The sequence below is a fragment of the Devosia sp. A369 genome, from assembly GCF_054489345.1.
On sequence record NZ_JBTMWV010000018.1, the window covers coordinates 1 to 55,653 of the forward strand.

55 protein-coding genes and 1 tRNA gene (1 of these 56 only partly in view) are annotated in these 55,653 nt (G+C 63.6%); 27 read left to right on the top strand and 29 right to left on the bottom strand.

Annotated features, from left to right (window positions below):
* Positions 1–104 (top strand): transposase domain-containing protein (locus ACX3OZ_RS16735; protein ID WP_459104487.1); only part of this gene is annotated, 104 nt, incomplete at its 5' end.
* A gap of 264 nt (positions 105–368) precedes the next feature.
* Here the strand turns inward: ACX3OZ_RS16735 and ACX3OZ_RS16740 are convergent.
* A complete protein-coding gene (locus ACX3OZ_RS16740; protein ID WP_459104986.1) occupies positions 369–1,199 on the bottom strand; it encodes an alpha/beta fold hydrolase in 831 nt (276 codons plus the stop codon).
* Positions 1,200–1,318: 119 nt separating this feature from the next.
* Here ACX3OZ_RS16740 and ACX3OZ_RS16745 point away from each other — a divergent pair, with 119 nt between their 5' ends.
* The 4 genes from ACX3OZ_RS16745 to ACX3OZ_RS16760 all read left to right on the top strand — a co-directional run bounded on the left by ACX3OZ_RS16745 (position 1,319) and on the right by ACX3OZ_RS16760 (position 6,781).
* The gene (locus ACX3OZ_RS16745) at positions 1,319–3,463 is read left to right on the top strand and encodes a mechanosensitive ion channel domain-containing protein (RefSeq protein WP_459104987.1); all 2,145 of its coding nucleotides are present in this window, start codon (positions 1,319–1,321) and stop codon (positions 3,461–3,463) included.
* A gap of 163 nt (positions 3,464–3,626) precedes the next feature.
* A complete protein-coding gene (locus ACX3OZ_RS16750; protein WP_459104988.1) occupies positions 3,627–4,844 on the top strand; it encodes a lytic murein transglycosylase in 1,218 nt (405 codons plus the stop codon).
* A gap of 166 nt (positions 4,845–5,010) precedes the next feature.
* The gene (locus tag ACX3OZ_RS16755; RefSeq protein ID WP_459093731.1) at positions 5,011–6,021 is read left to right on the top strand and encodes an alpha/beta hydrolase; all 1,011 of its coding nucleotides are present in this window, start codon (positions 5,011–5,013) and stop codon (positions 6,019–6,021) included.
* Between the two features lie 142 nt (positions 6,022–6,163).
* Complete coding sequence (locus ACX3OZ_RS16760) at positions 6,164–6,781, top strand: nucleotidyltransferase family protein (protein ID WP_459104989.1); 618 nt, start codon at positions 6,164–6,166, stop codon at positions 6,779–6,781.
* A 127-nt stretch (positions 6,782–6,908) separates the two neighbouring features.
* On the opposite strand, the gene ACX3OZ_RS16765 is transcribed toward ACX3OZ_RS16760, so the two are convergent.
* The 5 genes from ACX3OZ_RS16765 to ACX3OZ_RS16785 all read right to left on the bottom strand — a co-directional run bounded on the left by ACX3OZ_RS16765 (position 6,909) and on the right by ACX3OZ_RS16785 (position 10,082).
* Positions 6,909–7,319, bottom strand: a complete 411-nt coding sequence (locus tag ACX3OZ_RS16765; RefSeq protein WP_459104990.1) for a VOC family protein — start codon at positions 7,317–7,319, stop codon at positions 6,909–6,911.
* 73 nt (positions 7,320–7,392) lie between these two features.
* Positions 7,393–7,878 (bottom strand): bacterioferritin, encoded by a 486-nt coding sequence (gene bfr, locus ACX3OZ_RS16770; protein ID WP_459104991.1) that lies wholly within the window; start codon positions 7,876–7,878, stop codon positions 7,393–7,395.
* Positions 7,844–8,155: a (2Fe-2S)-binding protein gene (locus ACX3OZ_RS16775; protein ID WP_459093727.1), complete on the bottom strand. Its 312-nt coding sequence runs from the start codon at positions 8,153–8,155 to the stop codon at positions 7,844–7,846. The genes bfr and ACX3OZ_RS16775 overlap by 35 nt, the downstream gene beginning before the upstream one ends.
* A 96-nt stretch (positions 8,156–8,251) precedes the next feature.
* Positions 8,252–8,953, bottom strand: coding sequence for a DUF599 domain-containing protein (locus ACX3OZ_RS16780; RefSeq protein WP_459105017.1), 702 nt, complete (start codon positions 8,951–8,953; stop codon positions 8,252–8,254).
* A 91-nt stretch (positions 8,954–9,044) separates the two neighbouring features.
* Positions 9,045–10,082 (bottom strand): aldo/keto reductase, encoded by a 1,038-nt coding sequence (locus ACX3OZ_RS16785; RefSeq protein WP_459104992.1) that lies wholly within the window; start codon positions 10,080–10,082, stop codon positions 9,045–9,047.
* A gap of 217 nt (positions 10,083–10,299) precedes the next feature.
* On the opposite strand from ACX3OZ_RS16785, the gene ACX3OZ_RS16790 reads away from it, so the two are divergent.
* Positions 10,300–10,376 (top strand) — tRNA-Met (locus tag ACX3OZ_RS16790).
* A 55-nt stretch (positions 10,377–10,431) separates the two neighbouring features.
* Here the strand turns inward: ACX3OZ_RS16790 and ACX3OZ_RS16795 are convergent.
* Positions 10,432–11,826 (bottom strand): L-serine ammonia-lyase, encoded by a 1,395-nt coding sequence (locus tag ACX3OZ_RS16795; RefSeq protein WP_459093725.1) that lies wholly within the window; start codon positions 11,824–11,826, stop codon positions 10,432–10,434.
* 150 nt (positions 11,827–11,976) lie between these two features.
* Between ACX3OZ_RS16795 and ACX3OZ_RS16800 the strand changes: the two genes are divergently transcribed.
* A complete protein-coding gene (locus tag ACX3OZ_RS16800) occupies positions 11,977–12,582 on the top strand; it encodes an alpha/beta hydrolase (RefSeq protein WP_459093724.1) in 606 nt (201 codons plus the stop codon).
* A 14-nt stretch (positions 12,583–12,596) separates the two neighbouring features.
* Here ACX3OZ_RS16800 and ACX3OZ_RS16805 read toward each other — a convergent pair whose 3' ends face one another.
* A complete protein-coding gene (locus tag ACX3OZ_RS16805; RefSeq protein ID WP_459093723.1) occupies positions 12,597–13,043 on the bottom strand; it encodes a hypothetical protein in 447 nt (148 codons plus the stop codon).
* Between the two features lie 146 nt (positions 13,044–13,189).
* On the opposite strand from ACX3OZ_RS16805, the gene ACX3OZ_RS16810 reads away from it, so the two are divergent.
* Entirely contained in the window at positions 13,190–14,236 is a 1,047-nt protein-coding gene (locus ACX3OZ_RS16810; protein WP_459104993.1) for a DUF3298 domain-containing protein, read from the top strand.
* Here ACX3OZ_RS16810 and ACX3OZ_RS16815 read toward each other — a convergent pair whose 3' ends face one another.
* From ACX3OZ_RS16815 to ACX3OZ_RS16825, 3 genes are all read right to left on the bottom strand, one after another.
* The gene (locus ACX3OZ_RS16815) at positions 14,237–14,536 is read right to left on the bottom strand and encodes a GNAT family N-acetyltransferase (RefSeq protein ID WP_459093721.1); all 300 of its coding nucleotides are present in this window, start codon (positions 14,534–14,536) and stop codon (positions 14,237–14,239) included.
* Between the two features lie 63 nt (positions 14,537–14,599).
* Entirely contained in the window at positions 14,600–15,169 is a 570-nt protein-coding gene (locus ACX3OZ_RS16820; RefSeq protein ID WP_459093720.1) for a tetratricopeptide repeat protein, read from the bottom strand.
* 52 nt (positions 15,170–15,221) lie between these two features.
* The gene (locus ACX3OZ_RS16825) at positions 15,222–15,923 is read right to left on the bottom strand and encodes a DedA family protein (RefSeq protein WP_459093719.1); all 702 of its coding nucleotides are present in this window, start codon (positions 15,921–15,923) and stop codon (positions 15,222–15,224) included.
* Between the two features lie 144 nt (positions 15,924–16,067).
* Between ACX3OZ_RS16825 and ACX3OZ_RS16830 the strand changes: the two genes are divergently transcribed.
* Positions 16,068–16,445: a RidA family protein gene (locus ACX3OZ_RS16830; protein ID WP_459094774.1), complete on the top strand. Its 378-nt coding sequence runs from the start codon at positions 16,068–16,070 to the stop codon at positions 16,443–16,445.
* Between the two features lie 519 nt (positions 16,446–16,964).
* Here the strand turns inward: ACX3OZ_RS16830 and ACX3OZ_RS16835 are convergent.
* From ACX3OZ_RS16835 to ACX3OZ_RS16845, 3 genes are all read right to left on the bottom strand, one after another.
* Positions 16,965–17,816 (bottom strand): fumarylacetoacetate hydrolase family protein, encoded by an 852-nt coding sequence (locus ACX3OZ_RS16835; protein ID WP_459095487.1) that lies wholly within the window; start codon positions 17,814–17,816, stop codon positions 16,965–16,967.
* Positions 17,817–17,914: 98 nt separating this feature from the next.
* Positions 17,915–18,349, bottom strand: coding sequence for an RbsD/FucU family protein (locus tag ACX3OZ_RS16840; RefSeq protein WP_459095488.1), 435 nt, complete (start codon positions 18,347–18,349; stop codon positions 17,915–17,917).
* A gap of 34 nt (positions 18,350–18,383) precedes the next feature.
* The gene (locus tag ACX3OZ_RS16845) at positions 18,384–19,133 is read right to left on the bottom strand and encodes a GntR family transcriptional regulator (protein ID WP_459095489.1); all 750 of its coding nucleotides are present in this window, start codon (positions 19,131–19,133) and stop codon (positions 18,384–18,386) included.
* Positions 19,134–19,271: 138 nt separating this feature from the next.
* Here ACX3OZ_RS16845 and ACX3OZ_RS16850 point away from each other — a divergent pair, with 138 nt between their 5' ends.
* Both ACX3OZ_RS16850 and ACX3OZ_RS16855 read left to right on the top strand, forming a co-directional pair.
* Positions 19,272–20,810, top strand: coding sequence for a UxaA family hydrolase (locus ACX3OZ_RS16850; protein ID WP_459095490.1), 1,539 nt, complete (start codon positions 19,272–19,274; stop codon positions 20,808–20,810).
* Entirely contained in the window at positions 20,807–21,145 is a 339-nt protein-coding gene (locus ACX3OZ_RS16855) for a TfoX/Sxy family protein (RefSeq protein ID WP_459104994.1), read from the top strand. Before ACX3OZ_RS16850 ends, ACX3OZ_RS16855 begins: the two co-directional genes overlap by 4 nt.
* A 169-nt stretch (positions 21,146–21,314) precedes the next feature.
* Here the strand turns inward: ACX3OZ_RS16855 and ACX3OZ_RS16860 are convergent, their stop codons facing one another.
* On the bottom strand, positions 21,315–21,926 hold the full coding sequence (locus tag ACX3OZ_RS16860; protein ID WP_459104995.1) for a class I SAM-dependent methyltransferase: 612 nt from the start codon (positions 21,924–21,926) through the stop codon (positions 21,315–21,317).
* Positions 21,923–22,837 (bottom strand): SMP-30/gluconolactonase/LRE family protein, encoded by a 915-nt coding sequence (locus ACX3OZ_RS16865; protein ID WP_459104996.1) that lies wholly within the window; start codon positions 22,835–22,837, stop codon positions 21,923–21,925. The genes ACX3OZ_RS16860 and ACX3OZ_RS16865 overlap by 4 nt, the downstream gene beginning before the upstream one ends.
* A gap of 270 nt (positions 22,838–23,107) precedes the next feature.
* Between ACX3OZ_RS16865 and ACX3OZ_RS16870 the strand changes: the two genes are divergently transcribed.
* Positions 23,108–24,313 carry an alpha-hydroxy acid oxidase gene (locus tag ACX3OZ_RS16870; protein WP_459104997.1) on the top strand — a complete coding sequence of 402 codons (1,206 nt, stop codon included), beginning with the start codon at positions 23,108–23,110 and terminating at the stop codon, positions 24,311–24,313.
* Positions 24,314–24,468: 155 nt separating this feature from the next.
* Here the strand turns inward: ACX3OZ_RS16870 and ACX3OZ_RS16875 are convergent, their stop codons facing one another.
* The 3 genes from ACX3OZ_RS16875 to ACX3OZ_RS16885 are packed head-to-tail and all read right to left on the bottom strand — an operon-like array spanning position 24,469 to position 26,189.
* On the bottom strand, positions 24,469–25,272 hold the full coding sequence (locus tag ACX3OZ_RS16875) for an anti-sigma factor family protein (RefSeq protein WP_459104998.1): 804 nt from the start codon (positions 25,270–25,272) through the stop codon (positions 24,469–24,471).
* Entirely contained in the window at positions 25,269–25,775 is a 507-nt protein-coding gene (locus tag ACX3OZ_RS16880) for a sigma-70 family RNA polymerase sigma factor (protein WP_459095496.1), read from the bottom strand. Before ACX3OZ_RS16880 ends, ACX3OZ_RS16875 begins: the two co-directional genes overlap by 4 nt.
* Positions 25,776–25,790: 15 nt before the next feature.
* A complete protein-coding gene (locus ACX3OZ_RS16885; protein ID WP_459104999.1) occupies positions 25,791–26,189 on the bottom strand; it encodes a COG4315 family predicted lipoprotein in 399 nt (132 codons plus the stop codon).
* A gap of 242 nt (positions 26,190–26,431) precedes the next feature.
* On the opposite strand from ACX3OZ_RS16885, the gene ACX3OZ_RS16890 reads away from it, so the two are divergent.
* Positions 26,432–27,532 carry a TRAP transporter substrate-binding protein gene (locus tag ACX3OZ_RS16890; RefSeq protein ID WP_459095499.1) on the top strand — a complete coding sequence of 367 codons (1,101 nt, stop codon included), beginning with the start codon at positions 26,432–26,434 and terminating at the stop codon, positions 27,530–27,532.
* Between the two features lie 54 nt (positions 27,533–27,586).
* Here ACX3OZ_RS16890 and ACX3OZ_RS16895 read toward each other — a convergent pair whose 3' ends face one another.
* A complete protein-coding gene (locus ACX3OZ_RS16895) occupies positions 27,587–28,978 on the bottom strand; it encodes a TRAP transporter large permease (protein WP_459095500.1) in 1,392 nt (463 codons plus the stop codon).
* Positions 28,978–29,535 carry a TRAP transporter small permease subunit gene (locus tag ACX3OZ_RS16900; RefSeq protein ID WP_459095501.1) on the bottom strand — a complete coding sequence of 186 codons (558 nt, stop codon included), beginning with the start codon at positions 29,533–29,535 and terminating at the stop codon, positions 28,978–28,980. Before ACX3OZ_RS16900 ends, ACX3OZ_RS16895 begins: the two co-directional genes overlap by 1 nt.
* Before the next feature lie 519 nt (positions 29,536–30,054).
* Here ACX3OZ_RS16900 and ACX3OZ_RS16905 point away from each other — a divergent pair.
* The 3 genes from ACX3OZ_RS16905 (at position 30,055) to ACX3OZ_RS16915 (ending at position 31,864) form a co-directional block, all read left to right on the top strand.
* A complete protein-coding gene (locus ACX3OZ_RS16905) occupies positions 30,055–30,609 on the top strand; it encodes an SRPBCC family protein (RefSeq protein WP_459105000.1) in 555 nt (184 codons plus the stop codon).
* Positions 30,610–30,656: 47 nt separating this feature from the next.
* Positions 30,657–30,791, top strand: coding sequence for a hypothetical protein (locus ACX3OZ_RS16910; RefSeq protein ID WP_459105001.1), 135 nt, complete (start codon positions 30,657–30,659; stop codon positions 30,789–30,791).
* Positions 30,792–30,886: 95 nt separating this feature from the next.
* A complete protein-coding gene (locus tag ACX3OZ_RS16915; RefSeq protein WP_459095503.1) occupies positions 30,887–31,864 on the top strand; it encodes a PfkB family carbohydrate kinase in 978 nt (325 codons plus the stop codon).
* Positions 31,865–32,125: 261 nt separating this feature from the next.
* Here the strand turns inward: ACX3OZ_RS16915 and ACX3OZ_RS16920 are convergent, their stop codons facing one another.
* A complete protein-coding gene (locus tag ACX3OZ_RS16920; RefSeq protein ID WP_459105002.1) occupies positions 32,126–33,712 on the bottom strand; it encodes an L-aspartate oxidase in 1,587 nt (528 codons plus the stop codon).
* 78 nt (positions 33,713–33,790) lie between these two features.
* On the opposite strand from ACX3OZ_RS16920, the gene ACX3OZ_RS16925 reads away from it, so the two are divergent.
* A complete protein-coding gene (locus tag ACX3OZ_RS16925; protein ID WP_459095505.1) occupies positions 33,791–34,285 on the top strand; it encodes a hypothetical protein in 495 nt (164 codons plus the stop codon).
* Here ACX3OZ_RS16925 and nadA read toward each other — a convergent pair.
* Positions 34,282–35,349 carry a quinolinate synthase NadA gene (gene nadA / locus ACX3OZ_RS16930; RefSeq protein WP_459105003.1) on the bottom strand — a complete coding sequence of 356 codons (1,068 nt, stop codon included), beginning with the start codon at positions 35,347–35,349 and terminating at the stop codon, positions 34,282–34,284. The genes ACX3OZ_RS16925 and nadA overlap by 4 nt on opposite strands.
* 124 nt (positions 35,350–35,473) lie before the next feature.
* Here nadA and eda point away from each other — a divergent pair, with 124 nt between their 5' ends.
* The 4 genes from eda to modB all read left to right on the top strand — a co-directional run bounded on the left by eda (position 35,474) and on the right by modB (position 38,297).
* Positions 35,474–36,109 (top strand): bifunctional 4-hydroxy-2-oxoglutarate aldolase/2-dehydro-3-deoxy-phosphogluconate aldolase, encoded by a 636-nt coding sequence (gene eda, locus ACX3OZ_RS16935; protein ID WP_459095507.1) that lies wholly within the window; start codon positions 35,474–35,476, stop codon positions 36,107–36,109.
* Positions 36,110–36,283: 174 nt separating this feature from the next.
* Positions 36,284–36,652 carry a winged helix-turn-helix domain-containing protein gene (locus tag ACX3OZ_RS16940; RefSeq protein WP_459095508.1) on the top strand — a complete coding sequence of 123 codons (369 nt, stop codon included), beginning with the start codon at positions 36,284–36,286 and terminating at the stop codon, positions 36,650–36,652.
* 65 nt (positions 36,653–36,717) lie between these two features.
* Positions 36,718–37,452 (top strand): molybdate ABC transporter substrate-binding protein, encoded by a 735-nt coding sequence (modA, locus tag ACX3OZ_RS16945; protein ID WP_459105004.1) that lies wholly within the window; start codon positions 36,718–36,720, stop codon positions 37,450–37,452.
* A 164-nt stretch (positions 37,453–37,616) separates the two neighbouring features.
* Entirely contained in the window at positions 37,617–38,297 is a 681-nt protein-coding gene (modB, locus tag ACX3OZ_RS16950; protein ID WP_459095510.1) for a molybdate ABC transporter permease subunit, read from the top strand.
* A 154-nt stretch (positions 38,298–38,451) separates the two neighbouring features.
* Here modB and ligD read toward each other — a convergent pair whose 3' ends face one another.
* Positions 38,452–40,971 carry a DNA ligase D gene (ligD, locus tag ACX3OZ_RS16955; RefSeq protein WP_459095511.1) on the bottom strand — a complete coding sequence of 840 codons (2,520 nt, stop codon included), beginning with the start codon at positions 40,969–40,971 and terminating at the stop codon, positions 38,452–38,454.
* A gap of 3 nt (positions 40,972–40,974) precedes the next feature.
* Positions 40,975–41,820: a non-homologous end joining protein Ku gene (gene ku / locus ACX3OZ_RS16960; protein WP_459095512.1), complete on the bottom strand. Its 846-nt coding sequence runs from the start codon at positions 41,818–41,820 to the stop codon at positions 40,975–40,977.
* A 131-nt stretch (positions 41,821–41,951) separates the two neighbouring features.
* Between ku and ACX3OZ_RS16965 the strand changes: the two genes are divergently transcribed.
* The 3 genes from ACX3OZ_RS16965 to ACX3OZ_RS16975 all read left to right on the top strand — a co-directional run bounded on the left by ACX3OZ_RS16965 (position 41,952) and on the right by ACX3OZ_RS16975 (position 44,942).
* Positions 41,952–42,947 (top strand): SPFH domain-containing protein, encoded by a 996-nt coding sequence (locus tag ACX3OZ_RS16965; protein WP_459095513.1) that lies wholly within the window; start codon positions 41,952–41,954, stop codon positions 42,945–42,947.
* Positions 42,948–42,950: 3 nt separating this feature from the next.
* Positions 42,951–43,403 carry an NfeD family protein gene (locus tag ACX3OZ_RS16970; protein WP_459095514.1) on the top strand — a complete coding sequence of 151 codons (453 nt, stop codon included), beginning with the start codon at positions 42,951–42,953 and terminating at the stop codon, positions 43,401–43,403.
* 249 nt (positions 43,404–43,652) lie between these two features.
* A complete protein-coding gene (locus tag ACX3OZ_RS16975) occupies positions 43,653–44,942 on the top strand; it encodes an outer membrane beta-barrel protein (protein ID WP_459105005.1) in 1,290 nt (429 codons plus the stop codon).
* A gap of 126 nt (positions 44,943–45,068) precedes the next feature.
* Here ACX3OZ_RS16975 and galU read toward each other — a convergent pair whose 3' ends face one another.
* Positions 45,069–45,953 carry a UTP--glucose-1-phosphate uridylyltransferase GalU gene (gene galU, locus ACX3OZ_RS16980; RefSeq protein ID WP_459095516.1) on the bottom strand — a complete coding sequence of 295 codons (885 nt, stop codon included), beginning with the start codon at positions 45,951–45,953 and terminating at the stop codon, positions 45,069–45,071.
* 99 nt (positions 45,954–46,052) lie between these two features.
* Between galU and galE the strand changes: the two genes are divergently transcribed.
* Genes galE through ACX3OZ_RS16995 form a run of 3 tightly spaced genes read left to right on the top strand, consistent with a single transcriptional unit; the run spans position 46,053 to position 49,481 of the window.
* Complete coding sequence (gene galE / locus ACX3OZ_RS16985) at positions 46,053–47,039, top strand: UDP-glucose 4-epimerase GalE (RefSeq protein ID WP_459095517.1); 987 nt, start codon at positions 46,053–46,055, stop codon at positions 47,037–47,039.
* A 4-nt stretch (positions 47,040–47,043) separates the two neighbouring features.
* Positions 47,044–48,249 (top strand): lytic murein transglycosylase, encoded by a 1,206-nt coding sequence (locus tag ACX3OZ_RS16990; protein ID WP_459095518.1) that lies wholly within the window; start codon positions 47,044–47,046, stop codon positions 48,247–48,249.
* A 56-nt stretch (positions 48,250–48,305) separates the two neighbouring features.
* The gene (locus ACX3OZ_RS16995) at positions 48,306–49,481 is read left to right on the top strand and encodes an SGNH/GDSL hydrolase family protein (protein ID WP_459105006.1); all 1,176 of its coding nucleotides are present in this window, start codon (positions 48,306–48,308) and stop codon (positions 49,479–49,481) included.
* A 165-nt stretch (positions 49,482–49,646) separates the two neighbouring features.
* On the opposite strand, the gene hpt is transcribed toward ACX3OZ_RS16995, so the two are convergent.
* The 3 genes from hpt to gltB all read right to left on the bottom strand — a co-directional run.
* Positions 49,647–50,186: a hypoxanthine phosphoribosyltransferase gene (gene hpt, locus ACX3OZ_RS17000; protein WP_459105007.1), complete on the bottom strand. Its 540-nt coding sequence runs from the start codon at positions 50,184–50,186 to the stop codon at positions 49,647–49,649.
* 270 nt (positions 50,187–50,456) lie between these two features.
* A complete protein-coding gene (locus ACX3OZ_RS17005; RefSeq protein ID WP_459105008.1) occupies positions 50,457–51,884 on the bottom strand; it encodes a glutamate synthase subunit beta in 1,428 nt (475 codons plus the stop codon).
* 11 nt (positions 51,885–51,895) lie between these two features.
* A protein-coding gene (gene gltB / locus ACX3OZ_RS17010; protein ID WP_459105009.1) for a glutamate synthase large subunit crosses the window boundary here: on the bottom strand, positions 51,896–55,653 show its 3' portion. Its footprint extends 952 nt past the window's final position; the window shows 3,758 of its 4,710 coding nt (coding positions 953–4,710); the start codon falls outside the window, past its right edge; it ends in the stop codon at positions 51,896–51,898.

Sequence of the window (55,653 nt, forward strand, 5' to 3'; positions counted from 1 at the left end):
GCGTCGACCCGCACGCCTGGCTCACTCAAACGCTTGACCGTATCGCAGGCGGCTGGCCAAACAGCCAGATCGCCGACCTCATGCCATGGAACTTCAGCCGGTAACGGCTCCGGCTAACCGCTTACTTTGGAACGCGGAGTGGGAGGGGAGGCCTGCAGCCCGGCAGTTGGTCGGCGCAAGGCGGGAAGAATAACCCCGGAATCCAGCCTGCGACGCCCCCACCCTCCTCGCAAGCGTGAGGGGGGCACAGCGTGGCACCCAGATGCTGCAGAAAAAGCCCGGCTAGCGGGTGACGCGCGGCACCAGCTCAGGATGGACCCCGGCGCAGGGCCGGGGTGACACCGAGCGGGGGAAGGCCGCGGGCCCTTTTAGCGATCGGCCTTGGTCGCCAAAAACGCCAGCAGTGCAGTGTTGAATAGTGCCGGACGCTGCAGTGGCGCGAAATGGGTGACGTCGGGTAGCGTCACCAGGTCGGCGCTGGGGATGGTGGCGGCGAGGTAGGCGGCGTGTTCGGGGCGGATGAATTCGTCGCCAGCGCTGTGCAGAATGGTGACGGGGACGGCGATCCGGCGCAGCTGGGCCGCCGTGTAATTCGGTTGGCTGCGCTGCATGGCGCCGACGGCCTCGACGAAATCCTCGAAGGCGTCTGGCGTCGAGGAGAGCGCCGCATAGTCCTGGCGATGCCGGGAGAAGCAGTTGTCGACCACCGGGGTGGGGACGAAGGGCAAAGCGCCGCTGGCGTCCATGTTGCAGCCGAAAAACAGCACGCCGTCGACGCGTTCGGGATGGGCCGCGGCCAATACCAAGGCGATACAGGCGCCATCGCTCCAACCGACCAAAGCGGCGCGGGGGATGGACAGGCTATCCATGATGGCGACCACGTCGCCGGCCATCAATTCATAGCTGTAGGGGCGGGCGTCGCTTGTGCTGCGGCCGTGGCCGCGGCTGTCGATGAGGATGACGCGATAGCCGGCAGCGACGAGGGCCGGGGCCTGATGCGCCCAGTTGCCGGAATGGCCCAGGCCGCCATGCAGCAGGACGACCGCCGGGCCGTGGCCGATGCTGGCGTACCAGATCTGCGCGCCATCATGGGCCAGATGTCCGCTCTGGTCGGGCGTGGGGAGCGGCGGGGTGCCGTCGCGTTCGAAGAGGGCGAGCCTGTCGTCGGTGAACGGGGTGGGGATGTCGCGCTGACTCATTATGTGCTCCAGTGTCGATGGAAACCAAATCGCTGTCGCCTCAGCGTCTCCACAATCAACGGGCAGTTACGCCTGCCAGCCGCTTGGGCCCAGTCCTTGTGACGTTACCGGATTTTTTGATGCGCGCGCTTTTTCTCTTGTTCCTGCTGCTGTTTTCGCCTGCTACCCTGGCTCAGACCGTGCCGGCGGCCGATCCCGGGATCGAGGAGCTGGTGCGCATTCTCGAGAATGATGCCAGCCGCGCGGCGCTGCTGGAACGGCTGAAGCAGAGCGGGGTCGAGGGCGGGCTGGCGGGTGAAGCGCCGCCGGATCTCAATATTGTGCGGCAGCTGGCCGAATATACCAAGGCGGCGGCCGAGGGCACCTCGGCGACGCTGCGCTCGCTGGGCGCGGTGTTCATCGATCTGCAGCAGGGGCTGAGCGGGACGCTGGATGCCGATCTCGAGGCGTTCCGCAATGTGGCGATTGGGGTGCTGCTGGTCGCGGCCGGGCTGTTTGGCGGCTTTCTGGCGCTGCGGCTGGTGATGATCTGGGCACAGCGCATCATTGCCGCGCGGGTCGAGGGCCATGGCTGGGTGTCGCGGCTATTGGGGTTGCTGGCGGCCACGCTGGTGGATTTCAGCGCGGTGTTGCTGGCCTGGGCCATTGGCTATGCCGTCGCCGTAGCACTGGTCGGCGGCGGGGCCGGGCGGATGGGGATCAATCAATCACTGCTGCTCAATGCGTTCCTGTTGGTGGAGCTGAGCAAAGTCGGAGCGCGGGCACTGCTGTCGCCGCGGTTCAAGAGCCTGCGGCTGTTCCCGATCAGTGACGACAATGCCGCCTATTGGTCGTTCTGGCTGGCGCGGATCCTGTCGCTGGTCGGCTATACCTTCCTGTTCGTCACGCCGCTGCTGGCGGCCAATCTTTCGCTCGGGGCGGCGTCGGCGGTACAGGTGCTGGTGATGGCGACGGCGGTGACCATCGGCATTGTCGTGGTGCTGCAGAACAAGGACGATGTGCGGAACTGGCTGACCGGCATTGCGGCCAGGCGCGGCAATGATGGCACCGGGCAGTTGCTGATCCTGCTCGGGCAATATTGGCACATGGTGGCGATCGTCTATCTGGTGACGCTGCTGGTGGTGTGGTTCACCAATCCCGAACAGGCGCTGCCCTTCATGTTGGGCGCGACCATGCAGTCGATCATCGCCATCCTGGTGGGCGTGGTCATTGTCGGCTTCATTGCGCGCTTTGTCAGCGCCGGGCTGCGACTGCCTGAAGATATTCAGAAGCGGCTGCCGCTGCTGGAAGCGCGGTTGCACGCCTTTGTGCCCGGGGTGATGCGGGCAGTGAGCTGGATCGTGATTGCCGGGGTGCTGCTGGCCATCGCGCAGGCCTGGGCGCTGTTCGATTTCGTCGGCTGGATCGGCAGCGATGCCGGCCAGCATGTCGCCGGTTCGGTGATCTCGGCGGCATTGGTGGTGCTGGTTTGTATTGTGCTGCATGTGGTGGTGGCGTCCTGGGTGGAATACCGGCTCAATACCAGCATCGGCAAAACCCCGACGGCGCGTGAGAAAACCCTGCTCGGCCTGTTCAAGAACGCCTTCACCATCGCTTTGGTGGTGTTCGGCGCCATGCTGACGCTGGCCCAGATCGGGGTCAATATTGCGCCACTGCTGGCCGGTGCCGGTGTCATCGGTCTGGCCATCGGTTTTGGTGCGCAAAAGCTGGTGCAGGACATCATCACCGGCATCTTCATCCAGTTCGAGAATGTGATGAATGAGGGGGACGTGGTGACGGTGGTGGACAAGACCGGCACGGTGGAAAAGCTGACCATCCGGTCGGTGACCATTCGCGACCTCGCCGGCACGGTGCATCTGATCCCGTTTTCCTCGGTCGATCAGGTGAGCAATATGGCGCGCGGATTCTCGTTCCATGTTGCCGAAATCCGCGCCTCCTATGATAGCGATATCGGCCAGATCAAGCTGGCAATGCAGGAAGCGTTCGACCGGCTGATGGCTACCGAATATGTCGACGACATCCTCGATGATTTCGACATGCATGGGGTGACCGGGTTCACGGAATCGGCGGTGACGGTGCGGGCGCGGATCAAGACGCGGCCGGGCAAGCACTGGGCCGCGGGGCGGGCCTATAGCGAGCTGGTCAAGCAGGTGTTCGATGAGCGGGGGCTCAAAGTGCCCTATCCGCATATTACCTATGTGGCCCAGCCGGGTCGGATTGGCGAGGCATTGTTGCCGCCGCCGGTGGCGCAAGCGGGGGGCTGAGGCGGGTTAACAGCGCTAAGCTGTGGGGTTGAACCCATTGTGATCGCGCCCCCGCTTTGCCTTAAGGCGATCTTAATTTGGTGGGTTAAAATTGTGCTACGCGCCAGTTGCGGCACAGCCGGCGCAATCGTGTCCATTTGTTTCGCGTATCACGAGGCCCCCTATGTTTGTTTCGACCGGCAAGACCGCCGCTTTGTTCCGTGGCCTGGCCACGCTGGCTATGGCCGCGTCGCTCAGCCTGGTTGCGGCCGCACCGGCTTTGGCCAATAGCGCCAGTTTCGTGCGCAGCCTGTGGCCGCAGGCCGAGGCGCGCGGCGTCAGCCGGGCGGCGTTCGAGGCGGCGTTTGCCGGCTATAATTATCTGCCCAAGGTCATGGAGCTGACCAAGAAGCAGCCCGAATTTTCCCAGACGGTGCAGCAATATATCGACCGCCGCGTGACCAATGCGCAGGCGCAGAAGGGTAGGGCGATGCGCGCCGAATGGGCGCAGACGCTGGCCGGTAGCCAGCAGCGCTGGGGCGTGCAGCCCGAATTCGTGCTGGCGATCTGGGGCATGGAAACCAATTTCGGCGGCTTCATGGGCGGCGAGAACACCATCCACGCGCTGGCGACGCTGACCGAGGGCGGCTATCGCGCCGACTTCTTCCGCGAGGAATTGCTGACGGCGTTGCGCATCCTGTCGGATGGGCATGTAAACGCCCGTAACATGACCGGCTCCTGGGCCGGGGCGATGGGGCATACCCAGTTCATGCCGTCGAGCTTCATGCGCTATGCCGTCGATTACAATGGCGACGGTCGCAAGGATATCTGGAACTCGGTGCAGGACGCGCTGGGTTCCACGGCCAATTATCTGCACAGCTTCAAATGGCGTCCCGGCGAGACCTGGGGCTATGAGGTCAAACTCCCCAGCGGTTTCGATTTTGCCCGCGCCCGGCAGCTGGAGCGAGCGCCGCTCAGCCAGTGGCAGGCGATGGGCATCCAGCGCGTCTCCGGCAAGGCGTTTCCGCGCCCCAATGATACCGGGCGGCTCTATATGCCGGCCGGGGCGAGCGGGCCGGTGTTCCTGCTGCTGCCCAATTTCGATGTGATCAAGCGCTACAATAATTCGGACAGCTATGCGCTGGCCGTGGGCCATCTGGCCGACCGGATCATCGGCGGCGGCGATTTCGCCACGTCCTGGCCGAGCGGCGACTATGCCCTGACCAAGGCGCAGCGCGCCGAGGTGCAGACCCTGTTGGGTCGGGCCGGGTTTGACGCCGGTTCGCCCGATGGGGTGGTTGGTCCCAAGACCCGCGCGGCAGTCGTGGCCTATCAGGCGCGCCGGGGCCTGCCGGCCGATGGTCACATTTCCGGGAGGCTGCTCGATGCGCTCAAGCGTTAACCACTGGTTAACACTTTGAGCGCAATTTTATCGCGCTTAAGTAGAGGGCAGGCAGTCTCCAATGGTTGAGGCGCCTGCCCTCGCCCATTCCGGCCATCCCGCACCATGCCACAATATCCCCGGCTTTGCTGGTTAGGCACATCCTCCTCCTTGTGAAGACATGCTCATGTTCAGTCTGAATTCGCCGCTGCGGCGGGCTCTTGTCGTGCTTTTGCTGCTGGTGCTGGTCGGGTCAGTGCCGGCCTGGGCGCTGTCGGTGATGGACCCGTTCAATATCGGCTCTGCCATGGATGGCGGCACGGTCAAGGCGGGCGATGGCATCGCCTATGCCGATGGTTCGCGGCACAAGCTCGACGTCTATGCGCCTGAGGCGCGCGGGGCGCCGGCGCCAGTGGTGTTTTTCATCTATGGCGGCGGCTGGAACCGGGGCGAACGCAGCGACTATCAGTTTGTCGGCCGGGCGCTGGCGGCACGTGGCTTTGTCACGGTGATCGCCGATTACCGGCTGGTCCCCGAGGTCAAATATCCCGAATTCCTCGAAGACAGCGCCAATGCGCTGCGCTGGGTGCAGGACAATATCGCCAATTATGGCGGCGACACCAATCGGCTGTTTCTGGCCGGCCACTCGGCCGGGGCCTATAACGCCACCATGCTGGCGCTCGACCCGTCCTTCCTGCGCGAATATGGCGTGACCATGCCGATCCTGGGCGTCGCGGCGTTGTCGGGGCCGTTTGATTTCTACCCGTTTGAATATGGCGAAGTGCAGAACGCCTTTGGTGCCGCGCCCAACCCGCAGGGCACCCAGCCGATCAATCTGGTGACCAACGCCACCCCGCCGATGTATCTGGCGACCGGCACTACCGACCCCATCGTGCGGATGCAGAACACCGAGCGCTTTGCCCAGAAGCTCAAGGATAGCGGCGTCTGGGTCACCACCCGCTATTACGAGGGGTTCGGCCATATGGAGCCGGTGATCGCCATGGGCGCGCTGTGGCGCTGGCGCGCGCCGGTGCTCGACGACATGGTGGCGTTTTTCCAGATGTTCGGGGCCTTCCCGAGTGGCGTGCCCTATGTGGCGATGGCTCCCGAGGCGCCCGAGGAACTGCCGGACTCCATCGCGCCGATGGAGCAGATCGTCGACCAGCTCAATGCCATGTTCCAGCCAATCGAAAACTAATGGATGCGTTGATCTTCAGGTGATGCCGGCCTGCGAACGCTGATTTTCTGCGCTTCCGGTGCTCACGTACTGATGTACGCTGCGCTCCGGTTCTCGAAAAACAGCCTTCTCGACTCGGCCTGACCAGAAGCTCAACACATCCATGTCCATGCCAGACCACCTTCGATTCTCGGGCGCTTCGGCGCAGGCCCAGCGCGAGGCGCTGGAGGCCATTATCCGTCAGTCGCCGGTGCTGCTGGGCATTTTGCGCGGCATGCAGGAACTGGCGCTGCCCGATATGCTGCTGGGCTCCGGGGCGATCTATAATAGCGTGTGGAATGCACTGACCGGGCGGCCGCCGCTCACCGGCATCAAGGATGCCGATGTGGTGTATTTCGACGATAGCGACCTGTCCTATGAAGCCGAGGATGCGGCGATCCAGCGGGCGGCGCGGCAGTTTGCCGAGGCGCCGATCCCGGTCGAGCTGCGCAATCAGGCGCGGGTGCATTTGTGGTTTCCGCAAAAATTCGGCACGGCCTATCCGCAGCTGAAATCCAGCGCCGAGATGCTGGGTTATTTCGCCTCGCGGACCCATGCCGTGGCGGTGCGGCTGGAGGCTGACGACAGCTTGAGCCTGTTCGCGCCGTTTGGGTTGGACGATATTTTTGCATTCCGGATTACCCCCAATCCGACGCTGGACAATGCGGCGACGCATGCCAGCAAGGCGGCGCGGGCCAAGACGGTGTGGCCGGAGCTGACCGTGGTGCAGTGGCCGGTGTAGCTATCCTTCCCACGATGTCATCCCGGCCTTGAGCCGGGACCCAGCTTGAGATCTCAGGATGGGCCCCGGGTCGAGCCCGGGGTGACACGGTGAGTGGGGGAGCGAAGAAGCGAAGAAGCGAAGAAGCCTAAGCCGGATTGAACTCCACCGAGTCCGCCGAGCGGCGCACCGGGCCGTGGAACACGCCTTCGATATTGTTGCCGTCGGGGTCGAGCACGAAGGCGGCGTAGTAGCCGGGGTGGTAGTGGCGTTCGCCCGGTCTGCCATTGTCCCTGCCGCCGGCGGCGAGGGCGGCCTTATAGAAGGCGTCGACCATGGCGCGGTCGCGGGCCTGGAAGGCGAGGTGAATATGGGTGGGGATGGTGCGGGCGTCGGCGGCGTCGACGAAGAGTTCATCGGCCTGGAACCAGCCCTCGCCGGATTGATCGATCCGCCGCCCCAGCGCCGCCAACACGTTTTCGTAGAAATAGCGGGTGGTCCGCAGGTTTTTGGCGCGCAGATGCACATGGTCGAGCAGGCGGCCGGTGTGCCAGGTCATTGCGGCGTCTCCGTCTGGCGGGCAAACCAAAGCCGCCCGAAACAGGTTCCGGGCGGCTGCATCTCAGTCTGGTCTATTCGGCTTCGTCAGCCGAGGCCGAGTTGAGCTGGCCGTATTTTTCAACGCCGATCTTGTCGAGCAGGTCGAGCTGGGTTTCGAGGAAGTCGATATGGCCTTCCTCGTCGGTCAGCAGGGCCTCGAACAGATTCTTGGAGACATAATCGCCCAGCTGCTCGCACAGTTCGCGGCTGGCCTTATAGGCAGCGCGAGCGTCGTATTCGCCGGCCAGATCGGCCTCGAGCACTTCCTTGATGGTCTGGCCGATTCGCAGTGGCGCAACGCGCTGCAGATTGGGGTGACCTTCGAGGAAGATGATGCGCTCGATCAGGCGATCGGCATGGTGCATTTCTTCAATGGATTCAGCGCGTTCCTTAGCGGCCAGCTTCTTGAAGCCCCAATCGTCGAGCAGACGAAAATGGACCCAATACTGGTTGACGGCACCGAGTTCGAGAAAGAGGGCTTCGTTAAGCCGCTCGATGACTTGCGCTTCGCCTTTCACGACGTACTCCACTTCGTTGCTGCTTGAGCTTCTCCAGCCCAACCGGAAGCGTGAGGACTTCGCCGGTTTGTTGGGCTTGCTGTGAGTGGTAGTTTTCCGTGACGCGGACAATAATGTCCACCACATTCGGCACGCAACCGCTGCATTTGGCGCGACGATTGAGTTCGCCATAGACCTTGGCCGGCACCACCAACTGCCACGGATCGGCCTTGAGCAGATCCAGGACGATGTCCTCGATCTCCTTGCTGGTGATCATATTGCACTGACAAACGAGCATGGTGATATGGCGTCGGGTCGGGTGGAACTTGCGGGCGCATAAAGCGTCCGGATTAGGTGAATGTCAATGTCATATATGTCGCAAGGCTAACGGGAACTAGTCCCGGTCGCGGTGTTCTTCGGCGCGATTGGCGGCCTCGACGGCAGCGGAGGCGATGCCACGATGCTGCGAGGCGAAGAATTCGCGCTGCGCCAGGATCAGCGTGGTGGCGAGACACGCCACGATGGGCAGCCATTCGGAGACGAACCAGGTGACGGTGGCGACGGAGAAATAATAGGCGCGAATGCCGCTGTTGAAATTGCGGGCGCCCAGCGCATTCATCGCGGTGATGGCGTCGATCTCGATCTCGGCCTCGGTGGCGCCGCGCGCCGGATCAAGCGCGCCGAGCAGGATGCAGTAGTGATTGAACTGGCGCAGCGACAGGGTGAAGGCAAAGAAGGCCAGCACGAACATCGCCAGCATCACCACCAGATGCAGCTGCACATCGAGCATGGTGTAGGTGCGCTCCAGCGACAGCGTATCGAGCGCGCTCAGCAGCGCCGGCAATTGCCCGAACACGGCGACGATGGCCAGGATCAGCAGCACGGCGGTGGAGGCAAGAAAGCTCACCGAGCTCATGATATTGCCCGAGAGGATGGCGTCGAACGGGGAATCGCGCACCGAGGCATTGATCATCCAGCGGCGGCGCTGAATGTTCATGATGCCCGAGAGCGAGGGGCGGACACGCTCGATCTGCGGCACCACGATATTGTAGGCAAAATAGAAGATCAGCGGGAACAGGGTGGAGATCAGCGTCATCGACAAGGGCGGCCCCGCAATGGTGTTTATGCCCCTGTTATAGCGCGCGGCTGGCAAAAGGCGACGGTTTCCCGTCGCCTTTGCTTCGGGTTTAGAGAGGGCGGGGATAGCGGCGGTGGATGGCTTCGATCTCGCCCAGCAGTGCGGGCGACAAGGTCACGTCCCGGACGCCGATGGCATTGGCCAGTTGCGCCGTGCTGGTGGCGCCGATGATCACCGAGGTCATGAAGGGGCGGGTCAGGGCAAAGGCGATGGCCATCTGCGCCGGATCGAGCCCATGGCGGGCCGCCAGCTCGACATAGGCCCGCGTCGCGGTGTCGGAATGTTCGTTCAGCCGCCACATGCCTTTTTGATAATCGCCGCGGCTGCCCTTGGGCATCTGGCCGTTGAGATATTTACCGGTCAGCAGGCCGGCGGCCAGTGGCGAATAAGCCAGCAGCCCGACATCCTCGTGGTGGCTGAGTTCGGCCAGGTCGAGATCGAAATGGCGGCGTAGCAGGCTATATTCGTTCTGCACCGACACCAGGCGCGGCAGGCCCCTGGCCTCGGCAATGCGCAGCCATTGCGAAATGCCCCAGGTGGTCTCGTTGGAGACGCCGGCATGGCGCAATTTGCCTTCCTTGACCAGCGCGCCCAAGGTTTCGAGCATGTCCTCGATATTGTCGAGCGTGTTGGTCCGGTCCTGGGTATGGGGCTGGTAGCTCCAGGAGCCTTCGAAATTATAGCTGCCGCGCTGGGCCCAGTGGATCTGGTAGAGGTCGATATAGTCGGTCTGCAGCCGGCGCAGGCTGGCCTCGAAGGCTTCGCGCAGCGTCTTGCCGCTGGTGCGCGTACCATTGCGGATGAAATCGACCGCGCCGCCGGCTACTTTGGAGGCCAGAATCCACTGGTCGCGCTTGCCGGTCTGCTTGAACCAGCTGCCGATATATTCCTCGGTACGGCCGGAGGTTTCCGGGCTGCGCGGCACGGCGTAGATTTCGGCGGTGTCCATGAAATTGAGGCCGGCCTCGAGCGCCATATCGATCTGGGCGTGGCCTTCGGCTTCAGTGTTCTGGCTGCCCCAGGTCATGGTGCCCAGGCAAATTTCGGTGACCAGCAGGTCGGTGCGGCCAAGCGGCTTCAATTTCATAAGGATGTCTCGACGGCATGTATGGAAGAGCCGTCACTCTAGCCGATGTCGCTGAAAATGACAGGATTGCTGCCCAAAAATTTGCATTGTCAAAAAAGCGTCACCTAATCCGCTTTAGGGGTTGAGCTATCCGTCCCCACCCCCTATATAGCCCTCACGACGCGGCCACGGCCCGCCGTGATGACGGACCCCACCGGAACTGTTATCGACTATTTGACGCGGGATGGAGCAGCCCGGTAGCTCGTCAGGCTCATAACCTGAAGGTCGTAGGTTCAAATCCTACTCCCGCAACCAAAAAAGCCCAGTAAACTCAACGAGTTTGCTGGGCTTTTCCTTTTCCGGTATCCCCTCAGCACGCCACCACATTGACTGCCAAGCCGGCGAGGCTGGTTTCCTTGTAGCGGTGGCTCATATCCATGCCGGTCTGGCGCATGGTCTCGATGCAGGCGTCGAGCGGCACGGCGTGAGTGCCGTCGCCCTTGAGGGCCAGGGAGGCGGCGGTGACGGCTTTGACGGCGCCAAAGGCGTTGCGTTCGATGCAGGGGATCTGCACCAGCCCGCCGACCGGATCGCAGGTCATGCCCAGATGGTGTTCGAGCGCGATTTCAGCGGCGTTTTCCACCTGGGTCGGGGTGCCGCCCATGATGGCGCAGAGCCCGGCGGCGGCCATGGCGGAGGCCGAGCCGACTTCGCCCTGGCAGCCGACTTCGGCGCCGGAGATGGAGGCATTATGCTTGATGATGCCGCCAATGGCGGCGGCGGTGAGCAGATAGTCGCGCACGGCTTGCGGGCCGGCGGCGGCGTTGAATTTGAGGAAGTAGCGCATCACCGCCGGAATGACGCCGGCGGCGCCATTGGTCGGCGCGGTGACGACGCGGCCGCCACCGGCATTCTCCTCATTGACCGCCATGGCGTAGAGGCTGAGCCAGTCATTGGCCATCAGCGGCGTTATCTCATTGCTTTGCCACTGCGCCTCGAGCTGCTGGAAAATGCCATGGGCGCGGCGCTTGACGTTAAGCCCGCCCGGCATGATGCCCTGCTGGGCGATGCCGCGATCCATGCAGCTTTTCATCACGCCCCAGATTTCGTCGATGCCCCGATCGAGCGCCAACCGGCTGCGTGTCGCCTCTTCATTGGCGCGCTTCATCCCGGCGATGGACAGGCCCGAGGCGGCGGCCATGGCCAGCATGTCCTTGGCGTGGGCGAAGGGATAGGGCACATCGGCCTGTTCGGGCGAGGCGTGCTTGAGCGCCTCCAGCTCTTCGGCGCTGACCACGAAGCCGCCGCCAATGGAATAATAGGCGCGGCGCAGCAGCAATTGGCCGTCACTGTCATAGGCGGCGAATTGCAACCCGTTGGGGTGGCCGGGCAGGGTGTTGCGCTTGTCGAATACCAGGTCGACCGCCGGGCGGAAGCGATAGGCCGGGTGGCCAGGGGGCTGGACGATGCCGCTGGCTTCGACGGCAGCGATTTTGGCGTCCATCGTATCGGGGTCGATGGTCTTGGGGTCTTCGCCACACAGGCCGAGCAGCACGGCGCGGCCGCTGCCATGGCCGATGCCGGTAAAGGCCAGTGAGCCATGCAGGCTGGCCGTGAGCGCCGCCGGATGGGCATTGGCGGCACGGGGCCAGTCGCCGGATTTGAGTTCATCGAGGAAACGCCTGGCGGCGGTCATCGGCCCCATGGTGTGGGAGCTCGATGGCCCGATGCCGATCTTGAACACGTCGAAAATCGATAGGAACATGGCGCCATAGTGCATGAAAGCGCGCGGTCAGCAATCCACCGGCGGGGGCGATTGTTATCGAAACGGCAACAGTGTGGGACGGCGGGCAACGGTTGTGCCGACCGGGCAGGTGGCCGATATGTTGGCCAGTATCAGTTCAGGAGAGTGGTCATGGCCGACTATCACTATCGCGAGGGGCAGGGCGCCGACGCGACTGCGCCGCTGTTTTTCGTGTTTCACGGCACCGGCGGCGATGAGAACCAGTTTTTCGATCTGGCCGGCCAATTATTGCCCGGTGCGCGGGTGGTGGCGCCGCGCGGCGATGTCAGCGAAGGCGGGGCGTTGCGCTATTTTCGGCGCACGGGCGATGGCGTTTATGACATGGATGATCTGGCTTTGCGCACGGCGCAGATGATCGCTTTTGTCGAGGCACGCAAGGCCGAGGGGACGGCCAAGCAGGTGATCGGATTGGGCTATTCCAACGGCGCCAATATTCTGGCGGCGGTGCAGTTCGCGGCGCCGGAGCTGTTCGACGCCACGATATTGATGCATCCGCTGATCCCGTTTGCGCCGCCGATGGTGGATTTTGCCGGGAAGCGGGTGCTGCTTACCGCCGGCCAGCGCGACCCGATGGCGCCGGCGGCGTTGACGCAGGCGTTGCACGATTATTTCGCCGGCCAGGGGGCGCAGGCGTCGCTGTTCTGGCATGAAGGTGGACATGAGCTGCGCCAGGAAGAACTGCGTGCGACCCAGCAATTCCTCGCCGCTAAAGACTGAGTGTTCTCAACTCCTTACAGCAGTTCATGCTCCTGCATGGCCTTCTGTTCGTCCGGGGTGACATAGGCGAAAATCTTCGGCGTGCCGTCGGCGATGGTGATGCAGTAGAAATTGGTGAAGGTGACGTGGCCGCTTTTGCCGGCCTTGTTGGTGTAGGCAAAATCCCAGTCGACATCGGCGACGGCGTGCAGCCGATCGAGTTCGATCACCCGCAAGCCCTTGATGGTCATGTGACGGCCACCGACCGCGCGATAATGGGCAAAACCCTGCGGAATGCGGGCGCGGAAATTGTGATCATTGGCCCCGCCGATCACGCCATTGGGGCTGGATTCGACAAAAAACGCGGCAAAAGCTCGGGTTACGCCCTCCAGATCTTCCAAAGGCGGATCGCGCAGGGCATTTTCGGTGTGCTTGCCATAGGCGTCGAACAGCACGCGAATTTTGGTTTCGAGCGGGGTCATCATGGTCTCCTCTGCTGCTGGCAACTCAACGTGGCAGCCGGCCTGCGAGTTCAACCAAGGCGACATAATCACATTGTGTTGGCCTCCGGTTGACCCGGCGGCACTCGCCTGCCAGCGTCGTGACAGGTCAAATCGAGGAAGAAGCCATGATCCTGTCTCGTGCTTTGCTGCCAGCATGCTTGTTGTTTTCTTGCGCTTTGCCGGCAACAGCCGCCAGTTTTGACTGCGCCAAGGCCGGAACGCCGTTCGAACACGCGATTTGCGACGTGCCGGCGCTGTCGGCGGCCGATGAGGTGCTGGCCAAAAGCTTCGCCACGGCGACGGGCGGGCTGACCAAACCGGCATTGGAGACGATGCGCGCCGAGCAGCGTGACTGGCTCGATTATGCGCAGCGCGTCTGCACCGACGATGCCGAGAAACTGACCTGTGGCCGCTATGATGAGCAGGGCGGTGAATGTCTCGTCACCAAGTTCCAGGCGCGCAGCAAGGCGCTGGAGCAGAGCCGGATGCTGGGCGGCCATCGCTTCCTGATCAAATCAGTCTATGGGGCTTTGCCCGACCCGGATGCGGCGGACGACTCCGAGTCCTTTTTCAAGGTGGCGAGCCATGAACTGGCGCTGGCCCAGCTCGATGGCGATGAGGCGCTGGCCGAGGCCTTTAACGCCTATGTGGTGGAAGAGAGCACGAGCCTGTCGGCCGCCATGGGCATAGAGGGCGCGGTGAGCACCGAGCTGGACGCCTTCGCCGATACCAGCGTCTCCGTCGTGCCCAAGGAGGTGGCCGGCACCAGCCGCATCACGCTGGAGGCCAATACCTATTGGTATGGGCACGGCGCGGCGCATGGCAATTGGGGCATCACCCAGCTGAACTACAATATTGACGCGCAGCGCGGCGTGCTGGCCTCCGATATTTTTACCGGGGCGCATTGGGACAAGGTGCTGACCGACCTGGCCTGGAAGCGGCTGCAGAGCGAGCATGGCGAATGGCTGCAGGTCGAGAGCCCGGCCGACATCGCCGGGGCCGTCATCGATCCGACGCGGTGGGACCTGTCGGATGACCACGGGCTGATCATCCAGTTCCAGCCCTATGAGGTCGCCGCCTATGCCTATGGGGCGCCGACCATCACCGTGCCGTGGAGCGAACTCGACGCCATCAAGGCCGAGGGTCAGGACCGGCTGCGCTACGGCTGGTGATCAGGCGCGCAGATCGGCCCATTCGGGGTGGCGACGGAACTGCGCCACCACATAGGAGCAGATCGGGGTGATCTTGAAACCCTGCTGGCGCGCATCGGCAATGGCCTGATTGACCAGTTTGGCGGCGAGGCCCCGGCCCTCATAGGCCGGTGGCACGCCGGTATGGTCGATGGTGATATTGCCGTTTGCGGCCTTGCGGAAGGTCATCTCCGCCTCGGCGCCGGGGGCAAGGTGGATGACGTAGCGGCCGCTGGTGGGCGTATCCTCGCGGGTCACGGTCAGTTCGGTGGTCTCGGTCATGGATAGTCTTTCGTTGGCATCGCCAGCAATGTGGGCGCAGCTTCGCGCCGCCGCAAGGTGCCGTCAGGCACGGATCAGGTCGACCAGTTCGGGGAACAGGCCGCGTTCGGCGAGGAAGGGATGGATTGCCAGCGCGGCGATCATGTCGCGCAGCGCCAACTCGTCCTTGCCCTGGTTTTTATAGATCACCGCGCGGCCCGCCAGCGCTCCGAAATGGCGCGGCTCCAGTTCCAGCACCTTGTCGATATCGGCCAGCGATTGCTCGAAATTGCGCAGCAGATAGTGGATGGTGGCGCGCTGGTTCCAGCCCTCGGCATAGTCGGGATAATCGGCCACCAGCCTGTCGAGCAAGGCCAGCACGGTGGGGAAATCGGCCCGCAGGCGCAATGCCAGAATGTCCCGCATGCGCATGGCCAGCGCCGGATTGGCCGGGGTGGTCCAGTGCAGCCAGATCTGGTCGGCGACGGCGCGGGCCTTGGCCTCGTCGGGGGCCGAACGGAGCTGGGCAAACAGCGTGTCGAGCGCCGCGCTGTCCTCCTCGCTCTGGGCCATAACGGGCGGCATCAGGGCAAAAGCGGCGAGCGGCCCGGCTAGGGCAATGATGAACCGGAAATGGGCGAGCCAGCGGTACATGATGGCGGCAGAGTGAGCCTTTTTGGCCCGCCCTGCAAGACGGCATTCGCGCTCAGTGCGGCACGTTCTGCGCGCCCCAGCGGGCCTGGATCGAGCGGCCAAAGCTGCCCAGCCACGGGGCAAAGAACAGCAGGATGCGGCGGTGGTAATGCACGCCCAAAAACAGCGCCGTCAGGATCAGCGTGCCAACCACGATTACCAGCTCGAGCGACAGGCCGATGGATTTGAGCCAGGCGGTCAGCAGCATGCCGGGCAGGATATGGGCGGCGGCCCAGACAAAGGCCGAGCTGACATTGATGATGGTGAAGTGGCTGTATTTCATGCCCATGATGCCGGCGACGCCGGGGATCACGGCTTTGACGCCGGGAATGAAGCGACCGATGAACACCGCCTTGCCGCCATGGCGGGCAAAGAATTGCTCGCCGCGGGCGATCAGCGGCTTGTGGTTCTTGAACGGCCACACCTCCTTGATCGAATCCTTGAGGAAATGGCCGATGGTGTAGGACAGCGCGTCGCCGATAATGGCGCCGATCACCGCGGCGAAATACACCTCCCAGAAAGGCAGGCGCCCTTCGGCGATAATGCCGCCGGCCATCAGCAGCACCGGGGTCGAGGGCACGAACAGGCCGAGGATGAACACCGCCTCGCCAATGGCGACCAGGAAGATGAACCAGAAGGTCAGCCAGAAATTGCCCGAAATCGTGTTGAGAAAACTTTCGAGATAGGCCGAGATGGTGTGGAAGATGTCGAACATGGTGGGTTCCGTGGCGCTGAAGAGCGGTGTGCAACGCCCACCGGACGTTGACTTATGGCTGGGCAGACGGTGAGGCTCAAGTCATATCGCGTTGAGGCATTATCAATTACGCAGGGACACATAGTGAGCCAGCTTCTCCATCATATGATCGCCAGCGGCCCCAGGCCGGTTGCCCCCTTCTCCCACGCCGTCGAGGCGGATGGCTGGGTGTTCATCACCGGGCAGATGCCGACCGATCCGGAGGCACCCGACGCGCCCTTGCCGGCGGGTGTCGAGGCGCAGACACGGCGGGTGGTCGAGAACCTCAAAATCGTGCTGGGCGGGATCGGGCTGGGGCTGGAGCACGTCACCATGGCGCGGATTTACCTCACCGAATTCGAGCGCGACTACGCGGCGATGAACGCGCTGTGGCCGAGCTTTTTCGAGGTGGGGAAATTGCCGGCGCGGACGACCGTGGGGGTGACGGCGCTGGCGGTGGGGGCGCTGGTGGAGATTGATCTGGTGGCGCGGCGGCCCGCTTAGCGCGGGGCTGCTGATCTTCCTTGCCTTCTCCCCTTGAGGGAGAAGGTGCCCCGAAGGGGCGGATGAGGGGCTCTTTCACGCGCATTGACGCATGGGCGGGCGCAGCACCCCTCACCCTGTCCTTCCGCTGAACGCGGCAGGACTGTCCCTCTCCCTCAAGGGGAGAGGGGAAGGGGCTTCGCCCCGCCGGCGGCAGTGCAGAGCCCTCGGGTCAGGCCCGAGGGTGACGGCTGGTGGTGGGTGATGGTCGGTGGGTGGCCGCAACCACCGGGCTCACCCTCCCCCTTGTGGGGAGGGAGAGCGAGATAGGACTTAGCGTTTGCGAAGTCCGGCAATCGAGCCGGGAGGGGGTATCTCTCCGCGGGCCCGGTGTCCGTGACCTACCCCCCACCCTTGATCGCCATTCGGACGCAGCCCTCATGGCCTTGCTCGCTCAAATCGCTCCACTGGAGCGATTTGTCCCTGCGGGCCGCGCCCAAGCCCCGCAAGGGGGAGGGTGTCGACTGAGGGATTTGCGCCCTAGGCGCTGTAGGCCTTCACGTTTTGCTGCTGTTCGCCGAGGCCTTCGATGCCGAGGCGCATGACGTTGCCGGGCTGGAGCCAGACCGGGTTCGGCTTGACGCCCATGCCGACGCCCGGAGGGGTGCCGGTGGAGATGATGTCGCCGGGCTGCAGGCTCATGAACTGACTGACATAGGCAACGACATGGGCGACGCCGAAGATCATCGTCTTGGTGGAGCCGTTCTGGTAGCGCTTGCCGTCGACGTCGAGCCACATGCCCAGATTTTGCGGGTCGGCGACTTCGTCCCGGGTCACCAGCCAGGGGCCGATGGGGCCAAAGGTATCGCTGCCCTTGCCCTTGTCCCAGGTGCCGCCGCGCTCGGTCTGGAAATGGCGCTCGGAGACGTCGTTGATGACGCAATAGCCGGCGACATGCTCCATGGCGTCGGCCTCGTCGACATAACGGGCCTCCTTGCCGATGACGACGCCGAGTTCGACTTCCCAGTCCGGCTTGATGGCATTCTTGGGAATGATCACATCGTCATTGGGGCCGATGATGGCGCTGGTGGCCTTCATGAAGATGATCGGCTCGGGCGGAATGTCGGCGCCGGTTTCGGCGGCGTGGTCGGCGAAATTCAGGCCGATGCAGATGAACTTGCCGACATTGGCGACGCAGGGGCCGATGCGCTGGCCGGCGTCGAGCTGGGGCAGGGTGCTGATATCGACAGCGCGGATTTTGGCGATGCCTTCGGGGGTCAGGGTCTGGCCACCGATATCGCCGACAATGCCGGACAGATCGCGGATCGAACCGTCTTCAGCCAGGATGGCAGGCTTCTCTGCGCCCTGGGCGCCAATGCGGAGCAGTTTCATGCTGTGTCTTTCTGTTAGCGTTGGGCTTGGCCATAGCCGCTAACATGTTAGTGTGTCGAGGGCGACCTTGGTTCAATCGGTTCAGTCGCGGCAAAGTTTCAGGCGTCGGGGCGGATAACGCCCTTTTTGAGCAGGATATTGCCATAGAGCCGACGCTCGCCGGTCTGGATGATGGCGTAGCCCTGCTTGACGCGATCGTAGAAGGCAAAGCGCTCCAGCGAGGCCAGGCTCATCTCGGGCTCGTGGCGGCGGATGATGGTTTCGAACTGATCCATCACCGGCTCGCGCTTGCCGGCATCGCCGACCACCTGCATGCAGATGGCCGCTTCGTCGACGAAATCATCGAGCGGCATCAACGTCAGCACGGCATCGAGCACATCGGTGGCGCTGATGCCGTCGAGCCGTACCAAAGCCGGGCCGGCGGCGTCGGCGGGATAATTGGCGTCGACAATGGCGATCTCATCGCCATGGCCCATGGCGCGCAGGATGGCGAGCAGATCGGGTCCGAGGATCGGCGGGATATTCTTGAGCATGCTTGGTCTCCTGGACCGGGCGGTCCGCCGGGGTTTAGCCGAAGGGAAAGCTGTCGCTGTCGGCGTCCAGCGTGGCGCCATCGGCGAACAGATCGGGGTGTTCGCGGGCAAAGGCGAAGAGTTCGACCATCACCGCATCGATATGGGCGCGGATGGCGCGGGTGGCCTGCGTCTCGTTCTGCGCCAGAATGCCGTCGAAAATCGCCTGGTGCTCGGCGATGGTCAGCGCCAGCCGGCGCGGGGTGACGATCAGGCGGCGGGCGCGGTCGAGATTGGCGCGGGCGGAATCGATGATGGTCTTGATCTTGGTGAAGCGCATCGAGCGATAGATGATGTCGTGAAATTCGACATCGATCTGATGGAAGCTTTCGGCGTCGTCGCGCTCGGCGACCGCGCGCTGGCTCGCCATATTGGCATGCAGCGCCTCGATCAGGCTGGCATCGTGGCTGCCGATCAAGACGCGCAGCGCTTCCGATTCGAGGCCTTTGCGGATCAGCATATATTCGCGGACATCGCTGAGCCGGACCAGCGACACGGTGGAGCCGCGCTGCGGCGCGATATCGACCAGGCCCTCGATCTGCAGCCGCGCCAGCGCTTCGCTGACCGGAAAGCGCGACACGCCCAATTCGGCGCAGATCAGCGACTTATCGATGGGACTGCCGGGGGGCAGGGCGAGGGTAACGATGGCCTGGCGAATGGCGCTGGTGACGTCGGCGGTGACGCTGCCGCGTGTCAAAGCGGTGGGACGGACCAGAAATGAATAGGGACTTGCTGCGGTTGTCATGCTAACATGTTAGTTAGTGAAGAGGTGCTTTACAACGCCCGTCGCTGCCGATTGCGGGCAATCTGGCGGCAAATGGGTCCGAGGTAAAGCGCAGTTGAGACCCGACCCACGAAAGTCCCCCGATCTATGTCTGAAACGATGACCCGTCCCCAAGGCCGTACCCTGCTGCTCAATGCCGAAGACAATATCGGCGTGGCGCTGGCCAATCTCGATATCGGCACCGAAACGCCGCAGGGCGTTGCTGTGGTGCGGCGGGTGCCGCGCGGGCATAAATTCGCGGTGCGGGCGATTGGCGCCGGCGAAGCGATCATCAAATTCGGCCAGATCATCGGCTTTGCCAAAGAGGGCATTCCGGCCGGCGACTGGGTGCATGAGCATAATTGCGGCATGGGCGGCGCCGATGGCTCGCTGAGCCATGACTATGCCTTCGGCGAGGGCGTGATCGCGCCGGAGATGGTGCCGGTCGGCCAGCGCTCCACCTTTGAGGGCTATCGCCGGGCCAATGGCAAGGTCGGCACGCGCAATTATATCGGCATTCTCACCTCGGTGAACTGCTCGGCCACGGTGGCCAAATTCATGGCCGAGGAAATCAACCGCTCGGGGATTCTCAAGGATTATCCGGGCATCGATGGTGTGATCCCCTTCGTGCATGGCACCGGCTGCGCCATGGACATCAAGGGCGAGGGCTACCAGCTGTTCCGTCGCACCCAATGGGGCTACACCGCCAATCCCAATCTCGGGGCGGCGCTGCTGGTCGGGCTGGGCTGCGAGAGCTTCCAGATCGACAAGATGAAGGAAAGCTACCAGCTCAGCGAAACCGACACCTTCCAGACCATGACCATCCAGGAGATCGGCGGCACCCGCAAAATGATCGACTGGGGTGTCGAGCGGATCAAGGAAATGCTGCCGGTGGCGGCGCGGGCCAAGCGCGAAACGGTGGATGCGTCAGAGCTGACGCTGGCGCTGCAATGCGGTGGTTCGGACGGTTATTCGGGGATCACCGCCAATCCGGCGCTGGGCGTGGCCGCCGATATTCTGGTGCGCCAGGGCGGCACGGCGATCCTCAGCGAAACCCCGGAAATCTATGGCGCCGAGCATTTGCTGACCCGCCGTGCGGTATCGCGCGAAGTCGGGGAAAAGCTGCTGGCGCGGATCAAGTGGTGGGAGGATTACACCGCGCGCAATCGCGGCGAGATGAACAATAATCCCTCCCCCGGCAACAAGCTGGGCGGGCTGACCACGATTTTGGAAAAGTCGCTGGGCGCGGCGGCCAAGGGCGGCACCACGCCGCTGACGGCGGTGTATGAATATGCCGAGCAGGTGACCGAAAAGGGATTTGTGTTCATGGACACGCCGGGCTTTGATCCGGTGTCGGCGACGGGGCAGGTGGCCGGTGGCGCCAATATTCTGGCCTTCACCACCGGTCGCGGTTCGGCCTATGGCTGCAAGCCGGTGCCGTCCATCAAGCTCGCCACCAATTCGGATATGTATGCGCGCATGACCGAGGACATGGACATCAATTGCGGCGATATCGTCGAGGGTGTCTCCATCGAGGCCAAGGGGCAGGAAATCTTCGATCTGCTGTTGAAGGTCGCTTCGGGCGCCGAAACCAAATCGGAAGCGCTGGGCTATGGCGACAATGAATTCGTGCCGTGGCAGGTCGGGGCGGTGATGTGAGCAGCCAGCAAAGCACCGTCGACTATCTGCTCGAACAATGCGCGGCGGCCGGTACGGTCACCGCGCGGCGGATGTTCGGCGAGTTCGCGCTGTATTGCGACACCAAGGTGGTGGCCTTTGTCTGCGACGACCAGCTGTTCATCAAGCCGACCGAGGCGGGGCGGGGCCATCTCGGCGAGGTGACGGAGGCCCCGGCCTATCCGGGGTCGAAGATGTATTATCTCATCGATGGCGGGCGCTGGGAGGATACGGACTGGCTGGCCGGGCTGGTGCGGGTGACGGCGGATGCGCTGCCACTGCCGAAGGTGAAGAAGCCGAAGGCGCGGAAGAAGTAGGTGTTGGGGCGATTGCCCACATTTTCCCTCACTCGTTGCCAAAAACGCGGTGTCATCCCGGCCTTGAGCCGGGACCCATCTTGAGATGCGACCACCGACCTGATCGGGGGATGGGCCCCGGCTCAAGGCCGGGGTGACATCGGGGGTGGGGAGATATTCTGCCCGAAACTCACCCGCGCAGGCGATAGACCGAGCCGATGCGATCAGCCTTTTCCCTTGCATCGCCGACGTCGCCTACGGCGTAGGAGGCGAGCAGTTCCAGTTGGTCCAGCGGCAAATCCCGGCGCTGTGGGTCGCCGATCAGCACGGTGATGCCGGCGGTGTGGCAGCGTTGCAGATAGGGCAGCATGATTGCCGCCACGTCGCCGTTGTAGAAGACGTCGCCGGCGGCGATCAGGTCGATGTCAGCGGGTGGGGCGCCGGTCAGGTCGATATCCAGCAGATTGATGGTGACGCCATTGGCCGCCGCGTTGAGCGCGATGGCGGCTTGGCCGTTTGGGTCGATTTCGGCGGCGGTGACCAATGCTCCCGCCTTGGCGGCGACGATGCCGACGAGGCCGGAGCCGGCGCCCAGATCGAGGATACGTTGCCCAGAAACCAGTTCGGGATGGGCCTCAAAATGCTGCGCCAAAGCGAGGCCTCCGGCCCATGGATAGGCCCAATAGGGGGCGTCGTCGCCGGGGAGCTGCGATAGCCGGCTGCCGGGATGGGCGGTGTAAAGCCGGATGCAAGGAAGACGGGGGGCCGGGTCGAGGCGCAGATTTTCGGTGATGAAGCTCAAGGCGTCTGCAGTCCGGTTGCGCCGACATAGATGGCCAGCAGATACTGGCTGGCGGTGATGAACAGTCGGTTGCGGCGGGGGCCGCCAAAGGTGAGGTTGGAGGTTTTGGCACCGGTCTTGATGCGGCCGAGCAGGGCGCCGGACGGATCGTAGCAATTCACCCCGAGCCCGGCGCTGGTCCAGACATTGCCCTCGGTATCGAGGCGGAAGCCATCGGGCAGGCCGGAGTCGATGTCGGCGAAGAGTTTGGGCTGGGTCAGTTTGCTGCCGGTGACGGAGAACTGGCGGATATGGGCCGGCCAGTCGGGATCATGGCTCTGGCCGGTGTCGGAGACATAGAGAATGGATTCGTCGGGCGAGAAGGCCAGGCCATTGGGCTTGGCGAAATCGTCGGCGACCACGGTGAGCGAACTATCGGCGGGGTCGAAGCGATAGACGAAGCAGCCGGCCTGCTCGGAATCGGCTTTGTAGCCTTCATAGTCGCTGAGGATGCCGTAGCTGGGGTCGGTGAACCAGATGCTGCCGTCGGATTTGACCACCACGTCATTGGGCGAATTGAGCCGCTTGCCCTGATAGCGGTCGACCAAGGTGGTGATGGAGCCGTCCCATTCGGTGCGCAGCACGGCGCGGGCGCCATGCGAGCAGGAAATCAGCCTTCCCTGGCGGTCGCGGGTGTTGCCGTTGACGTAATTGGAGGGGGTGCGGAAGGCAGTGACGCCGAGCTCGGGGACATATTTCAGCATGCGGTTATTGGGGATGTCGCTCCAGACCACGTAATTGCCGTCGCCGAACCAGACCGGGCCTTCGGCCCAGCGGCAGCCATCATAGAGCACCTCCAGCGCGGCGATGCCGATGGTTAGGCCGTAGAATTTTTTGTCGATGAATTCGAGCGCGTCGCCGCCGATGGCCATGGGGTGTTCTCCGGGTTGGCGGCATTTGAGGGGATGGGAGCGGTGGTGGCAAGCCATCAGTCGACCTTCCCTCCCCCGTGAGGGGAGGGATCGAGGGTGGGGGTGTCGTGGCATCCCAAAACTCGGAACTTGCGGGACCGCCGACACCCCCACCCCAACCCCTCCCCTCAAGGGGGAGGGGCTTAGGCTCCGTGGTTGGGGCACTATCCGCGCCGCATTGACGACTAACATGTTAGTTGCTAGGGCAGGGCAACTCCCGGAGCTCCCAGCATGGCCGCACTCGATAAGATCCTTACCGTCGACGAGATGAAGACCAAGGCGCGCCGCAGCGTGCCCAAGATGTTCTTCGAATATGCCGATAGCGGCAGCTATACCGAGGGCACCTATCGCGACAACGAGAGTGATTTCAACAAGATCAAGCTCAAGCAAAAGGTGGCGGTGAATCTGGAGGGGCGCAACCTCAAGAGCACCATGCTGGGCAAGCCAATCACCATGCCGGTGGCGATTGCCCCGGCGGCGACCGGCGGCATGCAGGTGGCGGATGGGGAGATCAAGGCGGCCAAGGCGGCCGAGAAATACGGTATCCCGTTCACGCTCTCGACCATGGCGGTGTGCTCCATCGAGGACATTGCCGAGAACACGACGGCACCATTCTGGTTCCAGCTTTATGTGATGCGCGATCGGGGTTTTATCGAGCGGCTGATCGACCGGGCCAAGGCGGCGAAATGTTCGGCGCTGGTGCTGACCATGGATTTGCAGATCCTCGGCCAGCGGCACAAGGATATTCATAACGGGCTCGCCACCCCGCCCAAATTCAACGCCTATAGCGTTTGGCAGATGATGCAGCATCCCCTGTGGTGCGCCCGCATGCTGGGCACCAAGCGGCATACCTTCCGCAATATTGTCGGCCATGTCAGCGGCGACCATGATCTGGCGTCACTGTCGGCCTGGACGGCCAGCCAGTTCGATCCGACGCTGAACTGGAGCGATGTGAAGTGGATCAAGGAGCGCTTTGGCGGGCCGGTGATCGTCAAGGGCGTGCTCGATCCCGAGGATGCGCAGGCGGCCATCGATAATGGGGCCGATGCCATTATCGTCTCCAACCATGGCGGACGCCAGCTTGACGGCGCGCCGTCGACCATTCGGGTGCTGCCGGAAATCATCGACGCGGTGGGGCACAAGACCGAGGTCTATCTCGATAGCGGGATTCGCTCGGGGCAGGATGTGCTCAAGGCCCTGGCCTATGGCGCCAAGGGGACGTTTATCGGCCGGCCGATGCTGTATGGGCTGGGTGCCGGTGGCGAGGCGGGGGTGACAAGGGTGCTCGATATCATCGCCAAGGAGCTGGATACCACCATGGCGCTGTGCGGCGAGCGCGACATTCTCAATGTCGGGCGGCACAATATTTATTCCAATGATTTGCCGGTGCGGAATGCGCCGGTAGACAGCAAAAACGCGGTGTCAGCGCGGTCTTGAGCCAATCTCGAAATCTCAGGATGGGCCCCGGCTCAAGGCCGGGGTGACATTGTGGGTGGGGCGAGAGTCTGTGGATATGGGGAAGGCCCCCTCACCCGACGCTGCGCGTCGACCTCTCCCCCGAAGGGAGAGGTGAAGAAGAAGAGGTGACGAAGTCACCCCCGGTAGGGGCGTTGCATGGCGACGTCGCCTTCGGTGAGCTGGGTATAGACGGCGCCGGCGACGGCTTTCATCTGGGTTTCGGGCAGGGTGCCGACCACGGTGCAGGTGATGCGGGCATTGGCCCAGTAGAAGGCTTCGGCGCCCTCATAGCTGGTGAATTTATAGGCCGGCTGGCGGTCGGGCAAAGCGGCGGTGACGTAGATGGTCACGCGCTGCTTGGTGGCGTTCTCATACATCAGTTGCGCGGCGCGGCCGCCCAGTTCGGGTTCGCCGGGCAAGAGGCGCCCGCCGACCAGGGTGAAGCCTTCCGGGGCGAGGTCGGGCATGCCCAGCCTGGTATCGAGCCGGTTGGACAGCCAACTGCTCAGATGTTCGCTGTCGTCGCCACCGACTTCGACGGCGTGGCGGTTTTCGGCGACATAGACGCTGTGGGCATTGATCGCATTGGCGATCAGGGTGGCGCTGGCGGGGCGGCTGTCGAGCAGCGGCCGGGCGATCCAGCCGGTGCCGAGGCCAAGGCCGACCAGCACGACGGCGGCAGCGGCCCAGGCCCAGGCGCGGGTGCGGCGGCGGCTGATTTCGGTGGCGAGGCGGCTGGGTTTGAGCTGCGGTGGCACGGTTTCGGCGCCGGCGGGGCCAAACAGGGTTCGGATGGCGTCGGTCTGGCGTTGCAGCAAAGCGAATTCGGCGGCCGCTTCGGGATTGGCGGCGAGATGGGCTTCCATGGCGGCGTGCTCGGAGGCCGGCAATTGCCCATCGGCATAAGCCATCAGCCGTTCGCTGGTGAACTCGCTCATTTGACCGTCCTCAGATAGGGCTCGGAGGGCGTGCCGGTGAGCAGGCGCAAGGCAGCGCGGGCGCGGCCAAGCCGGCTCATCAGCGTGCCAAGCGGAATTCCGACGATATCGGCGGCCTCCTGATAGGCGAGGCCCTCAAGGGCAACGAGCAATAGGGCTTCCTTCTGTTCGAGCGGCAGGGTTTCAATGGCGCGGGCCATTTCGGCCAGCGCGATATGGCCCGGCTGGGTGGCCGGAGTCGCCGGTTCGGGAACACTGTCGAGATGTACCGTCTCGCCCCGGCGCTGCGAGGTGCGCAGCATATTGCGATACAGGTTCAGTAAAATGGTGAACAGCCAGGCGCGGACCGGGCCGGCGGGCCGGAACAGTCCGCGCCGGGAAATGGCGCGTTCGAGACAATCCTGCACCAGATCATCGGCCAGATCAGCATTGCGTGTCAGCGCCCGGGCATAGCGCCTGAGGGCCGGCACGCAGGCTTCGAGCTGGTCGAGGAATTGGTCCATGAGGGTTTCTAAAGTCTATTCGATGGCAAGATGCCAGACGCCACCGACGCCGTCACCCTTGATGTCGCCAGCGGCGGTATCCTCGTACCAGTAATACAGCGGCCAGCCCTTATAGGCCCACATCGACGTGCCATCGTCGCGCGTGACCAGGGTGAAGTCGCCTTTGGCAGCAGCACCGGCATCGGCCATCAGCGGCGGCCATTTGACGGCGCAGTCGTCATTGCAGACGCTCTTGCCATCGCCATTGGTGTCCTTGTCGAAGGTGTAGAGCGTCATGTCACTGGCGCCGGTCAGCACCATCTTGCCACCGATATCGGTGGATTTGACGGCGCCGCCGAGATAGTCGGCGGCGAAGGCGGGTGCAGCCAGCAGGACCAGCGCGGCAGCGCCGGCCAGGAGAGTGCGGAACTTCATGATTTCCTCCGTGTTGCGGGCCATACTCAGGCCCTCGAATAGTATCAACGCGCCAGCGCGGGGTTTAATCCATCACACTTGCTGAAAATCATCGGCAGCGGATTTCCATTGCCGCGCAACAACATGCTGGACAGCGACCGATGAGCTTGCTTTTCTAGCGAACTGGTCTGCGCCGGCTCGGGGGGAGACGGCAGCGGCACCGGCATCGTCCGCACAAGCGGGCGATTCATGGGAGGAAGTTTATGAAGAGACGTGAATTCTTCAAATCGGCTTCGGTTGCCACGATTGGCGCCGCCGCTGCCTCAACACTTGCCACGCCCGCCATCGCCCAAGGCGTCATCAACTGGCGCATGGTCACCACCTGGCCCAAGAATTTTCCGGGCCTCGGGGTCGGGGCGCAGAACCTGGCCGACCGCATCACCAGGGCTTCGGGTGGTCGGCTGACGGTGCAGGTCTATGCTGCCGGCGAAATGGTGCCGGGGCTGCAGGCGCTGGACGCGGTGATCGATGGCTCGGCCGAACTGAGCCATGGCACGCCGTATTACTGGCAGAACAAAAGCCAGGGGCTGAGCTTTTTCACCGGCGTGCCTTACGGCATGACCAGCCGCGAACTGACGGCCTGGGTGCGCTATCTCGGCGGCCAGGAAATCTGGGACAAGATTTATGACCAGTTCGGCCTGCAGGGCTATCTGTCGGGCGATACCGGCACGCAGGCCGGTGGCTGGTTCCGCAATGAGCTGACGGGGCTGAGCGATCTGCAGGGGCTGCGGTTCCGCACCCCCGGTCTGGGTGGTCAGGTGTGGGGCAAGCTGGGCGCCACGGTGACCAATCTGGCGGCGGGCGATATTTTCGCGGCGCTGCAGTCGGGTACGCTGGATGCGGCCGAATTCGTCGGGCCGTATAATGATCTGGCGCTGGGTTTCTACCAGATCGCCAAGAACTATTATTTCCCCAGCTTCGTCGAGCCGGGGCTGGCCACGGAAGTCGCCATCAACAAGGCCAAGCTGCTCGAACTGCCGGAAGACCTGCAGGAAATCGTCAAGATCTGCGCCGAGGCTTCCTATGACGACGTGGCCTCCGACATGGCGGCCAATGATCCGCGCGCACTCAATGCGCTGGTCACCGAGCATGGCGTGCAGGTGCGGCGTTTCCCCGAGGAAATCCTCGAGGCCGGCGCCAAGGCATCGATGGAGCTGATTGCTGAAATCCGCGAGGGCGGCGACGCCCTGACCAAGGAAACGGCGGAGAGCTTTGTGGCCGCCTTCAACCTGCTGCGCCAGCGCACCGAGGGGACGGATATGCCCTATCTGGCCGCCCGCGAGAAATATATCAAATACACGTAAGGCTCAGCGAAGATGGAAAAGCCCGGGTTTTGGCCCGGGCTTTTTTTGTTGGTCCTAGTGGTAGATCAACCGGGGTAGCCAGGTGATCAGATCGGGGAAGATGAACAGGATGGCCAGCCCGACCAGTTGCAGGATGACGAAGGGCACGACGCCGCGATAGATCATGCCGGTGGTGACCCGGGCCGGGGCGACGCCGCGCAGATAGAACAGCGAGAAGCCGAAGGGCGGCGTCAGGAAGCTGGTCTGCAGATTGACGCCGACGGCGACGCCCAGCCAGATCGGATCGACACCCAGCGCCAGCAGCACCGGCGCGGTGATCGGGATCACGATGAAGATGATCTCGAAAGTGTCGAGGATGAAGCCCAGCAGGAACATGATGAACATGACGATGATGGTGGCGCCGATGGCCCCACCCGGCATGTTGCCGAGGAATTCATGCACCAGATTGTCGCCGCCCATCATGCGGAAGACGATGGAGAACACCGCAGCACCGAACAGGATGATGAACACCATCGAGGTGATGGTGGCGGTGGAAATCACCGCCTGGCGCAGGATGGTGAAGTTGAGTTTGCGGTTGAGCAAAGCCAGCACCATGGCGCCGACCGAACCCACCGAAGCGGCCTCGGTCGGAGTGGCGATGCCGGCGAGGATCGAGCCGAGCACGGCGACGATCAGCGCCAGCGGCGGCACCAAAGCGACCAGGACTTCGCGGGCCAGATCCTTCTTTTCGGCCTCCGGCACCGGGGTGGCGGGGCAGGATTCGGGATCGGTAAAGGCCTTGAAGATCACCCAGAGCAGATAGAGGCAAACCAGCACCATGCCGGGGATGAAGGCGCCGGCGAACAGCGCGCCAACCGACACCGGTTCGGGCGCGAAATTGCCCTTTTCCATCTGCACCTGGGCGTTGATGCCCGAGAGCATGTCGCCCATGAAAATTAGTACGGTCGAGGGCGGGATGATCTGGCCCAGCGTGCCGGAGGCGCAGATGACGCCGCTCGCCAGTTTGGGATCATAGCCGGCGCGCAGCATGGCGGGCAGCGAGATCAGCCCCATGGTGACCACGGTGGCGCCGACCACGCCGGTGGAGGCCGCGAGCAACGCCCCCACGAGAATGACCGAGATGCCGAGGCCGCCGCGCAGATTGCCGAACAGCTTGCCCATGGTGAGCAGCAGGCGCTCGGCAATGCCGGAGCGTTCCAGCATCACGCCCATGAAGATGAACAGCGGCACCGCTACCAGCACCTCATTGGTCATGAAGCCGATATAGCGGGCGGCCAGCGAGCCGAAATTGGAGGGGTCGAAAACGCCGAGCGACATGCCGACGAGGCCAAAAATCAGCGCGGTGCCGGCAAGGCTGAACGCCACGGGAAAGCCCAGCAGCAAGACGCCGATGACGCCGAAAAACATCAGACCGGAGAGGATCTCTCCCACGAGGACGAGATCCATCAGCCATGCCCCTTTTCGGCTTCATAACGCATGGGTTGGGGGAGCAGATCTTCCTTGCCGTTCAGCACCAGGATCGCCCGTGCCGCCATGGCCAGCCCCTGCAGGGCGACGACGGCGGCGAACAGCAGGATGAAGCTCTTGAGGATGAACAGGCCCGGCATGCCGCCAATATTGGCGGAGCCCTCATACAGCCGCCACGAGCGCAGCACGAAGGGCCAGCCATAAGTCCAGACCACATACATGAAGGGCAGCAGGAACAGCACGACGCCGATCAGGTCGGCGATGGCCTTTCTGCGGATCGAGGCGGGTCGGTAGAAAATATCGACGCGCACATGGTCCTGCCGCAGCAGGGCAAAGCCGGCAACGCCGGTGAACATGGCGCCGTTCACCCAGACATAGAGATCCTGCATCCACAAATGGCTGATGTGGAAAAAGTAGCGTTGGACCACCACGGCGAAGCAGACGAGAACGCAGACCAGGGCCAACCAGGAGAGCACTTCTCCCAGCACCCGGTTGATAAGGCTCGTGGCCTTGATAAACCCGACAAGCGGTTGCAATTGATACCCTCCGCGGCCAGCACCCTCCCGTCCCAGCCTGCAGCCATAAATACACGCCTCAACTTTCGAGTCTATAAATTGTCGAGGCAAGCCATTGTTGTGATGGGACAAAGCGGAGCAGGCTGTTGTGGAGCCGGTTGTCGGCGCAATAGAGCGCGCTAAATTGTTGCGGAACCGGGCAGTATCGCCACCTGCTGGATCGGTGTGTTTGGCCCTGACTGTCGCTCCGAAACGCTGCGTCGTGTCTTCCTGACGCTGTCGGCTCTTTCCCTCCCTCCCCCTTGAGGGGAGGGCCGGGGAGGGGGTGGCCTTGTGGGCAACTGCACGACCCCCACCCTCAATCCCTCCCCTCAAGGGGGAGGGAGGCGAAGGAGCCGATACGCCCGAGCTGAGTCCAAAGTGACCCCGGCGGGGGGCCACGCGCCGCGCCCCCAGAAAGGGATGCGACGCGGCCAATAGGAGTGGGTAAGAATGCGGCAGCTTTCATGCGCCACACCCAACAGAATGCGGAGCAGCCCCATGAGCCAGATGCATGAGCAGAACATCGTCGACGTCGTCATCGCCGCGCCGATCGACAGCGTATGGGCGGCGATGCGCGAGCCGGACCAGATTGCCACCTGGTTCGGCTGGGATAGTCCGTCGCTGGCCGAGGAGATCGCTTTCATTTTCGGCAGCGTGACCGCCGACGAGGCCAAGCAGGTGCTGGATTTCGGTGAATGGGAGGGGGCGTCTCACGCTGTCAGGCTCAGCGCCGAGGGCCAGCGGACAAGGCTGCTGGTGGTGCGCAGCAGCGCGACGCCGATCGACTGGGCCGGCAGCTATGACGATATCACGGAGGGCTGGATTACCTTCTTCCAGCAATTGCGGCTGGCACTGGAACGCCACAAGGGCCAGCAGCGGCGCACCATCTATCTGTCGGGGCCAAGCCGGCCTGATATCGGCGCGCCAGCGGCTGAGCTGGGCCTGGGCGACATCGCCGGGCTTGCCGCTGACGCCGCCTATGCGGTGGCGCTGGGCCCGGGCGATCAGGTCAAGGGGCAGTCTGGTATCAGTCCTCGTTCCAGACCGGACTGACCGTCGAGCCATGGGGCGACGGGTTGCTGGTGGTCAGCGATATGGGGATGTCGCCCAAGCGGCCGCATGGCGGTGGCTCGGTGCTGCTCACCACCTATGGCCTGTCCGATGCCGAGTTTGCCGCGCTCGAACAGCGCTGGACGGATTGGTGGGCGCTCCGCTACCCGACGCCCGCCAGCTGAGCAGATGCTCACGCCGCTGGTGACAGAGCGGGCAAAAATGCTATGTCGCTGGCGGTTGCGCCGGGGCGGCGCAACAGAGCCGGGAGAATGCGCTTATGTTCGTCGTTGGTGGGGAAAGCCTGATCGATCTCAAGGCCGAAGTGGCGCTGCCGGATGGCGCGCTGATCGGTCGGGACCATGCAGGCCAGATCGTGATGACGGCGCATCCGGGTGGCTCGCCCTATAATTGTGCCATTGCGCTGGCCAAGCTGGGCAATGCCACCGGCTTTCTGTGCCCGATTTCGGCGGACGCTTTTGGCGACTATCTGCTGGGGCCGCTCAACGAGGCCGGCGTGACGGCGCTGCTGCCCGAGCGCGTTGCCGATTATACCACGCTGGCGGTGGTCAATTTCGACGATAAGCGCAATGCCCGTTACGGGTTTTACCGCGCCGCCGATGGCGCCATCGATGCTGTCAAAGCCATTGCCGCGCTGCCGGAAAAGCTCGATCTTTACCAGATTGGCGGCTTCTGCCCGATCAAGCCGGATGAGGCGACGCAGTGGCTGGAGGTGGTCGCAGCGGCGATTGCCAAGGGCGCGACGATTTCCATCGACCCCAATGTGCGGCCCAGCCTGGTCGATGATTTCGCCGGCTACAAGGAACGGCTCGGGCGCTTCCTCGACCTGGCCCATGTGATCAAGGTGTCCGAGGAAGACCTCGAAGCGCTGGATGCTTCGATGAGCATCGAGCAGCATGCGGCGGCGCTGCTGGGTCGGCCCAATTGCCAGCTGGTGGTGGTGACGCTGGGCGAACAGGGTTCGCGCGCTTTCACCAAGGCCGGCACGGCGCAGGCCAGCATTTATGTGCCGCCGGAGTTTGGCGACACGGTGGGCGCCGGTGACAGCCTGATGGCGGGGATTTTGTCCTGGCTGCATGAGCGCGGCCTGCTCAAGCCGGGCAAGCTCGACGGGCTGGGCGAGGGCGCGCTGGGCGACATGCTGCGGTTTGGCGCGGTGGTGGCCGGGATCAATTGCGGCCGCAAAGGCTGCAAGCCGCCGACGCGGGCGGAAGTGGATGCGGTGTTGGCGCGCTGATCAGCACTATCCACACCGTCACCACCCGACTTGTTCGGGTGGTCCATGGCAGGTGGCGGCATCGCTGGATTGCCCGGACAAGCCGGGCAATGACGATGGGGCTGAAAGCCGGGCTGCTTGCATGACCGCCGTACCCAGCCCCACCCACGATGTCACCCCGGCCTTGAGCCGGGGCCCATCTCGAGATCCTACCGGTGAACCCATCTCAGGATGGGTCCCGGCTCAAGGCCGGGATGACACCGAGTTTTGGGCGACAGTAGCTTAAGCCTCTGCCCTGATCGCCAGCGCTTCGGTCAGCGTCATCGTGGTGTGATGCAGCCAATTTTCATCAGTGGTGGGGAAGTCGGTGCGGAAGTGGCCGCCGCGGCTTTCGGTGCGCTTGAGCGCGGCGGCGGCAACCAAAGTGGCCGACGTGGTCATGTTGAGATAGGCGCTGGTGACATGTTCGGCGCTGGTTTCGAGCGTCGCGATCTGGCGTAGCGCCTGCTTGAGGCCATCCGCATTACGCTCGACGCCAACCAGGCTGGTCATGATCTGGCGCAAATCCTGCACGGCGGGCAGGTTGCGCAGCACCTGTTCGGCGCGCTCGCCTTCGGCCTCGTCCCAGGCGATGCCCTTGAATGGGGCCAGATTGCCGACCGGCTCCAGCCCGCCAATATCCTCAGCGATGCGCGCACCATAGACGGTGGCTTCGAGCAGCGAATTGGAGGCCAGCCGATTGGCGCCGTGCAGGCCCGTGCAACTGGCTTCGCCACAGGCCCAGAGGCCCGGCAGGGAGGAGCGCCCGCGCTCGTCGACCTGGACACCGCCCATGTGGAAATGCGCCGCCGGGGTGACCGGGATCGGCTGGGTGACCGGGTCGATGCCGGCGTCGAGGCAATATTGGGCCACGGTGGGGAAGCGGGTGAGGATCGACGCGCCCAGCACCTGCCGCGTATCGAGAAACACTTTCCGGCCCGCCTGGATCTGGCGGAAATTGGCGCGGGCGACGATGTCGCGCGGCCCCAATTCGGCATCGGGGTGAATGGCCGGCATGAAGCGCTCGCCCAGATCATTGATCAGGATGGCGCCTTCGCCGCGCAAGGCCTCGGTCGCCAAGGGGGCCGGATCGGCGCCGGTGGCGATGGCGGTGGGGTGAAACTGGACGAATTCGGCATCGGCGATCAGCGCCCCGGCCCGGGCCGCCATGCCCAGAGCGTGGCCGCGCACGCCGGGCGGGTTGGTGGTGACGGCATAGAGCCCGCCCAGCCCACCGGCGGCCAGCACGGTGGCGCAGGCGCGGATGAAGACCGGCTCGGAATAGCGGTCGCCCTGGCGGCGGCAGAACACGCCGACGATGCGGCCATTGTCGCGGGCGAGGCTGAGCGCGGTGATGCCCTCCACCACGCGAATCGACGGGGTGCGGCGCACTTCGGCGATGATGGCCTGCATGATGGCCCAGCCGGCGCGGTCGCCTTCCACTTTGACGATGCGATTGGCGGAATGGGCCGCTTCCTTGCCCAGCGCATAATTGCCGAAATCGTCGCGGTCGAACGGCGTGCCCCAGCGGGCGAGATCCTCGATGCGGGCGGCGGCCTCGGCGGTGACGCTTTCGGCGGTGCCGTGATCGACAATGCCGGCGCCGGCCATTTCAGTATCGACGGCATGGGCATGGCTGCTATCGCCTGCGCCCACCGCGGCAGCGACACCGCCCTGTGCCCAGGCCGAGGAGGCACCGGTGCCCAAGGGTTTGGGCGACAACACGGTGACCGGACGCGGCGCCAGTTTCAGCGCGGTGAACAGACCAGCCAGACCCGCCCCGACAATGAGCGCGCCGTCAGCGTCGAGGGTGTTGTCGAAAATGGTCATCGGCTGCCTCAGTGATTTGACTTACGGGACGACACGCATAGATTGCCGGAATATCGGCAATGGCGGACAGGAGCTATCGTGGTCGAGCCACCCGACGACGATCCCGGCAGTCCGCTTTATTGGCAGAAGTTTTTCAGCGACGCCAATACGCCGTTCGAGGCTGATGCCGATCCCGAGCCGCCGCCGTTCGAAACCTTGCGGAGCCTCTATTCCAGCGTGCTGGTCAATTATGGCTATGCCTGTGCGATGACGGGGGCGCAATTTTCGCCGCCCGCAGAATTCCTGCATGAGAGTCTGGAAGTCGCTGCCATCCGGCCATTGGCAGCGGGTGGATCGCTGCATGTCAGTAATTTCCTGTGCCTCGAAAGGCGGGTGGCCGACGCTTTTCGCGCCGGAGAGATCGCCGTGGGGCGGCAGCATCAACTGATCGTCGATCTCAGTCGCATCGATCCTGAATTGCTGGAGCGGCTCAATCCGCTGGGCAAACTGCGCCTGCCACAGTCTGAGGTCGCCCAGCCGATGCAGTCGGCCCTGGACTTTCACCGCGAGCACGTCTTTCTCCGCAACGCCTAATCGCCCTTGCGGCTCATCTCGATCATGCGTTCCACGGCTTGCCTTGCGGCGGGAATGATGGTGGGGTCGACAAAGACTTCCTCGGTCATGGTGTGGAGGCTCCACAAAATGTTTTCGAGGTTGATGCGCTTCATATGCGGGCAGATGTTGCAGCCGCGCAGGAAGTCGACGCCGGTGGTCTCGCTGGCGACATTGTCCGACATGGAACATTCGGTGACCATCACCACGCGGGCCGGCTTGTTGGTCTTGACCCAATCGATCATGGCGGCGGTGGAGCCGGCAAAATCCACCGCGTCGATGACGTCGGGCGGGCATTCGGGATGGGCGATGATGCTGGCCGTGGGATAGGCGTGGCGCAGCTCCGAGATATCTTCAGCGGTGAAGGTTTCATGCACCTCGCAGGCGCCGGCCCAGGTGATGATTTTCTTTTTGGTCTTCTTGGCGGTGTTGGCGGCCAGATATTGATCGGGGATCATGATGACGCTGTCGCCATCGACGCGGTTGACGATATCGAGCGCGTTGGACGAGGTGCAGCACACATCGGTGACGGCCTTCACCGCCGCCGAGGTGTTGACATAGGTCACCACCGGCACGCCGGGATATTTTTCTCGCATCAGCATGACATCCTCGACGGTGATCGAGGAGGCGAGCGAGCAGCCGGCGCGGCTGTCGGGGATGAGCACGGTCTTGTCCGGGTTCAGCAGCTTGGAGGTCTCGGCCATGAAATGCACGCCGCATTGCACGATGACCTGCTGGCGGACTTTGGTCGCCTCGATGGCCAGCTGCAGGCTGTCGCCCACGATATCGGCGACGCCGTGATAGATTTGCGGGGTCTGGTAATTATGCGCCAGGATGACCGCGTCTTTTTCCTGCTTGAGCCGGTTGATCTGGAAAATCAGCGGCGCATAGAAGGCCCATTCGATCTGCGGAATCTGGTTCTTGACCCGGTCGAACACCTTCTCGGTGGCGCGTTCGATGGATTTGGAGAATTTGAGGTCGAAATGCTGGGCGAGAATGGCGCGTGCCTCGTCGAGAGGCGTAATCGCGTTGATCGTCTGCACCATGTAGAATCCCTCCCGAAGTCGTGGCGGAACCTAGGGATTTTTTCTCGGCTTTTCAATGAACAGGGTTGCGACTTAAGGAGCAAGCTCCTAACCGTTCCCCCAACTGCCCCGTTGAGGAAAGATCATGCCCCAAGACGCCGCCGCCATTCGCTCCATCCTGTCGCTGGCCCCCGTCGTGCCCGTCATCATCCTCGATGATGTGAGCCAGGCGCGGCCCCTGGCCGAAGCGCTGGTCGCCGGCGGATTGCCGGTACTGGAAGTGACTTTGCGCACCCCCAACGCCCTCAAGGTGATGGAAGAGATGGCCAAGGTCACCGGCGCCATTGTCGGTTCGGGCACGGTGCGCAACGCGCTGCATATGAAGCAGTCGGTCGATGCCGGCTGCCGCTTCATGGTGTCGCCGGGGATTTCCCCGCGCATTCTCGACGCCGCCGACGATATCGGCATACCGCTGCTGCCGGGCATTGCCACGCCGAGCGAGGCGATGACGGCATCCGAGCGCGGCTATAGCTTCCTCAAATTCTTCCCGGCCGAAGCCAATGGCGGCGCGCCGGTGCTGAAGGCCTTTGCCTCGCCGCTGCCCGACATTACGTTTTGCCCGACGGGCGGCATCGATCCGGTCAAGGCCAAGGTGTATCTGGGCTTGTCCAATGTGATCTGCGTTGGTGGGTCGTGGATCATGCCGGCGGATGCGCTGGCGTCTGGCGATTGGGCGCGGATTGAAGCTTTGGCGCGCGAGGCGAGCGCGCTGCGGGGGTAAGCGAACCCGCATTCCCCTCACCCTAACCCTCTCCCCGAAGGGGCGAGGGGACCATATTGTGGGGGTGGCAGGTGCTGTGTTCACCACCAGACAAATCCCCTCGCCCCGCTGGGGAGAGGGCTAGGGTGAGGGGGCGATGACCCGCCGCCCTCCGAGCCTTGGGAGGATCGCGGCGTGGCAAATATCCCCGAAGATGGCCTGACGCATTTGCGGGTGACGCTGAGCGAAACCGCCTATATCGGGCCGGGTCGCGCCGATCTGCTGGAACTGATCGCCGAACATGGCTCCATCTCCGCCGCCGGCAAGGCGATGGGCATGAGCTATAAGCGGGCCTGGAGCCTGGTGCAGGCGCTCAATGACGGCTTTGGCATGGTGCTGGTGGAATCCAGCCGAGGCGGCGCGGCGCAGGGTGGCGCGCAGCTCACCGAGGCCGGGCAACTGGTGCTGGCGCATTACCGCGCCATGCAGGACAAAACCCGGCAGGCCCTCGCCGAGGACGTCGCAGCATTGCGGCAGCATTTCGATATGTCCGGCCGGAAATAACGCTTGCGCCTTCGCTGCGTGCTTGGCAGAACCGATATGGTTTTGAAAACATATCGGAGCTTGGGATGAATAGTGCATTTTTGGGCACGCTGCTGGCTGGGCTGCTGCTGAGCACCGCCGCTTATGGCGAGACAGTCAGCGGCGCCGTCGCCGCCAATTTCACCAAGGTCGCCGAGGAACTGGCGCCGATCTTCAAGGCCGAAACCGGCCATGACGTGGTGTATAGCTTTGGCGCCACCGGCCAGCTTTATGCCCAGATTACCCAGGGCGCGCCGTTCGAGGTGCTGCTGGCTGCCGATGATGAGCGCCCGACCAAGGCGGTGGTGGACGGGTTGGGCGTCGACGGCAGTGTGTTCACCTATGCCATTGGCGCGCTGGCGCTTTACAGCACCTCACTCGATCTGGCCGATGGCACCGCGGTGCTGAGCGGCGGGGCCTTCGACAAGCTGGCCATCGCCGATCCCGCCGCTGCGCCCTATGGCCGGGCGGCGGTCGAAACCATCGAGGCGCTGGGCCTGACCGAGGCGATCACGCCCAAGCTGGTGACCGGCGAAAACATCACCCAGACGCTGCAATTTATCGAAAGCGGCAATGCGGAACTGGGCTTTGTTGCGGCCAGCCAGGTGGTGGGCAAGACCAGCGTATGGATCGTGCCGGCCGAGCTGTATGAGCCGATCCGCCAGGATGTGGTGTTGCTCAAGACCGGCGAAACCAGCCCGGCGGCGACGGCCTATGTCGAGTTTTTGCGGAGCGAGAAGGCGGTGGCGGTGATTGAGGCGGCGGGTTACGTGGTGGAATAAGGCGATCTGGGCCTAGCACCATGGTGCCGACCCACAAATCTATACCTCCCCCTCGACGGGGGAGGCTAGGAGGGGGTGCGAGAGCCCCAATATAGTGGCCAATCCACCCCCACCCTTGATCCCTCCCCGCAAGGGGGAGGGTGTCGACTGAGAGGCCATGTACAATGAGCTTTGATGACATCTGGACTCCGGTCAGCCTCACGCTGACGCTGGCTGCCATCAATACGCTTGTGCTGCTGGTACTGGGCACGCCCATCGCCTGGTGGTTGGCGCGCAGCAAGAGCCGGTACCGCGAGCTGGTCGGGGCGGTGGTGGCGATGCCGCTGGTGCTGCCGCCGACAGTGCTGGGATTTTACCTGCTGATCGCGCTCGGTCCCAATGGGCCGGGTGGCTGGATCGCCAGTTTCTGGGGCGGGCGGACGTTGGCGTTTTCCTTTACCGGGCTGCTGATCGGCTCGTTCTTTTATTCGCTGCCCTTCATGGTGCAGCCGCTGCGCAATGGTTTTGCCGCGATTGGCGATGATCCACTGGAAGTCGCTTCCAGTCTGGGGGCGTCGGACTGGCAGCGGTTCTGGCGCGTCGCGGTGCCGTTGGCCCGGCCGGGTTATATTACCGGGGCGGTGATGACTTTTGCCCATACGGTGGGCGAATTCGGTGTGGTGCTGATGATCGGCGGCAATATTCCGGGCCAGACCAAGGTGATCGCCATTGCGCTCTATGACTATGTCGAGCGGCTGCAATGGGCCGAGGCGCATGTGCTGGCGCTGGGCATGGTGATTTTTGCCTTCGTGGTGATCGCGATTACGCTGACCATCGATCGCCGGGTGAATGTGCCGATGCCGTGAGGGGGCGCTGAGCTTGGTGCTTCACCCCCTCCCAACCTCCCCCATCAAGGGGGAGGTGCCACCCTGTGGTTGAGACTGGATCGTGCCAACGAGTGGAGAGATACCTCCCCCTTGATGGGGGAGGCTAGGAGGGGGTGGGGCAGTCAGCGCTGCGTCACTCCCCCGCCATCTTCGCCGTAATCACCTGCTTGGTGGCAAAATAGCCCTTCCACGGGTCGGGCAATTTGGCCCGGTCGGCGGCGTCGGCCAGGGTGAACTGGTTGGCGGCCTTGATGGTTGCCAACTCGTCCCAGCTGACCGGCACCGCCGCCGGCGCGCCCTGGCGGGAGCGACTCGACCAGGGCGCGATGGCTGTCGAGCCACGCTCGTTGCGGAGATAGTCGATGAAGAGTTTTCCCTTGCGCTTGGCTTTGCTCATATTGGCGACGTAGCGCTCGGGGTGTTTGTCGGCGAGGCGCTGGGCAAAGCTCTTGCAGAAGGCTTTGACCAGCGGCCATTCGGCCTTGGGCTGCAGCGGCGCGATGACGTGGATGCCCTTGCCGCCGCTGACCAGTGCGTAGCTTTCAAGGTTCCAGCTTTCCAGCTCCTGGCGGATATCCAGCGCGGCGGCGCGGACATGGCTGAAATCGAGGTCTTCGTCGGGGTCGATGTCGAAAACGATGCGCTCGGGTTTTTCGATGTCCTTGTTGCGCGACCCCCAGAGATGCCATTCCAGCACATTCATCTGCGTGCCGGCGATCAGCCCGGCCAGATTGTCGATGTAGAAATAATCCTCCTTGCTGCCGTCCTTTTCGGTGATCAGCAGGGATTTCATCGCGTCAGGAAAGCCGCCGGTGTCGTGCTTCTGGAAGAAGCAGTGCTGGGTCGGGCCTTGCGGGCAGCGCAGCAGGCTGAGCGGGCGGTTTTCGATATAGGGCAGCATGGCATCGGCGACGGCGGCGTAATAGGCGACGAGGTCGGCCTTGGTGATGTCCCGCTCGGGAAAGATCAGGCGCTCGGGGCTGGTGAAGTGGATTTTGGCCGCCTTGGCGGCAGCGATGCCGGCCTCGGCGCTGAGGCGCGGGGCGGTTGAGGGCGTTTCCATCTTCACCTCCTTGGCCGGCTTGTCACCGCGCAGGCCCTGAAATGCGGGATGGCGCAGAATATTGTCCGGGGTGACTTCGGCATAGGAAATTTCGGCGACCAGCTCGGGCGTTACCCAACGCGCCGTGCGGGCGATGGCGGCGGGGACGGCGACAAAGGGGCTGGTCTTGCGGCTGCTGGCGTCGAGCTGGGTTTGCAGCGCATCGGCCTGATCGACGCTGAAGCCGGTGCCGACGCGGCCGCGATAGACCAGCTTGCCATCCTCCCAACTGCCCAGAAGCAGCGAGGCAAAGCTTTTTTTCTTGGTGGAGGGGGTCCAGCCGGCAATGACGAATTCCTGGCGCTTGCCGGCCTTGATCTTGAGCCAGCTTTTTGTGCGCTCGCCGCGATAGGGGGCGTTGGCCTGCTTGGCGATGATGCCCTCATGGCCGGCCCTGGCGATGGCGTCGAATACTTTCTGGCCATTGCCGGTGACATGGGCGGAGAACTGCACCAGCGACGAGGCCTCGATGGTGCCGAGCAGCTTTTCCAGTTTCGCCTTGCGCTCGACCAGGGGCAGGGTAGTCAAATCCTTGCCGTCGAGCTCGAGCAGGTCGAAGGCGAAATATGTCAGCTTCCCGCCAGTGGAGAGGTGATCCTTGAGGGTAGAGAAATCAGTTCGGCCCTTGGCGTCGAAGGCGCAGAGTTCGCCATCGATCAGGGCGCTGCCCTTGGTGATGCGGGTCAGCGGCGGCACGATGGCCTTGAACTGCTCGGTCCAGTCCTTGCCGGTGCGGGTATAGAGCTTGACCTGATCGCCGGCGATAGCGGCCTGACAGCGATAGCCGTCATATTTCATCTCGAACACCCAGTCGCTGCCCTGCGGCACTTCGCTGACCAGGGTGGCGAGTTGGGGGGGACGGAACTCGGGCAGCGGCTTGGCCTTGCCGCGCTTGGGTTTGGGGGTGCCGGGGTTGTCGACCGCCTTGTCGGGGTCGGAATGCCAGACGGCGGCGCCCTTGGCGATCTCGGAAAAATCGCGGCCGGTGGTGACCGAATTGGTGAACTGCTCGGTCAGGCTGTCGGCAGGTTTGGCATGAGCGTCGCGGTGTTTGATCAGCAGCCAGTTTTCGCGTGGCGGGCCGGATTTGCGGGCGCTGTCGCGGCCCTTCATATGCACCAGCACCCATTCGCCCTGCATGCGCTCGCCGTTGAGCCGCATCTTGAGGTCGCCGCTTTCCAACCCCTTATGCGGATCGCCAATCGGCTCCCAGGTGCCCTGGTCCCAGAGCATCACCGTGCCGCCGCCATATTCGCCGGCGGGAATGGTGCCTTCAAAGCTGCCATAGTCGAGCGGGTGGTCCTCCACCCGAACTGCGAGGCGCTTGTCCTCGGGATTGTCCGAGGGGCCCTTGGTCACCGCCCAGCTTTTGAGCACGCCATCCAGCTCGATGCGAAAATCATAATGCAGGCGCGTGGCGTCGTGTTTCTGCACCACGAAAAGCTGGCCGGCAGCCGCTGCCTTGCTCGCGGCGCCAGACGGTTCCTGCGTCTTGGTGAAGTCGCGTTTGGCCTTGTAGTCCTTGAGCAGGGTATCGGCTTTGCTGGCCATGGCTTAGCTCGCTTTTTTGCGCGATGGCGCTTTGGCCGCCTTGCCGGGTTTACCATCACCTTCGAGGCTGGATTTCAGCGCTGCCATCAGGTCGATGACATTGGAGCCGCTGGCCGGGCGCTCGTCCGGCTCGTCCTTGGTGGAGATGGTGCGGTCCTTGCTCTTGAGCTTGCGGGCGATCAGTTCGCGCAAGGCGGCCTGATAGTGATCCTTGAACAGGCTGGCGTCGAAGGCGGCGGTCTTTTTGTCGATCAGCGCGGTGGCCACGTCGAGCAGATCAGAGTCCGCCTGCTTGGCCGGGATATCGGCGAAATAGGGCTCGGCCGCGCGCAGCTCGTCCTGATAATGCAGGGTTTCGAGCAGCAGGCCCTTGCCCGAGGGGCGGATGGCGACGAGATATTCCTTGCCGCGCAACGCCAATTGGCCGAGCCCGACCTTGTCGCTCTGGCGCAACGCATCGCGGATGACGATGAAGGCGTCTTCGGCCAGATCATCAGCCGGGGTCATGTAATAGGGCTTGTCGTAATAGAGCGGGTCGATCTCGCTGGCGCCGACGAATTGGGTCAGCTCCAGGGTTTTTTTGGTCTCCAGCCGCACCGCGTCGATTTCCTCGTCGGTCAGCAGGACGTAATCGCCCTTTTCGTATTCAAAGCCCTTCATGATGTCGTCGGTGTCGATCGGACCGATCCCGTCCACCACTTTTTCATAGTGGATGGGCTTGCCCGATGGCTCGTGGATCTGGCGGAAGCTGGGTTTGGCGTCGGCCTTGGTGGCCGTGTACAGCTCGACCGCAATCGAAACGAGGGACAGGCGCAACTGGCCTTTCCAGATGGGACGTGACGCTGGCATAGTAAGCTCTCGGCGCTGGTTATCCTGCCGGTTCAACTCTTGGCTGGGTGGCTTCGTTCCGAGTCGCGGCGTTGCGCTGGTTAATGGGCGGCCATATTGTCGCCGCAACGCAGATCAGGAGAGCATTAGCGATGGAATTATTTGACGGCTTCGCCCTGGATGGCCTCAGTATCACGCTGATCGGCCTGGGTATTCTGGCGCTGCTGGTGCTGTTCGCCGGCGCCAAGACGGTGCCGCAGGGGTTCAATTACACCATTGAACGCTTCGGCAAATATACCCGCACCCTCAAGCCGGGCCTCAACCTAATCGTGCCGTTCATCGACAAGATCGGCAAGAAGATCAACGTCATGGAGCAGGTGCTCGAGGTGCCTCACCAGGAGGTAATCACCCGCGACAATGCTTCCATTACCGCCAATGGCGTGACCTTCTATCAAATCCTCGATGCAGCGGCGGCGGCCTATGAGGTCTCGGGGCTGGAAAACGCCATCCTCAATCTGACCATGACCAATATCCGTACGGTGATGGGCTCGATGGATATGGACGAGCTGCTGTCCAATCGCGACGAGATCAACCATCGCCTGCTCAAGGTGGTGGATGCGGCGGTCTCGCCCTGGGGCGTCAAGATTACCCGTATCGAGATCAAGGATATCGATCCGCCCAAGGATGTGGTGGAATCGATGGGGCGGCAGATGAAGGCGGAACGCGAAAAGCGCGCCGCGATTCTCGAAGCCGAGGGCCGCCGGCAATCGGCGATTTTGCAGGCCGAGGGCGCCAAGCAGGCGCAGGTGCTGGAAGCCGAAGGGCGAAGGGAAGCGGCGTTCCGCGATGCCGAAGCGCGCGAGCGCTCGGCCGAGGCCGAAGCCAAGGCGACCACCATGGTCAGCGAGGCCATCGCCAGTGGCAGCGTGCAGGCGATCAATTATTTCGTTGCCAATAATTACATCAAGGCGCTCGAAGCCATCGCCACCTCGCCCAACCAGAAAATCCTCATGCTGCCGCTGGAAGCCTCAAGCGTCATCGGCGCGATTGGCGGCATTGCCGAGATCGCCAGGGAAAGCTTTGGCGGTGGCGCACCGGCGCAGCCGCGCTCGGGTCGCCCGCCCAGCAGCGGCGGCCAACAGGGATAAATCATGCAGATTATCGACTTCATCATCAGTTATGGCGGCTGGTCCTGGATCGTGGCGGGACTGATCCTGCTGGCGCTGGAGCTGGTGCTGCCGGGCGGTTTCCTGCTGTGGATGGGGATTTCGGGGCTGGTCACCGGGCTGATGACGCTGTTCCAGCCGATCAGCTGGCCGATGCAATGGCTGATCTTTGGTGTGCTGTCGCTGGTCAGCATCGTGCTGTGGCTGCGCTGGACCCGCGATCGGCCCGCCGATACCGACCGGCCTTTGCTCAACCAGCGCGGCGACCAATTGATCGGGCAGGAGGCGGTGCTGGACCAGGCCATCGAGCAGGGCATGGGCCGCATCGTGCTGGGCGACAGCGTGTGGCGCGTGTCGGGCGCCGATCTGCCGGCTGGCAGCCGGGTGCGGATTGTCGGCCATGATGGCGCGGTGCTGAAGGTGGAAGCGGCGGACTGAGGTCGGTCGCCATCTAACCCCATCCACGGTGTCACCCCGGCCTTGAGCCGGGGCCCATCCCCCGATCATTTGTTAAAAATCCATCTCAAGATGGCTCCCGGCTCAAGGCCGGGAAGACATCGAGTTTGTTAGGCCAAAAGGCTGCTATCCACAGTCCCGGCAAGGTTTCGTTAACCATAAGATGGAAGGATTGCGCCGGGCTCGGGGCCGCATTGTTGCGGGCCGTTTCCAGTTTTGGGGGAGGCGAGTTTGCCTTTGGGTCGGCGGCACAGATGGAGATGGGCGGGCACCACAGCGCTCACCGCCCTGCTTCTGGCTGCGCCGGCGCTGGCGGCGTCCGATCATGCGCTGGGCGATGGTTCGGGCGTCGACAATGAACGCCTGCTCCCCAATGTCTATCCAACCGATCCCGTGCTGGCCAATGCCGATGGGCTGGCTGAACCCTATGATCCATTTTTCGACGTCGACTGGTCGGTGGCGCTGCGCGGCAGCTACACCAAGGCCACGGCGGGCGAGCGCTTCGATGTGAGGCTAGTGCCGACGGTCGGGCTCGAGCATATCGGCACGCGCTCGGCGATCAATCTCGATGCCAGCGCGGAACTGACGCGGCCCAGCGAGGGCGGCAATATCGCGCTTGGCGCGCTGCGGCTGGGGCTGCAGAGCGGCTACGACCTCGACAGTGTCACCCGCGTCACCGCCACCGGCAGCCTGGGGCTGACCCAGCCCTTGCCGGGCACGCCGGGACTGGCCAGCAGCATCGCCAACCCGCCGCAAACCACCAATGGCGGGGCCGAACTCGGCATCACGCGGCGGTTCGGCAAGTTCAATGTCGGGCTGACCGGCGCGGCGGAGCGCCATGTCTATGGCGCCACCACGCTGACCAATGGCAGCGTCACCGATAATTCGGAGCAGAATTTCTGGTCGCTCGACAGCGCCCTGCGCGTCGGCTTCCAGGCGACGCCGATTTTCGAAGTGTTCGGGGTGGCCGGGCTGGGGCGCGATGTGTTCGACCTGCCCTCATCGGTGCTGCTGGTGCGGCCCGACGCCACCGATACCACGCTCAAGGGTGGGGTGACCGGCCGCTGGAACGGGATTCTGGAAGCCACCGCCTCGGTCGGTGTCGGCCTGCGGCGCTTCGATGCCAGCAGCCTCGGCGAAGTGGTGACCCAGCTTTACGACGCCCAGATCAGCTTCATGCCCGATCCGACCTGGCGGTTGACGACCGGCTTTGCCACCACGGTGGCGCCGCCCGGCCCCAATGCCGGTGGCACGGCGCGGGTCGATTACACCGCCAATGCGGAAATCGGCTATACGGTCAATTCCTGGCTCAAGCTGCGGGCGCTGGCCGACTGGAACACGGCGCAATTCACCGCCAGCCCCGACACCGAGACCGGTTATGGCTTCGGCGCCGGCGCCGACTACAAGGTCAACGCCCATACGGCGGTGACAGCCGATTACGGCTTCGATCAGGCCGACAGCAGCGCCAATGGCGTGCAGCAGGCGCATCGGATGACGCTGGGGATCACGCTGTCGCGGTAGCGTAGCTAAGCCCTCTCCCCATGCTCGATGTCATCCCGGCCTTGAGCCGGGACCCATCTTGAGATCTCAGGATGGGCCCCGGGTCGAGCCCGGGGTGACACGGTGGGTGGGGACAGATAGGCGGCCCTAGAAATGCCCACCCAGATCGAGCTTGCGCAGTTCCTTGATGAAGCCGTCGCGGATGTCGTCGCGGTCGAGGGCGTAGACCACATTGGCGGTCAGAAAGCCGATCTTGGAGCCACAGTCAAAGCTCTGGCCCTGATATTTGACGCCGGTGAAGGCCTGGGTCTGCATCAGCGTCTGCATGGCGTCGGTGAGCTGGATTTCCCCTCCCGCGCCGCGCTGCTGGTTGGCCAGCAGGCCAAAGATGTCGGGCTGCAGGATGTAGCGGCCGGAGATGATGAGGTTGGACGGGGCGTCCTCGCGCTTGGGCTTTTCCACCATGCCGGTGAGAGAGAACCCGGTATCCGGGCCCTCGCCACGCTCGATCACGCCATAGGATGAAACCTCGCTTTCGGGCACTTCCTCGACGGCAATGACATTGCCGCCGGTGTGCTCATAGGTGTCCATCATCTGCTTGAGCACGCCGGGCTCGCCCTTGAACAGCATGTCGGGCAGCAGCAGGGCGAAGGGATTGTCACCAACGATGTCGCGGGCGCACCAGACGGCGTGGCCGAGCCCGAGCGGCTCCTGCTGGCGGGTGAAGCTGGTGCGGCCGGCCGAGGGCAGGTCCTTGCGCAATTCGTCGAGGGCATGGCTCTTGCCGCGGGCTTCGAGCGTGGTCTCCAGCTCGAACTGGCGGTCGAAGTGATCTTCGATGACGCCCTTGTTGCGGCCGGTGACGAAAACGAAATGCTCGATGCCGGCTTCGCGCGCCTCATCCACCGCATATTGAATCAGCGGCCGGTCGACGACCGTCAGCATTTCCTTGGGCAGGGCCTTGGTTGCCGGCAGGAAACGGGTTCCGAGGCCGGCGACTGGAAATACCGCCGTTCTGACGCGTTTAGACAAATCTCATACTCCGTGACGTGGATCGGCTGTAAAGCTATCTCAACCTGTCTAAAATATCATCAAGGCGAATTAAGCCTATAAAATTACGGAGTTTATCCCATGGCGGTGCTGGTAACCGGGGGCGCGGGCTATATTGGCAGCCATATGGTGCTCAACCTGACCGATGCGGGCGAGAAGGTCGTGGTGCTGGACAATCTGGTGACCGGCTTTGACTGGGCCATCGATGGGCGTGCCATTTTCGAGCCGGGCGACGCCAGCGATATCGACCATGTGCGCAAAGTGATCGACAAGCATGGCATCACCGAGATCGTGCATTTCGCCGGCTCCATCGTGGTGCCGGAATCGGTGATCGACCCGCTGAAATATTACGGCAACAACACCGCCACCTCGCGCAATCTGATCGAAGCGGCGGTGAAAAGCGGGGTGAAGCACTTCATCTTCTCCTCGACCGCTGCGGTTTACGGCATGACCGGGCTGGCCCCGGTGGTCGAAACCACGCCGCTCAACCCGATGTCGCCCTATGGTCGCTCCAAGCTGATGACCGAATGGATGCTGGCCGATGTGGCGGCCGCCCACCCGATGACCTTTGGCGTGCTGCGCTATTTCAACGTCGCCGGCGCCGATCCCGCCAAGCGTAGCGGGCAATCCTCGCCGCTGGCCACCCACCTGATCAAGGTCGCCTGCCAGACGGCCTTGGGCCAGCGCGACAAGATGGATATTTTCGGCACCGATTACGAAACCCCGGACGGCACCTGCATCCGCGACTATATCCACGTCACCGATCTGATCGCGGCGCATGCGCTGCTGCTGAAACATCTGCGCCAAGGAGGGCAGAGCACCACGCTCAACTGCGCCTATGGCCAGGGCTTTTCGGTGCGGCAGGTGGTGGACATGGTGCGCGACGTTTCCGGCGTCAATTTCCGCGCCGAGGAAGGCCCGCGCCGCGCCGGCGATCCGGCCTCGATCACCGCCACCGGCGCAAAAGTGCGCCAGCAGCTGGGCTGGGTGCCCCGGCATGATGATCTGCGCGAAATCGTGCAATCGGCCTATGACTGGGAACGCCATCTGATGACGCGGAACCGCTAGGGTGATGCGCTGGCTGGTCGGGCTTTGGCTGGTTCTGCTGAGCCTGCCGGCCCTTGCCCAGCCGATCGAGAGCTTTGACAGTTTTGTCGCCAATTTTCGCGCCAAGGCTGTCGCGGCCGGCGTCGATGGCGCGGTGTATGACCGGGCGATGGGTGGGCTGACACCCGATCCACGCGTGCCCGACCTCGTCACCACCCAGCCCGAATTTACCACGCCGATCTGGGACTATATCGACGGGCGGGTGACCGCTAACCGCATCGCCCGCGGCAAGGCGGCGATTGCTGCGCAGTCGGGGCTGTTCCAGAGCGTCGGCCAGAGCTATGGCGTCGACCCCTATCTGCTGGGCGCCATCTGGGGCATGGAAACCGACTATGGCGCGGTGCTGGGCAATGACAAGCTGATCCGCCCGATCATCCGTTCGCTGGCGACCCTGGTGCAGCAGCGCCGCACAAGGCTCAAGGAAGACGAGGGTGATCTGATCGCGGCTTTGCTGCTGGTGCAGCGCGGGCCACTCGATAGCCAGCAGCTGGTCGGCTCATGGGCCGGGGCCATCGGGCATTTGCAGGTCAATCCGTCCAATGTGGTGGCTTATGGCAGCGATGGCGACGGCGACGGTCGGGTGGATCTGCATAATTCCCTCGCCGATGCCTTGGCCACCAGTGCGCGCTATCTGCGCGGGCTGGGGTATCAGCCCGGTCTCGATTGGGGCATGGAAGTGGTGGTGCCGGAGGGCTTTGATTATCTGCTGGCCAGCCGCACCGAATTGCGCCCGCTATCCTTCTTTGCCGAGCGCGGCATTACAAGGGTAGCGAACCGGCAATTCGCCGACCGCAATCTGCCGGTGTTTCTCTATGTGCCGGCCGGCAAGGACGGGCCGAAATTCCTGATGACGCAGAATTATCTGGTGCTGAAGGGCTATAATTTCTCCGACAGCTACGCCATGAGCGTCGCCCATATGACCGACCGGCTCAAGGGCGGCAGCGGCTTTGTCGATGACTGGCCGCGCAGCGTGGCACTGCCCAATCTGGTGCAGCGCCAGGTGATCCAGCAGGCACTGACGCGGCTGGGGCTGTATGATGGCGCGGTGGATGGGCGGCTGGGGCCGATCAGCCAGGAGGCCTATGCGCGGTTTCAGGCAGCGCAGGGGCAGGTGGCCGATGGCTTCATCACCCGCGCCAGTGCCGAGGCGCTGGCCGCTGCGGCGCGGTAACATCGTGGGGACGTCGATGGTGTTGCGGTGCCGGCTTTGCTAGAGGAAACAGATTGTTGCGCGGGAAAGCCATGATCCGCCTGATTGTCGCATTGCTGGTCGGCTTGCTCGTCTTCGTTGACGTGGCGCCGGCGCTTGCCCAAAATCAGGGCACAGTGCTGATGGCGCAGGAGGCCAAGCGCCGCACCCTGTTCGATCTGCTGTTCGGCGAGCCCGAGGCGCCGCCGGCTCCGGTGACACAGCCGCGCCGACAAACCCAGCAGGCGGCGCCCGCCGCCCTGCCGCCGCCCAAGCCGCAGGTGGAAAAAGCTCCCGATGCGACGCGGCTGGCGGTGTTTGGCGATTCCCTTGCCATCGACCTCAGCCGGGCGCTGGAACGGTTTTATGCCGAAGACCCCAATCTGGTGGTGCTCGATCAGGGCGTCAGCTCATCGGGCTTCGTGCGCGCCGATTATTTCGATTGGGACAAGGCGATCTCCGAGCAGATTGCCGCCGACAGTTTTGACCTCGCCGTGGTCATCATCGGCATCAATGACCGGCAGGAACTGACGGTCAACGGCCAAAGCTATGCGCCGCTGACCGAGCCGTGGAACGCCGCATATCAGGCGCGCATCGCCAGTTTCCTCGGCAGACTGCGCGCGGCGCGCAAGCCGGTGATCTGGGTCGGGTTGCCGCCGATGGCCAAGAGCGAATATTCCGCCGCCATCAGCCAGATCAGCAATATCCAGCGGCTGGCGAGCTTTTCCGGCGGCGCCGAGTTTCTCGATATCTATGAGCGCTTCCTCGGCGAGGACGGCAAATATTCCAGCCATGGTCCCGATGTGAACGGGCAAAATGCCCGCATGCGCAAGGATGACGGCATTCACTTTTCTGCCGCCGGCTCGGACAAGCTGGCGTTTTATCTCAACCAGACCATTCGGGCATTTTATCGTGGCGGCGGGGTCTCCATCGCGGTGGCCGATCCGCTGCTCGGCACCGACGCCGCAGCGATGCTGCGTCCGCCCTATCAGGGGCTGGGGCAAATCCGCCTGTTGGAAGTGGCCGGGGCGGTGGTGCCGATCAGCCGGGTGCCGGCGCGGGCCGGCGACCTGCTGCTGGCCAGTGACATGCCCAGCACCACGCCGCCGTTTACGCTGGAGCAACTGGTGACGGCGCCCATCGGCCGGGTCGATGCGTTCGGCGTCGGCATCGATCCGACGGCGGAGCCGGTGAAGAATACCGGGGGACGGTGAGGATTAGCTCGGCCGCGGTCCCCTCACCCTAACCCTCTCCCCGGAGGGGCGAGGGGACTGCATCGTGCATGGGGGCGAGATGTGTGTTCACCACCGGCCTGATCCCCTCGCCCCTTTGGGGAGAGGGCTAGGGTGAGGGGGCGATGTTCGCTCCTGCTACAAAGCTTACTCGGTAAACCGCACCGCGCCGATATGGGGCAGGTTGCGGTTGCGTTGGGCGTAGTCGATGCCATAGCCGACGACGAATTCATCGGGAATGTCGAAGCCGACCCATTTGGCGGTAACATCGGTTTCGCGGCGGCTCGGCTTGTTGAGCAAAGCGCAGACTTCCATGCGGCCGGGCTGGCGGGTGCCGAGAATTTCCAGCACATGCTTGAGCGTGTAGCCGGTGTCGACAATGTCTTCCACCACCAGCACGTCGCGGCCGCCAATCTCGCCCCGCAGATCCTTGAGGATGCGGACTTCCCGGCTCGATTCGGTGCCGTCGCCATAGGACGAGGCTTCGAGGAAATCGACCTCCACCGGCAGGTCGAGTTCGCGCACCAGATCGGCGATGAAGATAAACGAACCGCGCAACAGCCCGACGACGACGAGCTTGTCGGTGCCGGCATAGTAGGCGGAAATATCCTTGGCCAGGGCTTCAACGCGCGCCGCGATGGCCTTGGCGGAGATCAGTTCGTCGACGACATAAGGCTTGGTGGTCATGTTTGGTCCTGCCGGGTGACGCAGGGGTTTTAGTCGGTTCGCAGCGGGTGGGCAACGGGGCCGCGCCGCTACTTTCTCTGCCATCGTCCAGCCGGGTGGTGACGGTGTGGAAATATTGGGGAGGGCAGGGCTGAGGCATGAATGGCGCCTCACCCACCGTGTCACCCCGGCCTTGAGCCGGGATCCAGCCCGAGATCTCAGGATGGATCCCGGCTCAAGGCCGGGATGACATCGGGGTGGTGGGGCCGCCGGGGTCGACGGCCCCAAATATTACCGTGGCAAATCCGTCTTGCCCATCAGTTCGAAGTCGATGGAGCGGGCGGCTTGGCGGCCTTCGCGGATGGCCCAGACGACGAGGGACTGGCCCCGGCGCATGTCGCCGGCGGCGTAAACCTTGGGCGTGGTGGTCTTGTAGCTCATGGTATCGGCGAACAGATTGCCGCGCTTGTCGAGTTGCGCACCCAGTTCGGTCAGCATGCCCTCCTGCGTCGGACCGGCAAAGCCGATGGCCAGCAGCACGATGTCGGCCTTGATGATGAACTCGGTGCCGGGGATGGGCTGGCGCGTGCGGTCGACGCGGGCGCATTCGACGCCGGTGACTTCCCCCCGCGCGTTGCCGACGATCTTCATGGTGCCGGCGGCGAATTCGCGGATGGCGCCTTCGGCCTGCGACGAAGAGGTCCGCATCTTGACCGCCCAATTGGGCCAGTTGGTCAGCTTGTTCTCCAGTTCGGGCGGCATCGGGCGGACGTCGAGCTGGGTCACGGCGATGGCGCCCTGACGAAACGCGGTGCCGACGCAGTCGCTAGCGGTATCGCCGCCACCGACCACCACGACATGCTTGCCGGCGGCGGTGAGCTGGAATTCACCCGACACATCCTCGCCGCCGAGGCGACGATTCTGCTGCACCAAAAACGGCATGGCGTAGTGCACGCCACTCAGCTCGGTGCCTTCGGAATCGACCGGGCGGGGCTTTTCGGCGCCGCCAGCGAGCAGCACTGCATCATGCTGGCGCTGCAATTCGGCCAGCGTCGTGGTCACCCCGACATTGACGCCATAGTGGAAGGTGACGCCTTCGGCTTCCATCTGCGTGACGCGGAAGTCGATATGGTCCTTCTCCATCTTGAAGTCGGGAATGCCATAACGCATCAGCCCGCCAGCCTTGGGCTCGCGCTCATAGACTTGCACGTCGTGACCAGCACGCGCGAGCTGCTGGGCGGCGGCGAGACCGGCCGGACCCGAGCCGACAATGCCGACCGACTTGCCGGTCTTGCGGCTCGGCAATTGCGGCTTGATCCAGCCATTGCGGATGGCGCGATCGGCGATGGCCTGTTCGATGGTCTTGATGGCGACCGGGGCGTCTTCCAGATTGAGCGTGCAGGCTTCCTCGCAAGGCGCGGGGCAGATGCGGCCGGTGAATTCGGGGAAGTTATTGGTCGAGTGCAGATTGCGCGCGGCCTCTTCCCAATCCCCGCCATAGACCAGGTCGTTCCAGTCGGGGATCTGGTTATGCACCGGGCAGCCGGTATCGCCATGGCAATAGGGTATGCCGCAATCCATGCAGCGGGCCGCCTGGTCGACGATGCGCCCTTCGCTCATCGGGATGGTGAATTCGCCAAAATGGCGGATGCGATCGGACGCCGGCTCATAGCGCGGGTCTTCACGTTCGATTTCGAGAAAGCCTGTGACCTTACCCATTTTGCTCTCCCTTACTCTGCGGCCATGTGCTGACCGGCCCGACGCTGTTCCATCTCGCGGATGGCGCGGCGGTATTCGACGGGCATCACCTTGACGAATTTCGGCCGCATCTCGACCCAGTTGTCGAGGATCATCCGGGCGCGGGTCGAGCCGGTATAGTGCAGGTGATTGGAGATGAGCTGGTGCAGCCGCTCATCATCGTGGCGGGTCATGTCGCCGGAGATATCGACCCGGCCATGCCACTCCAGATCGCCACCATGATGGTGCAGTTGCTGCATCAGGTTTTCTTCCTCGGGCACCGGCTCAAGCTCGACCATGGCGAGGTTGCAGCGCTCGCGGAAACTCTCGTCTTCGTCGAGCACATAGGCGACGCCACCACTCATGCCGGCGGCGAAGTTGCGGCCGGTGGGGCCGATGACGACGACAACGCCGCCGGTCATATATTCGCAGCCATGATCGCCGGTGCCTTCGACCACGGCGACGGCCCCGGAATTGCGCACGGCGAAGCGTTCGCCGGCGACGCCGCGGAAGTAGCATTCCCCGGCAATGGCGCCGTAGAGCACGGTATTGCCGACAATGATCGACTTGGACGGATCGAACCCGGCCTGCTCGGAGGGGCGAATAACGATGCGTCCGCCCGATAACCCCTTGCCGACATAGTCATTGGCGTCGCCCACCAGATCAATGGCGATGCCCTTGGCCAGAAACGCGCCAAAGGCCTGGCCGGCGGTGCCGGTCAGCTTGATGGCGATCGTGTCGTCGGGCAGGCCCTCGTGACCATATTTGCGGGCCACGGCCCCCGACAGCATGGCGCCGGCCGAGCGGTCGCGGCTGCGGATTGGCAGGTCGAGCTGGACCGGAGTGCCGTGCTCAAGCGCCGGCTGGGCCAGTTCAATGAGCTGGCGATCCAGCACCGCTTCGAGGTGATGGTTCTGCGCCTCGGAATGGCACAGCGTATCGCCGCCCAGCGGTTCGGGCTTGTAGATCAGCTTGGTAAAGTCGACGCCTTCGGCCTTCCAGTGGTCGTGCAGCGACTTCTGGTCGAGCAGGTCGGAGCGGCCGATCAGCTCGCGCAAAGTGCGGGCGCCCATGGCGGCCATCAGTCCGCGCAGCTCTTCGGCGATGAAGAAGAAGTAGTTGATGACGTGCTCGGGCGTGCCCTTGAAGCGCTTGCGCAGCACCGGGTCCTGGGTGGCGACGCCAACCGGGCAGGTGTTGAGATGGCACTTGCGCATCATGATGCAACCGGCGGCGATCAGCGGTGCGGTGGCAAAGCCGAATTCATCGGCCCCGAGCAGCGCGCCGATCAGCACATCGCGCCCGGTCTTGAGCCCGCCATCGACCTGCAACACGACGCGGCTGCGCAGCCGGTTGAGCACCAGCGTCTGGTGGGTTTCGGCCAGCCCGATTTCCCACGGGCCGCCGGCATGCTTGAGCGAGGTCAGCGGCGAAGCGCCGGTGCCGCCATCATAGCCGGAGACGGTGATATGGTCGGCGCGCGCCTTGGCAACGCCGGCCGCCACGGTGCCGACACCGACTTCGCTGACCAGCTTGACCGAGATCGCGGCCTGCTCGTTAACGTTTTTGAGGTCGTAGATCAGCTGCGCCAGATCTTCGATGGAATAGATGTCGTGATGCGGCGGCGGGCTGATCAGGCCCACCCCGGGGGTGGAATGGCGGGTCTTGGCGACGATCCAGTCGACCTTGTGGCCGGGCAATTGTCCGCCCTCGCCGGGCTTGGCGCCCTGCGCGACCTTGATCTGCAACGCATCGGCATTGACCAGATATTCGGTGGTGACGCCAAAGCGGCCCGAGGCAATCTGCTTGATCGCCGAGCGCATCGGGTTCTGCGACCCATCGGGCAGGGGCTTGTAGCGATCGGGCTCTTCGCCGCCTTCGCCGGTATTGGACTTGCCGCCAATGCGGTTCATCGCCTGCGCCAGCGTGGTATGGGCCTCGCGCGAAATCGAGCCGAAGCTCATGGCGCCGGTGGCGAAGCGCTTGACGATATCCACCGCCGGCTCGACATCATCGAGCGGGATGGCGGCGCCGAGCGGGCGCACATCGAGCAGATTGCGGATGGCGACAAAGCCGTTTTCGCCTGAATTCACCCGCGCGGCATAGCTATCATAGCGCTCCTGCGCCGTGTCCGGGTTTTCGTCCTTGGTGCGCACGGCATGCTGGAGATCGGCGACCACGTCGGGCGACCAGGCATGGACCTCGCCGCGCATGCGATAGGCATATTCGCCGCCGACATCGAGCGCCCGACGCAACACCGCGTCATCGCCGAAAGCCAGCGTGTGGCGCCGCACGGTTTCCTCGGCGACCTCCTTGAGCCCGACGCCCTCGATGGAGGTGGCGGTGCCGAAGAAGTACTTGTTGACGAAGCTGGTGCTGAGCCCGATGGCGTCGAAAATCTGCGCGCCGCAATAGGACTGGTAGGTGGAAATGCCCATCTTGGACATCACCTTGAGCAGGCCCTTACCCACCGACTTGATGTAGCGATAGACCACTTCGTCCGCCGAGACTTCCTCGGGGTAGTTGCCCTCGGCATGCAGCGATTGCAGCGCCTCGAAGGCCAGATAGGGGTTGATGGCTTCGGCGCCATAGCCGGCCAGCATGGCGAAGTGGTGGATTTCGCGAGCTTCGCCGGTTTCGACCACAAGGCCGGTCGAGGTGCGCAGGCCCTTGCGGATCAAATGATGATGCACGGCGGCGAGCGCCAGCAGCGTCGGGATATCCAGCCGGTCGGCAGCGATCATCCGGTCGGAGAGGATGATGATGGTATATTCGCCACGCACCGCATCCTCGGCCTGCTGGCAGAGGCTGTCGATGGCCGCTTCCATGCCCGCCGCCCCCCTATCCTTGGGATAGGTGATGTCCAGCGTCTTGGTCTTGAACTGGTTGGTGTCGATATCGCCAATGGCGCGGATCTTCTCCAGATCGTCATTGGTCAGGATCGGCTGGCGCACTTCGAGCCGCTTGACCTTGGACAGGCCCTCCAGATCGAACAGGTTTGGCCGGGGCCCGATAAACGACACCAGGCTCATCACCGATTCCTCGCGGATCGGATCGATGGGCGGATTGGTGACCTGGGCGAAGTTCTGCTTGAAATAGGTGTAGAGGAGCTTGGCCTTGCTGGAGAGCACCGAGATGGGCGTATCGGTGCCCATCGAGCCGACGGCTTCCTGGCCGGTGGTGGCCATCGGCGCCATCAGCAGCTTGATGTCTTCCTGGGTATAGGCAAAGGCCTGCAACCGATCGAGCAGCGCTTCGGTCGGCTGGGGCGCCTTGGGGGCAACCGGCGGCAGGTCTTCCAGCACGATCTGGGTGCGGGCCAGCCAATCGGCATAGGGATTGGCGGTGGCCAGCGTCGACTTGATCTCGTCGTCGGAGATGATGCGACCCTGTTCAAGGTCGATCAGCAGCATGCGGCCCGGCTGCAGGCGCCAGCGCTCGACAATATCCTCATCGGGAATCGCCAGGACGCCGGATTCCGAGGCCAGGACCACATGGCCTTCCTTGGTCACCAGATAGCGGGCCGGACGCAAGCCATTGCGGTCGAGCGTCGCCACCACATAGCGGCCATCGGACAGCGACATGGCGGCGGGGCCGTCCCACGGCTCCATCAGCGAGGCGTGATACTGATAAAACGCCCGGCGCTTCTCGTTCATCAGCGGATTGCCAGCCCAGGCTTCGGGGATCAGCATCATCGCCGCATGCGGCAGCGGATAGCCGCCGCGCACCAGAAATTCGAGCGCGTTGTCAA

Coding starts and splice junctions, on each gene's coding strand:
- ACX3OZ_RS16895 (WP_459095500.1), bottom strand. CDS start 28,978: ATGGATCTCGTCCTCGTGGGAGAGATCCTCTCCGGTCTGATGTTTTTC.
- ACX3OZ_RS16840 (WP_459095488.1), bottom strand. CDS start 18,349: ATGCTCAAGAATATCCCGCCGATCCTCGGACCCGATCTGCTCGCCATC.
- nadA (WP_459105003.1), bottom strand. CDS start 35,349: ATGGTGCAGACGATCAACGCGATTACGCCTCTCGACGAGGCACGCGCC.
- hpt (WP_459105007.1), bottom strand. CDS start 50,186: ATGACCACCAAGCCTTATGTCGTCGACGAACTGATCTCCGCCAAGGCC.
- ACX3OZ_RS17005 (WP_459105008.1), bottom strand. CDS start 51,884: ATGGGTAAGGTCACAGGCTTTCTCGAAATCGAACGTGAAGACCCGCGC.
- ACX3OZ_RS16990 (WP_459095518.1), top strand. CDS start 47,044: ATGCGCTGGCTGGTCGGGCTTTGGCTGGTTCTGCTGAGCCTGCCGGCC.
- ACX3OZ_RS16755 (WP_459093731.1), top strand. CDS start 5,011: ATGTTCAGTCTGAATTCGCCGCTGCGGCGGGCTCTTGTCGTGCTTTTG.
- eda (WP_459095507.1), top strand. CDS start 35,474: ATGCCCCAAGACGCCGCCGCCATTCGCTCCATCCTGTCGCTGGCCCCC.
- ACX3OZ_RS16865 (WP_459104996.1), bottom strand. CDS start 22,837: ATGGCCATCGGCGGCGACGCGCTCGAATTCATCGACAAAAAATTCTAC.
- ACX3OZ_RS16905 (WP_459105000.1), top strand. CDS start 30,055: ATGAGCCAGATGCATGAGCAGAACATCGTCGACGTCGTCATCGCCGCG.
- ACX3OZ_RS16780 (WP_459105017.1), bottom strand. CDS start 8,953: ATGACGCTGATCTCCACCCTGTTCCCGCTGATCTTCTATTTTGCCTAC.
- ACX3OZ_RS16800 (WP_459093724.1), top strand. CDS start 11,977: ATGGCCGACTATCACTATCGCGAGGGGCAGGGCGCCGACGCGACTGCG.
- ACX3OZ_RS16785 (WP_459104992.1), bottom strand. CDS start 10,082: ATGAAATTGAAGCCGCTTGGCCGCACCGACCTGCTGGTCACCGAAATT.
- ACX3OZ_RS16850 (WP_459095490.1), top strand. CDS start 19,272: ATGACCCGTCCCCAAGGCCGTACCCTGCTGCTCAATGCCGAAGACAAT.
- ACX3OZ_RS16805 (WP_459093723.1), bottom strand. CDS start 13,043: ATGACCCCGCTCGAAACCAAAATTCGCGTGCTGTTCGACGCCTATGGC.
- modB (WP_459095510.1), top strand. CDS start 37,617: ATGAGCTTTGATGACATCTGGACTCCGGTCAGCCTCACGCTGACGCTG.
- ACX3OZ_RS16815 (WP_459093721.1), bottom strand. CDS start 14,536: ATGACCGAGACCACCGAACTGACCGTGACCCGCGAGGATACGCCCACC.
- ku (WP_459095512.1), bottom strand. CDS start 41,820: ATGCCAGCGTCACGTCCCATCTGGAAAGGCCAGTTGCGCCTGTCCCTC.
- modA (WP_459105004.1), top strand. CDS start 36,718: ATGAATAGTGCATTTTTGGGCACGCTGCTGGCTGGGCTGCTGCTGAGC.
- ACX3OZ_RS16810 (WP_459104993.1), top strand. CDS start 13,190: ATGATCCTGTCTCGTGCTTTGCTGCCAGCATGCTTGTTGTTTTCTTGC.
- ACX3OZ_RS16920 (WP_459105002.1), bottom strand. CDS start 33,712: ATGACCATTTTCGACAACACCCTCGACGCTGACGGCGCGCTCATTGTC.
- ACX3OZ_RS16775 (WP_459093727.1), bottom strand. CDS start 8,155: ATGCTCGTTTGTCAGTGCAATATGATCACCAGCAAGGAGATCGAGGAC.
- ACX3OZ_RS16765 (WP_459104990.1), bottom strand. CDS start 7,319: ATGACCTGGCACACCGGCCGCCTGCTCGACCATGTGCATCTGCGCGCC.
- ACX3OZ_RS16875 (WP_459104998.1), bottom strand. CDS start 25,272: ATGAGCGAGTTCACCAGCGAACGGCTGATGGCTTATGCCGATGGGCAA.
- ACX3OZ_RS16760 (WP_459104989.1), top strand. CDS start 6,164: ATGTCCATGCCAGACCACCTTCGATTCTCGGGCGCTTCGGCGCAGGCC.
- ACX3OZ_RS16885 (WP_459104999.1), bottom strand. CDS start 26,189: ATGAAGTTCCGCACTCTCCTGGCCGGCGCTGCCGCGCTGGTCCTGCTG.
- ACX3OZ_RS16825 (WP_459093719.1), bottom strand. CDS start 15,923: ATGTTCGACATCTTCCACACCATCTCGGCCTATCTCGAAAGTTTTCTC.
- ACX3OZ_RS16870 (WP_459104997.1), top strand. CDS start 23,108: ATGGCCGCACTCGATAAGATCCTTACCGTCGACGAGATGAAGACCAAG.
- ACX3OZ_RS16965 (WP_459095513.1), top strand. CDS start 41,952: ATGGAATTATTTGACGGCTTCGCCCTGGATGGCCTCAGTATCACGCTG.
- ACX3OZ_RS16750 (WP_459104988.1), top strand. CDS start 3,627: ATGTTTGTTTCGACCGGCAAGACCGCCGCTTTGTTCCGTGGCCTGGCC.
- ACX3OZ_RS16740 (WP_459104986.1), bottom strand. CDS start 1,199: ATGAGTCAGCGCGACATCCCCACCCCGTTCACCGACGACAGGCTCGCC.
- ACX3OZ_RS16795 (WP_459093725.1), bottom strand. CDS start 11,826: ATGTTCCTATCGATTTTCGACGTGTTCAAGATCGGCATCGGGCCATCG.
- ACX3OZ_RS16880 (WP_459095496.1), bottom strand. CDS start 25,775: ATGGACCAATTCCTCGACCAGCTCGAAGCCTGCGTGCCGGCCCTCAGG.
- ACX3OZ_RS16910 (WP_459105001.1), top strand. CDS start 30,657: ATGTCGCCCAAGCGGCCGCATGGCGGTGGCTCGGTGCTGCTCACCACC.
- ACX3OZ_RS16970 (WP_459095514.1), top strand. CDS start 42,951: ATGCAGATTATCGACTTCATCATCAGTTATGGCGGCTGGTCCTGGATC.
- ACX3OZ_RS16820 (WP_459093720.1), bottom strand. CDS start 15,169: ATGTACCGCTGGCTCGCCCATTTCCGGTTCATCATTGCCCTAGCCGGG.
- ACX3OZ_RS16890 (WP_459095499.1), top strand. CDS start 26,432: ATGAAGAGACGTGAATTCTTCAAATCGGCTTCGGTTGCCACGATTGGC.
- ACX3OZ_RS16915 (WP_459095503.1), top strand. CDS start 30,887: ATGTTCGTCGTTGGTGGGGAAAGCCTGATCGATCTCAAGGCCGAAGTG.
- ACX3OZ_RS16845 (WP_459095489.1), bottom strand. CDS start 19,133: ATGACAACCGCAGCAAGTCCCTATTCATTTCTGGTCCGTCCCACCGCT.
- ligD (WP_459095511.1), bottom strand. CDS start 40,971: ATGGCCAGCAAAGCCGATACCCTGCTCAAGGACTACAAGGCCAAACGC.
- ACX3OZ_RS16830 (WP_459094774.1), top strand. CDS start 16,068: ATGATCGCCAGCGGCCCCAGGCCGGTTGCCCCCTTCTCCCACGCCGTC.
- ACX3OZ_RS16745 (WP_459104987.1), top strand. CDS start 1,319: ATGCGCGCGCTTTTTCTCTTGTTCCTGCTGCTGTTTTCGCCTGCTACC.
- galE (WP_459095517.1), top strand. CDS start 46,053: ATGGCGGTGCTGGTAACCGGGGGCGCGGGCTATATTGGCAGCCATATG.
- ACX3OZ_RS16835 (WP_459095487.1), bottom strand. CDS start 17,816: ATGAAACTGCTCCGCATTGGCGCCCAGGGCGCAGAGAAGCCTGCCATC.